This window comes from Paraburkholderia saeva (assembly GCF_907164555.1).
Lineage (GTDB): Bacteria > Pseudomonadota > Gammaproteobacteria > Burkholderiales > Burkholderiaceae > Paraburkholderia > Paraburkholderia saeva.
In genome coordinates, this window is record NZ_CAJQZC010000009.1 from 230,686 (window position 1) to 287,057 (window position 56,372).

Consider the following 56,372-nt stretch of genomic DNA (forward strand, 5'->3'; position numbering starts at 1 on the left):
GCGTCGCTGAATGTCGGCCGGTTCAGCGGATGCGCCATCTTGCCGATCAGCCGCAGCGCAGCGTCGCGCGGCAGACGCGTATCGGCGTCGAGTGTGATGACGTAGCGCACGTCGGGCGGCACCTGCGGTGCACGGCCGGCGATCGACACAAAGGTCGTATCCGTCGCACCGCGCAGCAGGCGGTTGAGTTCGTGCAGCTTGCCGCGTTTGCGTTCCCAGCCCATCCATTTGTTTTCGCTCGCGTTGAACACACGGCGGCGGTGTAGCAGCAGGAAACGGTTGCCGCCGGGGCCCGGCTCGTAACGGTGGTTCAGTGTTTCGATGGCGGCGGCGGCCACGGCGAGCAGATGCGCGTCGCCTGCCAGCACTTCCTGATCCGCATCGAGACCGTCCGCCAGCAACGCGAAGGACAGGTCGCCGCCGGCTCCCGCGAGGTGATGTACCTCAAGACGTTCGACCTGCTCGCGCAGATCGGCTTCGCTCGTCAGGAGCGTCGGCACGGCAACCAGCGTGCGCAATGACGACGGCACGCCCGCGACCAGTTCGAGAGCCGGCAACGTGATCGCGCCGAAACTCCATGTCACGGCGCGATTGATGAGCGCGGTCGCGATCTCGGTAACGGGCAAAAATCCGCATACGGCAAACAGCGCGAGTACTCCGGCGTCGAGGCCGCGTGGCGCGAGTGTCCATAATGCCCACAACGCAAACGCCAGTAATGTCGCAGCGAGCGCCATGATCGTGCCGACGTAGCCGCCAATGCCGAGGCTGACATTGAACCGCGTGATCCGCAAACGCACCGGCGCGCGGAATCCGATCACCTGCTCCAGTGCTCGCCGCCCTTCGGCGATCAGGTGGTAGCCGGGGTCGCCTGCGCGTTCAGCATGCGCGCCATCGCCGGCCTCAAGCACCGCCGCCTGCGCCGATTCCAGCGCGAGCCCGGCGACTTCAAGTTCGGTGAAGGACGAGCCGCGCGCCAGTTGCTCGATCGCGCTTCGATACAGATTGCGCGTCGAAAAATCCATCGTGGCAAAGCGGCTGTCTGCACGCAACCGGGCGTCGACAAGACTCACGCTCTCGAACAGTTCCGTCCAGTCGATATCGGAAATCAGTCGCATGCTGGTGATCACATTGCGCACGGTGACATTCGACGCGCCCTGTCGCTGCTGCGCGTGTTGCACGACTTCATCGACGGATGCGCCCTGAAGCTTGAGCCGCTCTTCCAGCCAGCCGAGAGCCGGCGTGGTGCGCGGATCCTGGTCACGCAGCCGCTTTACGAGCTGTGCGGCGAACAGCTCCGACAACAGGCCTGAGGAGCGTGTGGAAATGTCCGCTTCAAGCGCCGAACGGGCGCTGCCCGATTCCAGCAGACGGTCGGTGAGCGCATCGGCGTCGGCGCGTGCGCTGCGGCCTGCGGTAATCTGGTCAGTCAGACGTCGCAGGTTCTCGATCAGCACGATGCGCAACGTGATCGCCACGGCCCACAATTCGCCGATTGTCAGCGGCTGAACCCGTTGATACGCGCTGATGAAACGCCTCAGGATCTGCGGATCGAAGTGACTGTCGGTATGCGCAACGAACGCCCACGCGAGACCAAATACCCGCGGATAACCGGCGAACGGGCCCGCGGCAAGCTTGGGCAACTGACGGTAGTAGCCGGCTGGCAAGTCTTCGCGAATCTCGCGGATCTGCTCCTCGACGAGGTGATAGTTGTCGAGCAGCCATTCCGCGGCGGGCACCACGCCCCGGCCGTTCTCCAGTTCTCCGGCGCTCGCGCGGTAGGCCGCGAGCAGGACTGCGGCGTTATCGTTCAGCCTCGTGTGCAGCGATAAAACGGCAGGCGGTGTCTTCGTGACCGGTTGCGCGGCAGCGAGGCTCTCCGCGTGTTGCTCAAGCCGCTCGACGCCGAACAGTTCCTCGCGCACCGGCGCGATGTCAGTCCACGGCGGCGACGTCGAGCGATGTCTCGCGACATATCGAAGGATCGTTTTCACAGGCGTATTTCCTTCGAAGTCGGTAATGCCGGTGGGACGGACCGGTCGCTGTGGCGCGTCATGCCAGCGGTGCGCACACGGTTCGAAATCGTTGTTTCGCCGGACGGTTCATCGAGTTGGCACATGATCGGATCTCCCTTCGGGGCGGCCGGACAACGCGTGTCGCGTGCGTCCAGGCCTCCGGCTTGTGGCTTGATTCCGCGGTTGCGGGTCGACGCGCAAGGAACCGTCAGGACGGAAAGGCGGGCGTACCGACTTCTGCGAATAAGGTCCGCGATGACGCGACGCGGCCTCTGGCGCGGCCGCGGATTGCCGGCGCATCGAAAATTCCGTCGGAACGAGGCGGGTAACGGGAATGCGTCAGTACGCCCGCATGCGCAAACCGCTAACTGCCGTTTAGCGGCGTACCAGAGCGTGGAACGAGCATCGCTCAGACCGATGCAGCAGCGAATGAGAGACGGGGAACGCCCGCGCAGCCCTGCAGGCGCAGTTCCCGGCAGAACACCCAGAAAGGGTGGAGCAGAAAGGGCACGGATCCGTGCCCCGGGTGCTTGCTATTTCTTCCTGGCCGGCCCGGTGGCGGCGGCCGTCTTCGGCGCAACCGCCGAGGACACGCCTGCCGCAGGAGAGACTACCTTTTTGGGTTGTTTGGGCTTTTTAGCCTCGCGATTGCCGCGCATCGTGCTCTTCGCCAACATGTTTCTCCAGAATTGACGGTCGCGAAAGCGACAGCCATGTGGCGCAGTTTGGGCGCATCTGGTCACGCTGTCGCGATTTTTCTTTTAGATGCCGGTTGCGCACCGTCCGGGAAACCCACCCGAAGGGGTTGCAACGGGCGCGCAAACGCCCGATTCGAACCTGGCGGCAAGGCAAAAAGCGCGACCTTGCATGTGCGGGTCGCGGGATGTGCATGGTTTGCAGTGGTACCTTACTGGTGCATCACCCAATACCGGACACCGGGAAACGAACAGATATGATCTGCGCGTCTTCTTCGATTGTCGGTCGCAGAGCCGCCGTTCGCTACTCCGTTTGAAAACCGGGTGATCGTCCATTCCTGGCCGGCCCCCGTCCGATGCTAAGGGCGGATGTAGCACGTTGGCAACCCTGGCCATCCGTCAGAAATCGATTGCGAACCGGACGTTCGAGAGGCCCTGGTTTACGCTCTATCCTGGATGATCGAACAACGCCTCAAGCCGCTTCGCCAGGTTGGCCGGTCTTCAATGGGCCGGCCACTTTGTAGGCGCAGAGGTTGACGCCGGACGGCGTTGCTTTTGTGTTGACGAGTTCGAATGAGCACGGTGGGGTTCCCTCCGCAAAGAGGCGCTTCCCGGTACCCAACAGGACTGGATAGACGATCAGCAGGATTTCATCCGCCAGTCCCTGTTCGAGCAGCGTCGACGTCAACGTGGAGCTCCCCCACAGAATCAGGCCAGGGCCTGCCTGCGACTTGATTCGGCGAATGCCCTCGACAAGGTCCGGTCCAAGCCACTCGCACGGGCCCCATTCAAGACTTTCCGGACGGTGTGTCGCAACATATTTGGTCGCCGCATTCAAGCCGTCTGCCATCGCGCTGCCCGGTGCCTTGGGCCAGAAGGCCGACCACATGTCGTAGGTGCGACGGCCGAGCAGGAGATCGAAGTGCCCCCCGTGCCCGGCCATGAGCGCATCCCGGCCAGCGGAGGTGCGATAAGGCACGGTCCAGTCAGCGTACGGAAAATCGTCTTCTCCGGAGGCCTGGATCACACCGTCCAGTGAGATGTGCTCCATGATCTTGAGATTTCTCATTGCTTCTCCCGAATTGTAGTCACGCCCATCATGAAGCCGCCCCGGCCTTTTGTCCGCCCCACTCCAGCCGGTACATCTTCCTCAGCGCTCAACGATACCAGGGAACGGACGACGATCCAGGCGACGCCAGCAACGTCCGTTATTGGCCCGATCGCTGGCTCATACAAAGTGCATCGACTGCCGGGACCCTGACGGCCGCGACCGACACCACGCGCCCCCGATCGGTCCGTCGATCAAGGGGACTTCAACTGCAGCTTCCAAAGTACAACGGCCGTTCGTCGATTCGCGTACGCAGGCCGTGTTCTGCCACACCTGCCGGTCACGCCCGCACGATGACCGACGATCTGCAATGACCGCTTTCGAGCGAACCGAACAGGCGCGATCGGCCGCCGACAAGCCGTCAGATAACACCTGCCTCTTTTCCGGAGACGAGGCGCACGGCCAGAAAGTCAATCAGTGTGCGTACGCGACGCGGCACTGAACGGCCCCCGGGCCATACCAGATGAACAGGTACGGGTTCGGGCTCGAACGAGTCGAGCACCGTCACCACCTGACCCGCGTCGAGAAGTTTCTGCACCTGAAAGATCGGTGCTCGACCTATGCCTGCTCCGGCCGCGGCCGCGGCATTGCAGGCTGGCGCGCTCGTCGACCGGAAGCGCCCTGCGACCTCGACCGCGCCTCCTGTGTGGTTGAACGTCCACGTCTCGCGCAGGGCGTGCTGGCGCAGGATACAGTCGTGAAGGGCAAGCTCGGACGGATGAATTGGGTAGCCGTGCGAGGCGAAATACGCCGACGTGCCAAAGACAACGCGCCGTAAAGTGCCCACCTGCTTCGCGCGCAGGTTCGAGTCCGGCAGACGACCAAGGCGGACCGCGAGATCGATGTTGGCTGTGGTGAGTTCAAGATGCTGCTCGGCGAGCACGAGTTCTACCCTGACGTTTTCGTGAATCGCCAAAAACTGCGCAACAAGCGGCGAAACGAATTCAGCGCCGAATGCCGTCGGCGCGCCGACGCGAATACTGCCGCGCAGCTGGGTTGCGTGGTCGACGAGTTCATCACGTGCTGCGTCGATTTCGCCAAGTGCGGGTCGAATCCGTGTGGCGAATTTCAGGCACGCCGCAGTAGGCTGCACACGGCGCGTGGTTCGGTGGAACAAGGTCGCGTTCAAATCACGCTCGAGCGCTGCAATGGCGCGGCTCACCGACTGCAACGTTCGGCCCAGCGATCGCGCAGCGGCTGTCAAACTTCCTTCGTCAAGAATAGCCAACAGTACTTCATATTCGTCCGTGTTCATGACGGTCATTCTCTCGCTTCGTGGAAGAATGTCTGACGGCTCGCGCACCTATGCGTGGTTGGGTCGCCGCCGTACATTCTAGTCATGTTGACATCCGATTGGTTCCGAAGGAGGCGACTAATGACTCAACGAAACGAGAATGAAATGCCCATGAGCTACAGCAACCGGTTCAACCTTGCCGATGCACGCCGGGTCGTGGCTGCGGCAGAAGAGGAGGCAACACGTCACGGTTGGCCTATGGTGATCGCGGTTGTGGACAGCGGCGGACACCTGGTGCTTCAGCAACGACTTGATGGAGCGCAACTCGGCAGTATCCACGTTGCGAGACAGAAGGCCGAAACAGCCGTGTTGTTCCGACGTCCCACGCGCGTTTTCGAAGACGCAATCGCGCAAGGCGGACTCCACCTGCGCCTGCTCGGTATGAATAACCTCGTGCCACTGGATGGAGGGATTCCACTGATTCGCGACGGTGCAGTGGTCGGCGCGATAGGCGTGTCGGGCATGCGTTCCGACCAGGACGCGCTGGTCGCCCAGGCCGGCGCTGACAAGCTCATCGCAGCGGAGCCATAAGGAAGGCACCGGTCCAGGGTCCAGTCGCGACAAGACAGCGTAAAGCTGTGAATTTAGTCAAGGCGGAGCGGGTCGTAATTGCCTGTTCACGAACTCCGGAACCCAGCGACAGGCAACAGCGGGTCCGCAAACCGCGGGTTTGACTGGCGACTCTGGCAACAGGCGGTTTACGTCGGTGTCGCCGAAGCCGCGAAGCTGCTGCAGCCACGGGCCGGCCGACTCAGCAGATTGAAGCTGCCAGCAGCAACTCGCGACACGCCGCGATCTTACGTGCCCCGTCGTCAATCATTGCAGCGAAGCGCTCGCCTTCGAATTCTTCGAGCACCTGTTCGCCCGCTGCATTCAGCGCGGTGAGCTCGTAGCTCACCCATACTTCGGTGCTCGCCTCGTCGAGTGCGACACAACGCACCTCGACGAGACTGGTGCGTGAGGCCGGCGTGCAGCGCAAATAACGCGATCGGTGTGCCTCGCGGTCGAAGTCGGCCAGAGTCCAGATGGTCAGCTCATCACACTGACCGGTGGTGAAGACCATACCGGATTCCGTGCGGCCGTCGCGCGGATAGACATAGGTTGGCTTCCAGCCGTCAACCCACAGTTCCTCGCCGGCCGGCGTGAAGAACATGAAGTTGGTCGACCGGGGCGTCGACCGTGATCCGACGGCTGGCGCGCAGTCGGTGCGCCATCAGTGAAACCTCCGCTGGTCATATGATGAGGTGGCCTAGCTGCCATAGCCCAAGCCCAGCCAACAGCGCGGCTGAGCACAGGTTCACAGCGCGTTTCCAACGTTCGTCGAAACGGTCGCGCAACTGGCTCACACCCGTAGACAGGATCAACCACCACAGCGCCGAGCCCACCAGTACGCCGACCACCATCACCCAGGGCGACGCCGAAGGCGCGCGGCCTGCCAGCGCACCGAACACAGCCATGAACGACAGGATGGTCGTCGGGTTCGAGATCGTCAGCACGAAGGTGCCGACCACGTAGCGCAGCAGCGTGCTGGTCGGCGGGGAAGCATCCACGCGGCGCACCGCCGGCTTTGTGGCAATGCGCCAGGCCATGCATAGCAGGAAACCGCCACCGAACAGGCCCAGCCACAGCCTCAGGCCCAGCAACCAGCCGATCAGTCCGCTGACGCCAAACGCGCCGATGGCGCCGTACACTGCGTCGGCGAATGCCGCCCCCAGTCCAGTGGCTAGTCCCGCAGGGCGGCCATGGTCCAGCGTGCGCTGGATGGCCAGCAATCCAATCTGCCCGACAGGCGCGGCGATAGACAGCCCGATCAGCAGCGATTGGCCGAACAGGACGGGTACGGGTGATGGCAAGATGGATTCCATGTCGAGAATTATCTAACGGCATCGACCGCTTGCACATAATGAAACAGCAGGCGAAAATCGATTTGATCTTCGATTTTTCAGCTAAAAGCCCATCATGACCGAAGCACTGCAACTCGACGCCAGAGCCTGGGCGCTGCTGATGGCGCTGCAGGAGGATGGCCGCGCGCCGCTGAAGACCTTGGCCCTTGCCGCCGGGTTGTCGGTACCTGCCACGGTGGAACGGCTCAAGCGCCTGAAGGACTCCGGTGTGGTGCGCTCTGTGGGCGCCGAACTGGATCCGGCGCAGGCCGGCTACCCCCTGCGCGCCATTGTCGGCATCACCGTGCAGCAGCCCGGCAAGAAAGCCTTCCTCGACAAGCTGCGCCGCGCGTCCGAGGTGCTGGAATGCCATCACGTGGCCGGCGCGGATTCCTACATCGTGACCGTCGTGTCCCCCAGCCTTGAACAACTGGAGCGTTTTCTCGCGTCCATCAACAGCTATGGCGAGACGCGCACCTCGATCGTCTTCTCCACCCCCATTCCGCGTCGTGGCCTGGTGGCGCCGGGCTTGTCACGCTGAGCCTCCACCTGTTCCTCAACAGCGTTGCCTGGCGTCATCGATCAGCGTGACGCCAACCTTGAGAGGCCCTCATCGGAAGGCTGCATGACGCGAATGGTCAACCAGCACTGCGGACCGGGTCGCTGAGTTGCAGCGCTCCTGGTAGCAGATAAGGTACCCCGAGGTTGCACGTCACAAACCGCAGCGTCTGGCCGGCTTGAGCAGTCCGCCGCCTCGCGGTGGACGCCACGCGACCCCGAAGCGACCTTCGCTGATCCCAAGAGCGGTAGCGGTCATTCAACATGCCCGTTGATAAACGAGCGGATGCGACGAGCGCCTTCTTCGGGAGTGCAAGTCGATGTATCCAGGCGCATCGAGTAGGGCCTTGAGTAAGCCGCGTGCCCAAATTGGGCCCGGGCCATTCCTTCGCCACGATCCGGCCTGCCGCGTTCGCGCTCTTCCAGAACATCCAGGGGGCACGAAACGCCGACAACATAGGTGCAACGAGGAGCAAGCGCAGCAATACACGCGTCCAGGGTAGCTGTATCCCGAAGCACAAGATCCAGCACTATCTCGAAGTGACTCGCTGCCACCCGCGTCAGAGTGGACTGCAGGTTGAGGTGATGAAGCCTCAGTGCTTGATTCGACTCTTCATCCGAACGCATGTCGCGTCTACGCGACATTTCAACAAATGCATCCAGCGATATGTGGAAAACCGGAATCTTCGAACTGTTCTGAAGCGCCCGAGCCAAGCTGCTTTTTCCTGCGCTGGTAGGTCCATGCAATACGATCGCAGTCGGTCCCATTTTTCTCGCCGGCCTCCTTACTCTGTCGATACGCCTTGGAGCGGCATCGCCAGTCCTTTTCGTCCAGCGTCAGCGCCAATGCGGGCCGGGGCACCGGGCGCACTGGTAAACCACTATCGCGCGCGGATTGGTATGCTAGTAACAATCCATTCTGTCAGGTGGCGCGGTCTTCGCGCATGCCCTTCGTTTCGCTTTGAAGGACGCCTTTGAAGAGGCTGTCCGGCTGATTGGGCGGGTCCGGTCCAGTTCCGCCGCAGCATTCCGCAAGATTCCCTGTATCTCGCACACCGTGCCGCTAATCCACGGCGAGCCGTGTGCCGACAGTCGGTAAGTTCAATCCAATAAAACGGAGACAACATGCTTTCAGGAATCCAGGTGCTTCGAGCGGCGGCGACCGCGACATTGGCGCTGTGCACAAGCACAGCTTTTGCGCAGGCATCGATCGTCTCCGGCCCACCCAGCGATCCGACGTGCATGGTTCCCTGGAAGAGCGACACGAAGTTCGTCAAGTATCCGAAGAAGAACGGGCCCTACCGGATCGCGCTGGTGAACGGCTATATCGCCAACACCTGGCGCATCCAGATGATCAAGACGGCCAAGGCCTATACGGCGCAACCCGCCGTCGCTGCCAAACTCAAGGAATTCAAGGTCGTCTCGACCGGCGAGGACGTGCCGGCGCAAATCTCGGCCGTCAACAATTTTATCGATGCCGGTTACGACGCGATCGTCGTTGACGCGCAGAATCCCGCCTCGTTCGGACCCGCGATCCGCCGCGCGAAAAAGGCCGGCGTCGTGCTGATCGCGTTCGACAATACGCTCGACAGCGAAGACGCAATCAACGTCGACGTCGACCAGTACGGGCTTGGCGTGCTGTGGGCCAAGTGGCTCGCGAGCCATCTGTCGAACGGAGGCAAGGTGCTCGAGGTCCGCGGCGTGGCGGGCACGTCGGTCGACACTGACCGGCACAACGGTTTCCAGAATGCACTGAACGCGACCGGCAAGAAGTGGAACGTCGTCCAGGTCTATGGCAAATGGGACGACGGAGTCGCGCAGAAGGCCACCGCCGACGCGATCGCCGTGCAGGGCCATTTCGATGGAATCTCGGCGCAGGGCGGCGACACGGGCGTCGTGCGCGCAATGCTCGATGCGAAGCATCCTTTCGTGCCGTTCGGCGGCGAAACGGAGAACGGCTTCCGCAAGTTCTGTGCGCAGTATGGGAGCCAGGGCCTGAAGTGCACGTCGGCTGGCAGCGGTCCCGCGCAGGTGGCCGTGGCGATCAAAACGGCGCTCGCTGCGCTGGACGGCCAGACAATCCCGGTCGCGATCAAGCTGCCGCTCGACGTCACCGACGATTCGCAGCTGAAGGCCGGCGTCAACTATTTCCCTAACGAGTCCGACAACTTCTTCGTCGGCAACTCGTTTCCGACTTGCGGCATTAATTTCTCCGCGCAGGAAATCATGAAGCAGAGCCAGGGCAACCAGTAACCGGGCTGGCCTGTGACGTGATGGCAACCATCTTGCATGGGATCGGAGTCAGTGCTTTGCCCTAACTCCGGTCGACAGGAGACGAAGCATGCGGCAGGACGGGCAGCAGCCGTTCTTTCAGATGTCTGGCGTGTCGAAAAGTTACGGCGGCGCCGTCGCGCTGGATCGCGCGGACCTCGCGGTGCGCGGGGGATGTATCCATGCGATCCTCGGCGAGAACGGCGCGGGCAAGTCCACGCTGCTGAAGGTCATGTCCGGCGTCGTGCAGCCGGACGAGGGAACGATGCACCTCGATGGTCGTCAGGTCGCGTTCGCGTCGCCTGCCGAGGCGAACGCGGCCGGCATCGTCTGCGTGTATCAGGAGCTGTCGCTGATCCCTGACCTGAGTGTGGCGGACAACATCTTCGCGTCGAACCCGCCACGACGCTTCGGCATGATCGACCGCCGGACCCAACGCCGCCACGCCGAAGCCGCGCTCGCCCGCGCGGGTGCGGCCGACATCAATCCGCTTGCGAAAGTCCGCGACCTGCCGCTGTCGCGCCAGCAGATGGTCGAGCTCGCAAAGGGGCTTGCGCACGCGCCGCGCATCCTGATCCTCGACGAGGCCACGTCGGCGCTGACCGCAGCCGACGTGGCGCGTGTCATCGAGGTGCTCAAGCGTCTGCGCGAAGAAGGGCTCGCACTGCTCTTCATCTCACACCGGATGCACGAGGTGAAGGCGCTCGCGGACGAATGCACGGTCTACCGGAACGGTCGTCATGTGATGAGCTTCGAGGCAGGCACGCGCTCCGACAATGAGGTTGTCGAGATGATGATTGGCCGGACGTACCAGCACGCATTTCCCGACAAACCCGCGGACGAGCCCGGGCGCCGCCTCGCAGCCGAACCGGTTCTCGCCTGTCGCGATCTCGCGTGGAACGACACCCTGCAGGGCGTCAGCTTTTCGTTGCAGCCCGGTGAAATCCTCGGGCTGGGGGGCCTCGACGGGCAAGGCCAGCGCGAACTGCTGCTCGCCCTGTTCGGCGTGCTACGCGGTTGCGCGGGGAAGATCGAGATCGACGGCAAGGCCGTATCGATCACGAGCCCCGTGGTCGCGCGCGCCAACCGGATCGGTATGGCGCTGATTCCGGAAGACCGCAAGACCGAAGGCCTGATGCTGCCGATGTCGGTGCGCGAGAACCTGTCGTTTGCCGCCCTCGATCGCATGTCCACCGCGGGCGTGATCGATCGCGACCGCCAGCAGTCACTGGTCGACCGGATGATGGAGCTGCTCGCGATCAAGTCGTTCAGCGTCGACGCGGCCGTGGGCTCGCTGTCGGGCGGCAACCAGCAGAAGGTGGTCATCGCGAAGTGGCTGATCCGGCAACCGAGAATCCTGCTCCTCAGCGACCCGACGCGCGGCATCGACGTCGGCACCAAGCAGGAGATCTATCAGCTGCTAAGGCGGCTCGCCGACGAAGGCGCCGCGATCGTTTTCTATTCCACCGACTATGACGAGCTGATCGGCTGCTGCGACCGCGTGCTCGTGCTATACGAAGGCCGGATCAAGAAGGAACTTGTCGGGTCGGAGATCACCGAGCAAAACCTGATTGCAAGTGCACTGGATCTGCCCGTCGGACAGATTTCGCCTTCCACGGGAGTCGCGCCATGAGCGGGCTGCGTTACTGGTATGCGGAAAATCGCGGGGCGACGTTCGCGTTCGGCCTGTTCGTGCTGATGTTCGCGATCTACCTCGTCAACTATCCGTCGTCGTTGTCGGCGAACGTGTTTCAGACGGCAGCGAACAAGGCGGTACTGCTCGCGCTGGTGTCGATGGGCCAGGCGCTCGTCGTGCTGACGGCCGGCATCGACCTGTCGATCGGCATGACGCTCGTGCTGACGAACTGCGTTGGATCGTGGATCGTCACGGGCGACGCGCTGCACAGCGCGCTCGGCATCGCCGGCGTGCTCGCGGCCGGCGCGCTGTGCGGCGCGCTCAACGGCATCATCATCATTTACGGCCGTCTGCAGCCGATCGTGACGACGATCGCGACGGGCGCCGTCTATTACGGACTGGCGCTGCTTTTACGCCCGGTTCCCGGCGGGTCGATCAACGAGGATCTCGCCGACGCACTGACCGGCAAGGTCGCCGGCGGCGTGCCGGCGAGCCTGCTGATTCTGCTCGCGACTGTGGTGATCGTCTGGATCCCTTTCAAACGTTCCGCGGTCGGGCGCGCGGCGTACGCGACGGGCTCGTCCGAATCCGCGGCCTTCCTGTCCGGCATGCCGATCCTGCGCGCGAAGTTCGCGAGCTATACGCTGGCGGGTCTGCTCGCCGCGATTGGCGGCCTCTTTCTGACGTTCTTCACGGACACGGGAGAAGCGAGCCTTGGCAGTGCCAACTCATATACGCTGTTTTCGATCGCCGCCGTGGTCATCGGCGGCGTGTCGCTGCTCGGCGGCAGGGGCAGCGCGATCGGCGCCATCTTCGGCGCATTCGCCTTCCGCTCTATCGGCGATCTGCTGTTCGTGTTCAACGTCGATGCGCTGTGGCAGCCGCTGTTCCAGGGTGTGATTCTTCTGCTTGCTGTCGCGATCGGCGCGTGCGGGCTGTTCCGGGTACGCAACCGTCTGGAGTGGTTCCAGTGAGCGGCGTCGCCGCAACCAGCTGGACCGCGTTCGTGTCGAGGCTCGCACGCAAAATCGACCGGCCGATCCTTATCGCGTTCGCGTGTATCGTCGCGCTGCTGCTCGTCGGCGGCATGTTTTCGCGGAACTTCATGTCGCCCGAATACATCCTCCTGCAGCTGAAGGTCGGCGCCTTCCTTGGCATCATCGCGACCGGCCTGATGATGGTCATTCTGCTCGGCCACATCGACCTGTCGCTGCCGTGGACGATCACGGTCGGCGCAATGATGGCGTGCGCCGCCGCGGGGCACGGCGAACTCGGGAGCATCCTCGCGATTCCAGTCGGGATCGGCTGCGGTGTGCTGATCGGCATCGTCAACGGCATCCTCGTCGCGCTCCTGCGCATTCCATCGATGATCGCGACGCTCGCGACCAATGCGGTCGCGCAGGGCATCATGATCGTCTACACGGGCGGATCGTCGCCCCAGGATTCCGCGCCACACGTGATGCGATGGCTTGCGGCAGGGTGGCTCGTACCGGGCGTGCCGAATGCTGTCGCGCTGTGGGTGTTGACCGGCGGTGCCACGATGTTCCTGCTGTCGCGCACGACCTTCGGCCGCACGCTGTACGCGATCGGCAACACCGAGCGCGCGGCATATCTTTCCGGCATCGATACGCGCCGCGTCACCGTAATCGCGTTCGCCGTGTGCGGTGCGTTCGCGGCGTTCGGCGGCGTGCTGCTCGCGGGTTACGCGTCGAAGGCGGCACAGTCGATGGGCGATGCCTATCTGTTGCCGGCGATCGCAGCGGTCGTGCTCGGTGGCACGTCGATTCTGGGCGGGCGGGGTTCGTACCTCGGCACCGTGGCTGGCGCGATCCTCATCACGCTGCTGCAGTCGATCCTCTCGGTCGCGCAGATGCCCGAGGCGGGGCGCCAGATCATCTACGGCGTGGTGATCGCGGCGATGTTGCTGCTGTATGGGCGCAGCAAGCGGGAGGCGTAGCGTTGCGAACTTCGCAGGCGACCCGGAGCGGTCCCTCAGCGCGCTTCGAAGCGGTCACTTATGCCTCGACGACATGCATCACGCCACCCGGATCCGGATAGCTTCATGCCGCGCTCAGGCTGAGCAGCCAACGTTCGATCGCTGCTCCCGAACACTCGCGGCTTCTCCAGCCAATATGACCGTCCGGCCTGACGATCCAGACTTCACCGCCCTTCGCACGGTACGTCGCGGCAAAGTCGCCTGCTGCGTCCTTCAATACAGTCATGAGTTCGGACACAGGCACTTCGCACTGCGCAGGCGTGATCAGGACGGCCGATGCGGCGCCGGGTAACGAAGCTGCAAGTGTGCGGCAACCGTCGATGAAGGCGTCATATTGCTGCCCCGCCGCATCGACATAGCCGATGAGGATATGTCGTCCCGCGCCGACGTAGTCGTGCAGTCGCCTTGCATGCCCTACGAAACGTTGTGCCAGACCCCGCGCGTCAGGCAGCCGGTCACCGGGTGCGGGCGACTCAGGATCCGCGTCGGGACACAGGTCGGCAACTATCGGGCTCCCACGATAGGTGACCAGCAACTGGGTCTCGCGCATCGCCGGATTTGCTGCCTGGCGCGCGAGGACTGCATTGAGTGCCGCGCTCGTCGATTTGACGACATCGATGCCCACTGGACGCCGCTCTGCCAGATAGCTGTCGAGCAATGCGGGACCCGTCAGACCCTTCGCGACATGCGCCAGCTTCCACGCGAGGTTGTGCGCGTCCTGCAGTCCAGTGTTCATGCCCTGTCCCCCGACGGGCGGATGAATGTGCGCAGCGTCGCCGGCAATGAACACCCGGCCTCCCCCGTAGGCGGAGGCGATACGGTGGCTTACCCGGTAAACCGACGACCATCGCATCGACGTTAGCCGTGTGCCTTCGGGTAGATACGGCAGCATAAGGCTGCACGTCGTTTCAAAGTCGGGAGCGCCAGTGCTCGCGAGCGAAGCGACACGTTCATCGGGCACGATCATCGAGAGCCGATAGCGCTGCGCAGAGCCTCGAATGGGCACGGCCACGAGGCTGGCTTTCGCACGCGCTGCATCCGTCCACTCGAATCGATACATGGGCCCGCGCGGATACGGCCAGTCCACGTCAACATCAGCGAGCGCAAAGGTCTGCGGATATTGCTCGCCTTCGAAGGTCATTCCCAGGCCTGACCGGACCTTGCTATGTGCGCCGTCGCACCCGACCAGCCATTTGCAACAAACGGCAAGCGTCTCGCCCTGCGGTCCAGTCAGATGGGCCTCGACTGCGTTGCCGTTGTCGATGAATTTGTCCAGCGTACATCCATAATTCACCTGACCGCCATGTTCTGTGTACGCCGCTTCAAGCAGCCGTTCTGTCTCGAACTGCGCAATTGAAAGGGACCCGTAGGGCAAGCCCTCTTCTGGAACCCGCATGCTTCGCGCGGGCACCATCGCTCCATCGACCCACGTTTCGACGCCGGTGAGCCATACGCCCGCCTCGATTGCACGATCGAGGATGCCTAGATCGTCGAAAATCTCAAGCGTGCGGGGCGTCACACCGAGCGCCTTGCAGAAAAATCCTCTTCCTGCCATCTTGTCGATCACCTTTACCGCGACGCGGTCGCGTCGCAATTCGGCACCGAGCAGCAAGCCGACTGGGCCGGCGCCGACGACGAGTACGTCCACGTTTTCCATGTTTTGCTCCTCGCAGGCTGTTTGCCCGGCTGTTATGGAGGCATACGGTTCGAAGTGCTGCGAGTTCGTATAACAGTGTATGAATGTGGGGTGTGATTCAGAACAGGAATATTCGTCGCGCGCTTCAATTAAAGCGCAGGCAGGCATGCTTGAACAGATTGTATAGAACTGGACTCAGTTGGCCATTCCCGGATGCGAGCAAAGGCACTGCACGGGCAACGCTTCTGGCGTCGACAGAGAATTATTCGTGGATACGTCTCAATGAATTTTGAGTACCATCCTTAGTGGTCGCGAATGAGCCCGCATCCGATGTGTCACCGCGCGGAACTAAAGAGAGTCGAGCCATGCCCCGTGTTTCCGTAAAACGCGCATATGACGATCCCGAACCGGAAGATGGTTATCGGGTTCTGGTTGACCGTGTGTGGCCGCGCGGACGCAGTCGGGAAAGTCTTCAGCTTGATTCGCAGGCCCCGCAACTCGCCCCAAGTGTCACCTTGAGGAAGTGGTTTTCACACGACCCCAACCGTTGGACGGAATTCCATGAGCGCTATGAACGCGAGTTGCAGGCAGAATCGATGCAGGTCCAGATGAAGGAACTGCTGGCAGCGGCACATGGACGTCACATCACGCTTGTCTATGGCGCCAAAGACCTTGTTCACAATCACGCAGTTATCTTGCGGGACGCGTTACTGCGCGTATCAAGATTGTCCGAGACCAGATCATAGTGGTGTGCTTGCGCGTACGATCCTGAAGTCTTCCCTTTTGAATCGCTCGACACGCGACGAAGGATAGCACTGAGCACCCCTTGCGAGCGCAGGGTCGCGGGATGCGCATTGTTTGCAGTTGCACCTTGCGGTCGCGTCACCCAATGCGGGAAGCTGAGAAACGAACAGACAGGATCTGCGCGTCGTTTCACACGTCGTTGCCGTCAGTAGTTGCACTGTCACCTTCGATTCGCCCCAACGACAGCTGCACAGGAAACACGTGCGCTATTCACCCAGCGGCAACAGGGCCGAAAGCAGGCGACGTAACTCCATACGTTCCGCTCGCGTCAATCTTGCCGTGAGAATGCGCTCGACTTCCTCGACACGCGGACGCAACGTCGCAAGTTGTTTCTTGCCGGCGGGAGTCAGGAACAACACGTAGCTACGTTTGTCGACGGCATCGTCCGAGCGCTCGATCAATTCATTGCGAACCATGCGTGCGACGAGATCGGCGATGGTCGAACGGTCCACGTCGAGTTCATCGCCGAGTTGTCGTTGATTTATGCCGGGCGTTTTCTGCAGGATTTCGAGCGCCGCGTACTGGACGCTCGTTATCTCGGTGGAGACTTCGCTGAGCCATACCGCTACGTGGCGCTGCTGGGCGCGGCGTACCAGGCTGCCCGTGAATTTCGAAAGCGCTTCGGGATAGTCGTGTTTGGTTGGCAATTTCCAGGCGCTCAGCGTTGGGGTTTCGTTCGGAAAATGGGCCGCAAAAATGAGAGCACCCGCAACGCTTTCACCAATCCATCGGGACAGGGCTTTGGCCTTTTGACATCTTCACACCCGATGATCAGGTCGGTTTGGGCAAGCAGGCCAGCGCATTCGAGTATCGATTCAATTCTCCTGCGATACTTGTTAGACACGATCGCGATGGCGACACCGTATTCTCGCAGGCACGAGAAAAGCCCGGGAACCTGTTCGTACACCGTTGTCATTGCCACCCTCACCTCCTCTGCCCGTGCCACGAAGCGTTTTGCAAACTCATCCGCGACGGTTTGGCTATCGACCTTGACCAGTGCAGCAAACATTTCGCGTAGCGGAAGGCCGATGGTCCGCACAATCCCGCTTTCCTCCACGTCTTCGATCTGCATGCACCGTAGCGCATGCTGCGTACACTCGATGACACCTCGCGACGAATCCACCAGGGTCAGGTCGAAATCGAATATGGCGAGGTCCGTCTTCACGAAATGGAGGGGCAGTTAGAATGACAAAGCGCTAGCTGGCGTTCAGGTCCTGCTGGTCGGCAAGCGAACGGAGCACGGACTCCGCGGAAAGCAGGCCGCTCGCGAGCGCAGGTCCGGCGCCGTATCCCGGCCATGTCGTCTGGCCTGCCAGAAATAGTCCCTCGATGCCGGACCGATATCGGAAATGCTCGAATGTCGTCGCGGGTGATAGCCCATACAACGCGCCGTTGTAGAGGTGCTTTTGTTCGGCAAAGGTCCGCGGACTCAAGATTCTCTTAACCTGGATATCGAGTTCGCAATGCTGTCGCACGGCGGATATAGCGCGCTCTGCGAGGTCATTGGCCGCTCGATCGTCCCATGCATTGACGGGCCGTGCGGGATCAACGGACACGAACATCTCCAGTACGCTGCCGTTTTCCGGCGCGAGTTCGGGAAGGACGGTCGTCGGTACGGTATACATGAACCAGCGGATCGCACCCGGCTGCGGAACCAGCATTTCATGCTGCCGGGGCATCAGCGGTATATGGTTGACGGCGAAAGCATCCCGGGTCAGGCGGTTAGCCAGACCCAGCTGGACGCCAAGGGCGCTGTGAGAAATCGATGCGCTGCCGACACGCTTCATGATCGACGGCGGCACTTCGTCCGGCGCAATCAGATGCCTGAACGTCTGCATCGCACCCGGTGTTGCGACCACGATCGCACTCTCTATGGGTTCACCGTCTCGCACCAGGACGCCTGTCGTGCTACCGGACTTCACCTGTATTCGCTCAACCCGCGTATTTAACCGTAGCTCACCACCGAGGTTCAGGTACGCATCGCGCAGGATATGCGCAATTGCACCCATACCGCCCACCGGCAAATAAAATCCTTCATCGAGCATCGCAACCAGACCGATGATCTGGGCGGCCGGTGTTTTTTCCACAGGTATACCTGTGTAAAGAGTGACGGCAGCAGCAGCCGCACGGACTTCCTCATCGCTAAAAGACCGGATCAACTCGTGCGCCAATGTGCCTTTCAGACGGGGCAGGTAGCGCCAGCTCTTCGTCAGCACTTTCGATACCGAGAACGGATTGAGCATCAGATCGTCCGCAAAGAGCCGCAACACCGGCCGCCATCGCTCGATGCATCGCGTAAGCGCGTTCCTTGCCGTCGCTGTACGAAGCTCACCTCGCTCGCCTTCCACCCGGCACTCCGCGCCCAACGCGCCCGCGCCGGCAATGACCAACAGGCCGTCGTTCCAACTTCCTGTCATCCTGACCACTTCAGCCATGACGAGGGGCCCCGTCACCGACCAGGGCTTCACACGCGCCAAGATCAAGATCGCAAGCATCGACATCGATCAGGACCTGAGGCGGATTGATGCGGCTGCCTCCCAGTTGCAGGACAGCGGGCATCTGGCCGTCGATGCGATGACTGCCTATGATGCACAAACAGGTCCCGCTGCGGCTTCCAGACTGGCCAACTGTGGGCTGTGGTGGTTCGAAGACGTCTGCGATCCACTGGATTTCGAAACGCAGGCAAAAATCGCCGCAGCCTACTGTGGATCCATTGCCGCCGGTGAAGCCCTGTTTTCGCATGCAGAGGCAAAACTGCTTAACCTGTACGGTGGAATACAAAAGGACAAGGACATCCTTGTGTTCGATCCGGTCCACTGCTATGGACTGCCAGGCTATCTGCGTATCGTTGAGCATCTCACATCGGAAGGTTGGCCGCGCCAGGCTCTCTGGCCGCATGGCGGTCATCTCTTCTCTTTGCATGTGGTTGCGGCGCTTGGTCTGGGAGGCGCTGAAGTCACGCCTTTTGCGTTTCGCCCCTTTCGCGGGCTGCCCGACCACAAAGGCGTCACTGCGGGATATGCCGACCTGCCGCAAGCACCCGGCATAAGCTTTGAGATGCACACCGAGGCACGGCAGTTATTCCGGACCGCGTTCAGCCTTCATTGATATCCCGATCCAAACGGAGCTCGGTGTGTTGGCCGAGCCTGCCCACTGACGACCGTCTGAAAACGAAACGACGCTTCAAGTCTCCGGGTTCAACCGGTGCGTGCATCACACGGATGCACTCATGACGGTTCAGTCGAGGTCGGACTCATCGAGCCGACCCCGAACCCGACGCTTAACCAGGTCCTGCTGACCGCGCGGCGTCGAAGGCGCCCCTCTCCTGCGATGCGGGGTTCAGATAATCCGGGGCACCCGTCTGGCCCAGGACTTTTTACCAGCGCTGGTGAACCTGAGGCGCGATATGGCGCTCATAGACTTCACGGACGTGTTGCATTGCCTCGTCCGACAGTGGCGCGAGGCTCGCCGCCGAGACGTTTGACGCCGCCTGGGCCGCATTTTTACTGCCCGGGATGATGACGGAGACGGCGTCTTCCATGAGAATCCAGCGAAGGGCCAGCTGCGCCATGGAGGCGTTCACCGGTACAAGAGCGCGCAGTTCGTCGACCGCTTTCAGCGCGATGTCATAAGGCACCCCGGAGAACGTCTCGCCGACGTCGAACGCCTCGCCGTGACGATTGAAGGCCCGATGGTCGTCTGACGGGAAAACCGAATCCGCGGACATCTTGCCCGTGAGCATCCCGCTCGCCAGCGGCACTCGCGCAATGACCGCGATGTTTTTCTTTTGCGCCTGCCTGAAGAACAGATCGGCAGGACGTTGACGGAACATGTTGTAGATAATCTGCACCGAAACCACATTCGGATACTCGATCGCTTTCAGCGCTTCCTCGACCTTTTCGACCGACACACCGTAGAAGCGGATCTTGCCGGCAGCGACAAAATCGTCCATCGCCTCGAACACCTCAGGATGGTAATAAACGTCAGTCGGCGGGCAATGCAATTGCACCAGGTCGAGCGTATCGACGCCCAGGTTCGCAAGGCTCCGGTCGATGAATCCTGCGAGTTCGCGCCGGTTCGTATAGCCACTCGTCACATGCGGGTCGAGTCGGCGCCCGAGCTTGGTGGCCACGACGGGACGCTCGCCGCCTCGTTCCCGCAACACGTCCCGGATGATCCGTTCCGACCGGCCGTCGCCGTAGACGTCAGCCGTGTCAATGAAAGTAACGCCGTTATCGAGCGCGGCGTTTAGCGCGGCTCTGGCATCGTCCTCGGCGACACTGCCCCACGAGCCGCCGATTGCCCATGCCCCAAAACCGATTTCCGACACGTTCCAGCCGGTGCGACCCAATTTTCTCTTCGGAAGCGTCATTTAAGTACCCGTCCTGTGTTTTGCGAAGTCACGTCGTTAGCGCTTCAAGCAGCCGCTCTGCGGCAGTGCCGGCAGCCCTGTATTCATAGTGTAACAAGCGGGCGGCGGCTGTAGACGTCGAGATGTCCCGAAAGGAAAAGGCCAGCTAACAGCAGAGGTCCCTGCCAAGAAAGGCAGCGACCGGCCGTGTCAGCGCGATGCCACGCAATTCCTCCGGTGTTGCCAGATGCGCGGCGACAATCTCACGATTATCAAGCCGCAACTCGGGTACGCAATCGAGGTGCAGTTCAAAGAAATGCACCCGGTCTCTTCGCCCGTCCCAATTGCCGCAGACGCTGCCCGCGGGGCGTAATGCGTGCGACGACAGACCAATTTCTTCCTCCATTTCGCGCTGCGCCGCTGCATCAGGCGTCTCACCGGGCCGGACACTCCCGCCCGGGAAATTCCATTCAGCCCGGTACGACGACTTCACCAGCAACAGCGCCTGCCCGACATAGATTGCGACTAGCGCGCCCTCATGGTGAGGCCGTCGAAGGTGCCACCAGGCGCGAGCGAGAGGGAATCCGAGGCGAAGCACCATGCGCCAGACAAAGTCGACAAGCGTAGGCGGTCGCGCTCGCTCAAGGCTCGGCATGAGGTTTCTCCTTTGCTTTCGTGTCAGGGGATCGTTCGGGTCGTCGCTTTAGCTTTCAGAACCTCGCACCGTCGGCTGGTTTCGAAGGAAGCGTCCACCCGTCGACCCCATCGGGACGGCTGGCACCGGTGCCGACATTATCCTGAACTTCGAGGCCCAGATTTGCGAAAGCCAGAATCCTGCACACTGAGCAAAGCAGATGAACAGGTGGCGCGCATTCGTCGTCGACGCGTCGCCGCCTTTCGTCACATGCCTTCGACGAGAGCGGCGCGATACCGTGCGCCCTTGAACCGGTGCTGCGCGACCTCCTGATACGCCGGGCTGTCGTACCGCGCGCGCGCGGCCGCCGTTGACGGAAATTCCACGATCACCACGCCCTCTGGAGCGTCGCCCTCCGACGATCCCACGCGTGCGTCCAGGTGGCAAATCTCTCATCCGCAAGAAGCACAATCAAGCGGACAGTTTTGCCACCCCCGCCTGTTTTGACGATACCCGGATGAGCGGACATCGTCAGTCTGAAAAATCCTGGGGAAATCCATCCACGACGTGACGAGGAATCGTGGCGGAGCAAACTGGAGGTCGCATGCGCGATTCGATGCTCATCGAGAGCGCAAGTACGTGTAAATTTGGAACCTGGGGTCTGCAACCCGCCACGACCTCTTCGAATCGGTCGTCGTCGAAGTCGGTCCTACAGTCATCCAGGAGCCGGTATGAGCGCGAAGCACAGCAAAAAAGTACATCTTGAGGCCGCGGCGTCACATCACGAGCAGGCAGCGCGATATCACCGCGGGGCTGCGCGGCATTTCGAGGCCGGTCAGGACTATGCCCACGCCGCGCATCAGGCGATGATGGCCCACGGCCACGGCTTGCAGGCGATCGATGAGGCACACGACGCCGGCGCGCACAGTACAGGTACGCCACCGCCTGCGCCTGCATCGAGCGGCGCAGGCGCGAGCGGCGAACTCGCTGCAAAACTTCATGCAACGGCAGCAGAGCTTCACGACCAGGCGGCGCAACACATGCGCCACGCTGCAAAGCTCTTCGAGCAGGACCGTAGCGCAGCGGCTCACGACGCGCAGCTGGCACTCTCGCTTGCACTGCGCGCTTTATCGCATGGCAACGAAGCAGCCAGACTGTTTGTCAAGCTCGCTTCCGCCGAAGGCTCGTGAGGCATGTTGCAGGAATTCGAACCCGCCAGGTCGTGGCAGGCCGCGTGCTGACCGTAACGATCCGCACGCGGTTCAGATAGGTAAATCCAGCGCGCCGCCAGGCGCTATACCTTTCGATCCAGTAAATCTGTCGCAACGGATCTCGCATGCGCGACGGCCTCGTGCGCGTCGAGGAACACACCAAGTTGTTCCCAACGCTCTTCGACAGCGTAGGTCCCCTTCATACCGAGTGCCCTCTGGACGCGCAATTGCGCCGCATACCTGCCGTCCTCCAGTGGCCGCGCAGTTGCAATGACCTTGTGCGGGAGATCGGATCTCTCCGGCTGAACCAGCTGAACGGGGCCACCCGCTTCGCCGATATCGTTCAACTCGTTCCTCACCTTGCAATCCGGACAGTAGAAACACCACCCTTTGTCCTCGCGAATGGATCTGACCTGCCCGCGGGCCAGCACGGCGCGGCATTCAACGTTTTCGCAGATGAACGGCATAGCAGTCTCCGGAGTTGTTTGCGGGAAATCCTAGCATGACCGTCGACGCTCAACCATCCGCATTGTTGCCGTGTCAGCTCAACATGCCAGATGTCTTGGCGAGTGCGGCGCGTCATCAAGGCGGTCGGCGGCATGCGCGTGTTCTGTCGCGCTACCGCCTGCCGGGACAATCCTCAAACATGGGTCGGTGCGATCGCGGCACGCGGCCGCAGCGTCGCCATGATGAGGTACATGACGCCGCCGATCAGCACGCCAAAGAACCACCCATAGGTATTCCACCAGACCGGCAGCAGGTTCGTGAAGTTGGGCAGGAAGGTCGAAAACACGCTGCCGACAGCCGCCGAGACCAGCGCGTTGACGTTCCAGCCGCCTTCGTAGCGGTACTCCCCATACTCCTGGTAGAGCGCCGCGACGTTGATGTTGCCCTTCGCCACCAGGTAATAGTCCACCAGAATGATCCCCAGCAGCGGGCCCATCGTGGCGCCGATGGCGTTGACGAAGTGCGCGGCGTTGCCTTCCCAGGGCGCGAACGGATAGAGCACCAGCGCAATCGCCGCGGCGATATAGCCGCCTCGCCTGAAGCTGATTTGCTTCGGGAACGCATTGGAAATGTCGAACGCCGCCGAGACGAAATTGGCGACCACATTGATACCGAGCGTGGCGACTGCGAAGGTCAGCGCCGCGATGAGTGCCAGCAGCCAGCTGTCGAACCTGGCCGATATCTGCTCGGGGTGGAGCAGCACTTCACCGTACACCTTGAAGGCGGCTATCGTGGTGATGCCCGCGACCAGCGAGAACGCAATCAGGTTGACCGGCAGGCCCCAAAGATTTCCTTTCTTCACCGCGGCGCGGTTTTTTGCGTAGCGCGAGAAGTCGCAAAAATTCAGGTATAGCGCCGCGAAATAGGTGATCCAGGTCGCGCCCACCGCCATCAGCGCCCAGAACGAACCTGGCTCGCCGCTGACGCCCGCGTCGCGGGTCTTCTCGAGGAGCACGTTCATCGGAATGCCATGGCTGAACGAGAAGCCGCCGGCCTTGACGCACAGGCCGATCGCGAGGATCAGCATCGCGATCCACACCGCCGGCCCGGCCCAGTCCTGGAATCTGCGCACGGTCTCCATGCCTTTCTGGATGATGAGCAGTTGCAACGCCCAGATGACCACGTAGCAGATCACCTCCAGCCCTGAATGGCCGAGCACCTGCGTGCCCTTGTGGAACGCCATCAGGCTGTCGCTGCGGATCAGCAGCGCGACTAACGCACCCGATGCGGCTGCCGTCTGCGCGCCGTACCAGAAGCAGGCCACCACGGCGCGCACAAGCGCTGCGAGGTTTGCGCCCCACACGCCAAAGGAGGCACGCGCCAGCACCGGATAGGGAACCCCAGTTTTCTCGCCGGCGTAACCGATCAGGTTCATAAGCGCGAAGATCACCAGCGAGCCGAGCCCGATCGCCAGTACGAAGTTGACAAAGCTGCCACAGAGCAGAAACAGGCTGGCGGCAAGGTAATAGCCCCAGAGACTGTGCACGTCCGAGGTCCAGACGTTGAAGATGCTGAAGGCACCCCAGTTGCGTACCCTGGCGGGCGCGAGATCATCGTTGTAGAGGCCAGGGGAAGGGTTGCGGATTTCCATTCGTCATCTCCTTGGGTTCATGGAACTGAGGAAACACCGCCGGGCATTCCTCTGTGGAAATGCTCGCGTCTGAAACCAGCCGGCATGCAAGAACTGTATGTGCTTTGCCGCATCCCTTCGAATGGGTTAACCCCTGGTCGAGGTGGGTGATGCGCTGGTCAGGCGCTCATTCGCGGGCTGGATGGGTGATATCAGATTGCGACACGTCGGAATGCTGCTTTGCAGCGCAAAGCGTCTGCGTGCCGTCGATATCGAGTTTTCGTGGGGGCGGTACGGTTTTGGCAGGTGCGATTCAGGTCGTTGCGCCGACAACGATTGTTTATAAGGTCCAACGGTCATTGGATCATTTGAACGACGAACGCCGCTGCCGAATTCGACGTCTGTCACAAAGGCTGGCGCGACATGCATGGCTATTTTCTGGCGGCATCCGGACATCCGGAATTTTGCTGGCCGTCGCATCCCATGGGCGAAGCGTTCTTCTCACGATCCCCCAACCAGAACATAACTGTCGTTACCCTGACTGAATAGCGTACCCAGTCGCCCGACGATCTGACTGATCGTCGGGCTGATTCCCTTCTCCGCTCATTCACCGAAGCTCAATGATTGCCACCGCCACTCGCATCGTCCAGTTGCCGCAGCACCGCATCCAGGTTAAACGATGCAGGTTTCTGGCGCGGAGGAAACGCCTTGAAATTCTCGATCTGCGATGCCACAACCGCTTGCATCCCGTACAGCAGATAAGCATGGGATATCATCCAGTCGTAGTATGTGTTCGAGTTCTCATCGGCACGTTCGAAGGGGTCCCTTCGAAGGTTGAACATTTTCGGAATGCGAAGGTGCACGAATGGCTCTGCCCAGCACGCCAGTTGTTTGGCGCGCTGCTCCATCAATACCATCTTCCAGTCACGCACACGGATTGCCATCACGTCTCCGTCGTCGCTGATATAGAAAAACGACTCGCGCGGGCTTTCTTTCACTTCTCCAGTGAGATACGGAAGCATGTTGAAACCGTCCAGATGAACCTTGTACGTTTTCTCGCCAACCTTGTGTCCCTTAAGAAGTTTTTCCTTGATGTCCGGCTCGCCGGCCGCCGCGAGGAGAGTCGTCATCCAGTCCTGGTGTGTAACGATCCCGTTTAGAACCGTACCAGCAGGGATTTTCCCGGGCCATCTAACGAACGCCGGAACCCGCCAGCCACCTTCCCAGTTGGTATTCTTTTCAGCCCGGAACGGGGTGATGCCTGCGTCCGGCCAACTATTGAAGTGAGGTCCGTTATCTGTCGAATACATGACGATCGTATCGTCGGCGATCCCCAGATCTTCCAGCTTCGCCAGCATCCTGCCGATGTTCTCGTCGTGCGCGACCATCACGTCGTTATATTCACCCTGGCCGCTCTTGCCCTTATGCTTCTCCGCGCAGTGGGTCCGGAAATGCATGGCCGTCGTGTTGTACCAGACAAAGAACGGCTTGCCATCCTTATGAGCCTTGTCGATGAATTTGCAGGCAAGTTCGGTCGTTTCTTCATCGACCGTCTCCATGCGCTTTTTGGTCAGCGCACCGGTATCCTCGATCCTCTGGCCACCCTTGCCGTCTGAGTGGCAGTGGAGCACACCCCGTGGACCAAAACGTTTTCTGAAAGCAGGATCCTTTGGATAGTCGGGATCCTCAGGCTCCTCTTCCGCGTTCAGGTGATACAGGTTGCCAAAGAACTCGTCAAACCCATGCATGGTCGGCAGAAATTCATCCTTGTCGCCCAGATGGTTTTTGCCAAACTGCCCCGTGACATAACCAAGCGGCTTGAGCATCTCCGCGATTGTGGGGTCTTCTGCCGACAGGCCAACATCAGCCCCCGGCATTCCGACCTTGGTCAGTCCCGTGCGGACCGGATTTTGACCGGTAATGAATGCTGCGCGTCCGGCCGTACAACTCTGCTGGGCGTAGTAGTCTGTAAACGCCACGCCCTCATTGGCAATGCGATCGATATTAGGCGTGCGATAACCCATCTGCCCACGACTGTTGAAACTGATGTTCCACCATCCAATATCATCGCCCCAAAGAATCAGGATATTCGGTTGCTTTGTCGCCATGATTGCTTCCACTCCTTTCAGATAAGGCCCGGTCAGCTTTGCGCAAGCCGGGCGAAGAGGCTGCATGAGTCACCGAACTGAGCTGGCACGACGCGCCGGTCCCTGCTCTGCGAGAATGTCACCGACACGGACGTCTTCAGGCACATCTCCCCTGTCATGAGGCTCGCAGTTCCTCATTGCTTGCCGGATCGAACGAACGATGCGGTGCGTTTTTGCCGTGGCAGAATCTGAATTTTCTGCCGCTACCACACGGACAGGGCGCATACGGGCCACGCCGTTTATCTTCGATTGCGGTCATCGCCATCACATCGGACGGAGGCCGGCCTTCGTGAAGCAGTCTGGCCATTGTCTCCATCGCGTGTCGCGAGCGCGTAAAGAACAACTCAAGACCGGAGCAAAGATAATTCTGCCCGGCCTCGCCGTCCCGTGAGAGCGCGAAGCGGTCCTTCGGACATCCGCCATTGCACAGCGCCCTCACTTCGCAATTCCTGCACTGGGCCGTAAGCGAGTCACGCTTGTCCAGTCCGAACTTGCGCTGTTCGGCGGACGCCATGAGCTTCAGCATGTGCGTTTCGTGAATGTTGCCCAGCCGGTATCCTGGTTCTACAAAGTGGTCGCATGAATACAGATCGCCGTTGTACTCAAGAGCGGGGCCGAGCCCGCAGGTGGGCGCATGGATGCACAACAGGTGACGACCAAAGAAGGCTTCCAGTGTCACGTCGAACAGTTGCACGAAGACGCGTCCCACGTCATGGCGCACCCACTCTTCGAAGATGTCCATGAGGAAAAGACCATACTGCTCTGCGCCGACTGAACGTTCGGTGACCAGATTGCCGGTCTGTGTATACAGCACGCGCTTGTGGCCCGGCTGTTCGCTCCACCCCTGGTTCGCGATCTGAATCGTCTGTTCAGTTGCGCGCTCGATGATCGGGATGAACTGGATCCACTTCGCGCCGAGTTCATCGCGAAAGAAGCTGTAAACCGACCGACCATGGTGCTGGTTGGCGGAGTTGACCGTGCACAGGATATTGAAGTCGACGCCATGCTCGCGCAGCTGGTTCCACCCGCGCATGACCAGGTCAAAGGTGCCCTGCGCACGTCGATCGACGCGAAACGTGTCGTGAAGTTCACGCGGACCATCGACACTCAGGCCGACGAGAAAATCGTACTGCTTGAAGAACTCGCACCACTCGTCGTCGAGGAGAATGCCGTTGGTCTGAAAAGTGTGTTTCACAACCTGTCCAGGCTTGCGGTACTTTTCGACGAGTTCGACCGCCCGCCTGAAGAATTCGACCTTCATGAGCGTGGGCTCGCCGCCCTGCCACGCTACGGTGACCTCCGGGGTGCGATGCGACTCCAGCAGCTGGCGAATGTACGTCTCCAGCGTCGCCTGGGACATCCTGTGCTTTTCGTTCGGATACAGCGCCTCTTTCGACAGGAAGAAGCAATATTTGCAGTCGATATTGCAGGTCGATCCGCTTGGTTTGGCCAGCAAATGGAAGCAGGGCGGCGCATTCGGATCGTCAATGCCCAATGTTGAAGTTCGAGACAGCGACATGGCCTCCATTACCCGCCCCCTTTTATTGTGAGAGTGCCAAAAGCTGCCCGACGCCCGCCACCAGGCGCCTCAACATGCCAGCAGGTCCGCATCCGGAAGAAGCAAACCGCGGACGCGGACGTGATTGGTATTTAAGTAAGCCTGCGTCGGGAAAGCAAACGGAATTTGGAGATTGCCGGTTTGAGCGCTTTGCGCGAGCGCGCCCCTCTGGCTCGCGGTGCTACTCGTCGCTCGGGTCAAAGTGGGCAAAATCCTGAATTCGCGCGGCGGCGCCCCTTATGCTTAAGGAGGCAGGCACATAAATTTCCTGGGCCGCCATCGAGTACGGTTCTGTCCAACTGGACGCCCTGCCCAGAACGCGAAGACGATTTCGTCGGACACGCGCTCCCGCTAACTCATTGCGTGCGCACACCCCCTGCCCTCGGATATGCAGATTCTCGCAATCGCGCGACTCATGAACTAGATTAACGTTAGCGCTTATGGCGCCCCGATTTCCATTTGCGGCCGTGCCCGGAATCTCACTTGTGAAGTCCGGCCCTGACAAACCAATCCGGAGACTGTGTGATTAACGCGGAACCGCGTTCGGCGAACCAACTGGCGGAGGAGCGGACCGACCTCGCGACAAGGCGAACGCTAATGGCGGCCGACCGTACCCTGATGGCGTGGATACGTACCGCGCTTTCGATGATCAGCTTCGGCTTTACGATCTACAAGGTGCTCGAGGGTTTTGCAGAAGCGGGCGTTCACCTGGCTCATCCACATACGCCTCGAAGCGTCGGCCTTTTCCTTACGGGGATGGGCACGGTTTCGATGGTCATGGGAACGGTGGAGTTCTGGCGAACCCTCGTCGGGCTGCGTGGATCTCAACCGGTCAGCGTCTGGAGGCCTGCCTTTTTTATTGCATTGGTCATGGCCTTGTCGGGGTGTTTTGTGTTTCTAAGCATCGTCATCCGATTACTCTGAGCCTGCGCGAAACGTGGCGCAGAGCGATGGCTCTGCCGGCCGGGATCGTAGATTCATGCGCCGTGCATGACCAGATCGCACCGGGGTCGCATGGTCGCTATACCTGTTCGAAGGCCCGAGTGTCGTGACTGAAACCCTGCTGATCCTGCTGAAGGTTTCCATCGCCGTCGTTATCGCTTGCATCGGCGCGGGAACTTCGCCTTCCGAGCTGACCTGGCTGTGGCGGCGGCCCGGGCTGTTAATACGCTCCCTGACAGCGATGTATCTGCTGGTTCCGCTGGTCGCATTCGGCCTGGTGCTGGTCATGCCCATCGGACGAGGCGTCAAGGCGGCCATGCTGGTGCTGGCAGTGTCTGCGGGAGCGCCGCTCCTCCCGAGGCGCCTCAAGAAACTGAACAGCCAGCAATACATCTTCAGCCTGCTGATCACGTCCTCGCTCGTCGCAATCGTCGCAGTGCCTGTCTGGGTGACACTGCTCAGCATCTATTTTGACGTCACCGTCGAGCTATCTCTCGGCACTGTCGTGTCAGACATTGCTAAAACCATCCTGTTGCCTGTCGTGTTCGGCATGGGGCTTCGAGCGATTTTCCCGGCGCGGGTAGAACGGTTATCGGACCGGGTGCTGGCGATTGCCGGGGGCGTGCTGGCAGTATCCAGCATCGCCCTGCTGATTCTCCACTGGGAGCTCCTGGCGGGTCTTCTCGACTGGCGAGGCGTGCTCGCGCTTCTGGGGCTGATGATTTTCGCGCTGCTCATTGGTCAGCTGTTTGGCGGACCCAATCCGGATGACCGGACGGCGCTCGCCATCGTCTGCGCAACCCGGCACGTCGGCATTGCGCTCATTGTCGCCACGGAGTTTGCCGGTGTAAGAACGGCCGTACTTATCGTCGCGTATTTCGTCACCATGTTCGCGGTTTCGAGCCTCTATCTGGTCTGGCGACGACGTTAGCCCGCTGCAGCTTTGTTCGCCTCCCGGGCGAACAAACACCGGTGGATGTTATCGCTGGCCCGCGCTACACGAATCTCAAAGCCAGGCTTCCCTTCTCTCCCTGCGCCGTGTTTCCGGACGGCATCCCGTGAAGTCGCCGCCACGCTTCCGACGCACTCAGTCGTCCGTCAGAAAGTTCGGGTGCCGCGTGCGGATCTGATCGACCTGGTTCAGCGTACCCGAGAGATGCTTGCGCAGCGCCGCCTGCGCGGCGTCGGCATCGCCCCTCTCGATTGCATCGACGATCTCCGTGTGATCGCGCACCACGGCCATCGTCTTGCCCTCCACCGGCAGGTGCAGGCGACGCAGACGGTCGATATGGCCGCTCCGTCTGCGCACCAGATCCCAGAGTTGCGGCACGCCCGCCGCCTCGTACATCTGGCGATGAAAAGTCTGGTCGAGCAGCGCGAACTGCTCGTAGTTCTTCAGTTCGCGCACTGCCATCTGCCCGGCAATCGTGGCGCGCAACTGGCCGACAAGCGCGGCATCGTGCTGCTCCGCAAGCGTGCGCACGACTTCCAGTTCAACCGAGCGCCGCAGGAAGTGCGCCTGCAACGCCGAAGTCACGTTGATCTGGCTGACGACCGTGGCGTGCTGCGGAAAGATGTCGACGAGACCCTCCTCGCCGAGCTTCATCAGCGCGTCGCGCACCGGCGTCTGGCTCAGACCGTACTGAGTCGCCAGATCGGCGCGGGAGAGCACCGTGCCGGGCGCGAGTTCGAGGGAGAGGATCATGTCGCGCAGCCGTTCGAACACTTGTGGCGCGGCATGGCGGGACCGGTCGAGCCGGGTCAGTGTCGACGGGAAAGCGTTGGTTTTCATGTGAGAAACGAAGCGTGAGCGCAGGCGGAAACGGCTGTTCCGCCGCTGAGATATTAATACTATAGCCGACGCCCACCCCCTTCCGGCGCGTGTGCCGCCCGTGCGGGCCTGGGTATTTACCCGACTAACACACTAATACATTAGTGCTTTACCATACGTTCATCCACTCGAAACCTTCCATTTCTGGACTGTCACCATGACTCGCGACATCACCGTCACCCAGGTGCGGATTACGCCCATTGCCTTCCGCGACGGCCCCCTGCTCAACGCTGCCGGCATCCATGAACCGTGGGCGTTGCGCGCCATCGTCGAACTGGAGACGAGCGATGGCCGCGTGGGTATCTCCGAGACCTACGGCGACGAACCGATGCTGCGCGTGCTCGAGCAGGCCAGGGCGCTGGTGATCGGCCTGTCGCCGTTCGACCTGAACCGGATGGAAGAACGCGTGCGCGCGTCGATCAAGGCGAGCCCCGGCGCGGTCGAATTCGAACTCGCGCCCGGTTCGCACTCGGCCAAGAACGCGCCGAAAGTCATCAGTACGCTCGAAGTCGCGATGCTCGACCTGCAGGGGCAAATCGTCGGCGCGCCGATCGTCGATCTGCTCGGCGGCAAGGTGCGCGACGCGGTGCCCTACAGCGCCTATCTGTTCTTCAAGTACGCCGGGCACATCGACAGGCCCTATGCGCCCGACGCCTGGGGCGAAGGCCTGAGCGCGGAGCAGATCGTCGAACAGGCACGTCGCATGATCGACCTGTACGGCTTTCAGAGCATCAAGCTCAAGGGCGGCGTGTTCGAGCCGGCACACGAGATCGCGTGCATGCGCGCGCTGCACCAGGCCTTCCCCGGCATGCCGCTACGCCTCGATCCGAACGCCAACTGGTCGCTCGAAACGAGCATCGCGGCTGCACCCGAACTCGACGAGCTGCTTGAATACTACGAAGACCCCTGTCCGGGACTCGAAGGCATGGCGGAACTGGCGAAGCACACTCGCCTGCCCCTCGCGACCAACATGGTGATCACGACCATGGAAGATTTCCGTCGCGGCGCCGCGATGGGTTCGGTCAAGGTGTTGCTGTCGGATCATCACTACTGGGGCGGCCTGCGCGCGACCCAGACACTCGCGCGCATGTGCAGACTGTGGGATCTCGGCATGTCGATGCACTCCAACTCGCACCTCGGCATCAGCCTGATGGCGATGACGCATGTCGCGGCGAGCATCCCCAACCTGACCTACGCCTGCGACACACACTACCCGTGGCAGGAAGAAGAAGTCATCAAGGGTGGCCGCGTGAGCTTCGACAACGGCGCGGTACGCGTACCCACCACGCCTGGCCTCGGCGTCGAGCTCGACCGCGAGCAGCTGGCCGTGCTGCATGCCCAGTATCTGTCGTGCGGCGTGCGCAATCGCGACGACCTGAAGCAGATGCAGAAGTACGAGCCCGGTTTTACCGGCAAGAACCCACGCTTCTGATCCGGACAGACGTACGGCGCGCGATGCGCATTGCCACCTGGCAACCCGTTTCCCGGGACCCGGGTAACGCCCTACGGGGCCGGAGCAAGCGCTAAACCGCGAACTCCGGCCGACAGCCAAAGCGCACATTCAGGGCGACACAGGAGACACCCCCATGAGCAGATCGACCCCGGCCGCGTCCGGAGCGGACCGGACCGACGCGCTGGCAGGCGCCGTGCGCAAGATCAACTGGCATGTGCTGCCGCTCTTCGTTGCGATGTTCATCGTCAACTATATCGACCGTGTGAACATCGGCTTTGTCCGTCAGAATCTGAGCGCCGATCTGGGCATCGGCGCCGCGGCCTATGGGCTCGGCGCGGGTCTGTTTTTCATCAGCTATGCGGTCTTCGAAGTGCCGTCGAACATGCTGCTGCAGCGCTTCGGCGCAAAGGCATGGCTCACACGCATCATGTTGACGTGGGGCCTGGCTGCGGTCGGCATGGCGTTCGTTCGGGGCGAGATGTCGTTCTATGCGATGCGGCTGCTGCTCGGCGCGGCCGAGGCCGGTTTCTTTCCGGGCGTCATCTTCTATTTCACACAATGGCTGCCGCGCGACGAGCGGGGCAAGGCGATGGCGATCTTTCTCAGCGGCTCGGCGCTCGCCTCGATCCTCTCCGGCCCGATCTCCGGTGCGCTGATGCTGATCAGCGGCTGGGGCCTGCACGGCTGGCAGTGGATGTTCGTGATCGAAGGCATGGCCTCGGTGGTGCTGGCCGGCTTCATCTGGTTCTGGCTCGACTCGAAGCCGCGCGACGCCAGATGGCTCTCCCGTGCGGAGCAGGACGCGATCGTTGCCTCGATAGAAGAAGAGCAGCGCCAGCGCGACGCGGTGCATGCGATCAAGCCGTCGATCTGGACGCTGCTGCGCGACCCGCAGATCCTGATTTTCTGCGTGATCTACTTCTCGGTTTCGCTGACGATCTACGGCGCGACGTTCTGGCTGCCCAGCATCATCCGCAAGATGGGCCATTTCAACGATTTCCAGGTCGGGCTCTTCAATTCGATTCCATGGCTGATCTCGATCGTGGCCATGTACTGCTTCGCGATGCTCGCGGCGCGCTTCAGGTTTCAGCAGGCGTGGGTTGCGTGCGTGCTGCTGATCGCCGCACTCGGCATGTATGCCGCCGGCAAGGGCAGTCCGATGTTTTCGTTCGTCGCGATCTGCTTTGCGGCGATCGGTTTCAAGGCCGCGTCGGCGTTGTTCTGGCCGATTCCACAGGGTTACCTGGATGCGCGGATTTCCGCGGCGGTGCTGGCGCTGATCAATTCGATCGGCAATCTCGGCGGCTTCGTCGCGCCGGCGGCCTTCGGCCTGCTCGAGCAGAAGACCGGCTCGATCGAAGGCGGGCTCACCGGGCTCGCCCTGATGTCGGTGGTGGCAGCCGGCGTCGTTTTCTTTTCCCGGATGAAGCCGCGCGAGGGGCGATCCGCCCTCGCGCTGTAGGCGGTACGCGGACCAGCCTGCCTGGCATTTTCGCCCCGTTCGCGGAAGACCGGCCGCGCCTGATGGCCGGTAATCACGTCGCCTGCCCGGCTCCGGTATTCGCCCTTTTGAAACGCATCGCTACACCCATTACAAACTTTGCGGAGACACGATGAAAATGATCGAAGCCCGTTCCGTCGCCAGTGCAACGGCCGTCGGACGATACAGATGGACCATCTGCGCACTCATGTTCTTTGCGACGACGATCAACTACATGGATCGCCAGATGCTGGGGTTGCTCGCGCCGCTGCTGCAAAAAGACATTGGCTGGAACCAGGTCCAGTACGCGCAGACCGTGATGGTCTTCACCGTAGCCTATGCAGTCGGTCTCGCGACATTTGGTCGAATCGCAGACCGGATCAGCACCAAGGTGGTCTACGGCAGTGCCATGGCGATGTGGAGCCTCGCCGCGATGCTGCACGCGCTGGCGGCGAGCGTCCCCGGTTTCGCGGCCGTGCGCGGTTTGCTCGGGTTCGGCGAGGCGGCCAATTTCCCTGTCGCCATCCGCACCACGGCCATATGGTTTCCGAAGAAGGAGCGTGCGTTGGCCACGGGTCTGTGGAACATGGGCGCGACCATCGGCGGGATCGTTGCACCTGCATTCGTACCAGTCGCCGCTGTCATGTGGGGCTGGCGTGCGACGTTCGTGGTCGGAGGCGCGGCCGGCTTCGTGTGGCTGGCGGTATGGCTGCTCGTGTACCGTCCTCCCGCGGAGCATGCGTCGGTATCGAAGGACGAGCTGGATTACATCAATTCGGACCGCGACGAAAACGTCGAGCAATCCGTGAGCTGGCTTTCCGTGCTGAAGTACCGCGAAACGTGGGCGTTCATTTTTGGCAAACTGCTGACCGATCCGGTGTGGTGGTTCTATCTGTTCTGGCTGCCTAAATGGCTCAATGAGTCGAGGCACATCGACATCGGCAATCTGGGTCTGCCGTTGATCGTCATCTACACGATGGCATCTGTCGGCAGTGTGGCTGGAGGCTGGCTGTCGTCACGGCTGATGCAGCGTTCCAGCAAACCCAATGTCGCGCGCAAGATCGCGATGGGTGTCTGCGCGCTGTGCGTACTGCCGATTGCGACACTTTCGTATTTTCAGAGCCTCTGGTACGCAGTTTTCGCTGTCGGTCTTGCCGCGGCGGCTCACCAGGGCTGGTCGGCGAACCTCGTCACGACCGTCGGCGACGTGTTTCCGCGCCGGATGGTGGGCACAGTGGTCGGCATCGGCGGCGTGGCAGGGATGATCGGCTCGTTCCTCTACTCGGGCGTCATCGGCGAGACGTTGCAGCGCACAGGTCAGTACTGGGTGCTCTTTGCTGTGGGTGCATCGGCTTATCTGGTCGCGCTCGGCATCATTCATCTGCTGATGCCACGCATGACGCCCGTGAATCTGCGCGAGCAACCGGCAACTCACGGCTGACGTTCCTCCTGAAGGAACAGGCGCTGGCGAACGGGTCGCGCAGCCTCAAAATCAGCATGGGGCTTCGCGGCCCGGCGGCGCCACGCTGGCCGGCGGCAAGCTTCGAACGCGCCGCCCGCGAATCGTTAGAATGATGCCGATGAGCCATCCCCTCAACCGCATCAGACGCCAGCCATGCTGACCTCCTTTTTCTGGAGCGGCGAGGCCATTCGCAGTCGACACGTGAGCGATATCGTGCTGTCGGGCATCGTCGACGTGCCCGAGCCTCCTCTACGTCTGCTCGCGGACTGGCAAAGAGAGATCGCGTCACATCTTGTTCTGGAGCCTGGCGACGTCGAAGTCATGCCTTTGGCGCGAACGCTCATGCGCTGGCCGGACTACACGCGTTGCGTGCAGACGATGTCCGACTGGACGAGCGCACGTGGACTGCCCGAAGTGCTCGCCTCGAGCGACGTCGCCCTCATGGCCTGCCGCGGCGCGAGATACCACCATGACGGCCGGCAATATGGCAGTGCGGTTTTCTGCAATCTGTTCCTGAGCGAGGACCGGGGTCTCGATCTGCACTTTCCCGCGTCAGGCCATCGCATTCCCCTCACGCGGGGAACCGCTGTGATATTCGATACGGGCCAGCCGCATGGCGTAATCCAGCGCGACAGCAGCGGTTTTAATGCCGCCCACTTCCCGCCGGACGAGGATCGCGTCCAGATATTCCTGACGTGGGAGCTTCCGGTCGAAAATACCCATGTGGGTCACGCGCTCAGGATTTCATTCGACGTCGCTCCTTCGACCGCTTCGCAACTGAATGAAGAGCAGGTCTGGCTAAACGGCGAGCCGGTCACGGTGTGCCCCGATTCCGGTCGCTGGTGCCCGATTGACTGATCGGAGCGACCGCAACGCGGTGTTGCCCTCACACCGCGCACATGCCCGGCGCGCACCGCTACACACGTATCACCGGCTGGCGCCGACGACTGCTTGTATCATGGCGGACTGGCGCCGAACCGAAAGCCCGCGCGGACGGCCTGTGCAGATCCCGCGCCGCCCGCTGCCGCCACGCGGCGCCCACGTATCCATTCACGATGATCCAGAGGAAGACCGCCATGACGGCCGCAACGCAATTCGATCAGGTTTCCGTTATCAAACGCGCCAACGTCTATTTCGACGGCAAGTGTGTCTCGCATACCGTTCTCTTCGCTGACGGCACACGCAAGACGCTGGGTGTGATTCTGCCCGGCGCGCTCAACTTCGGCACCGACGCGCCCGAACTCATGGAAGTGCAGGCTGGCCAGTGCCGCATCCGCCTCGAAGGCAGCGACGAGTGGAAAACGTATGGCGCAGGCGAGTCATTTTCGGTGCCCGGCAAGAGCCGCTTCGATATCGACGTGATCGAAACGCTCGACTACGTCTGCAGCTATCTGTAAAGACGGTCGGGCGCGAGGCGCCCGATAACGGCTGCGAGTAGCTACGTCCTCGCTACGAGGAGTTCTTCCGCATTGTCTGGCGGCCGCAGGCCGTCTGTCCTGTCCGCGAAGTAACGGCGCGCAAGATCGGACGCCGGAACATGCCGTGCTTCCCTGAAGCCCGCTTCGCGGGCCATCGTCACAACCTCCGGCGGAGTGAAGTAGCTGATAAACGGCGTGCCGCTTGCCCGCGCGCCCTTCTCCGCCATCTCAAGTCCGGGACGTACCTCGGGATTCGCCTGATCCAGCGGAAGCAGGAACGTCATGGCGAACGTCGATCCGTGCGCGAAGCCCGCGACCTGGCGCAGCGTCGCCGCATTCGCGTCCTTCGTGAGATACATGCTGACGCCCGTGGAGACCACGACGGCCGGCTTGCTGTCGTCGAAGCCCGCTGCCACCAGTTGATCCCGCCAGCGCTCCCCTGCCTCGAAATCGACCGGGACAAAACGCAGCCACTCCGGAATGCCGAAGCCAAGTTCGACCAGCCGGCTGCGCTTCCACGCCTGAGGCCCAGGCGGGTCGACCTCGAATACCGTGAGGCGCGAAGCGATCTCCGGCTTGCGCTGCGCGAAGCTGTCGAGGCCCGCACCGAGAATCACATACTGGCTCACCCCCTGGCCGGCCTGCTCCACGACCAGGTCTTCGATGAACCGTGCACGCGCCACGATCGACGCGCGAAAGGGCCGCGTGAATTGCGGATCCATGTCGCCACGCAGACGCCAGTCCTCGTCAGGGGCAAGCAGCCGGAGGCCGATATCGTCTTCCAGAACATGCGGCGGCGGGTCGGCCTCCACATGCAGCGCGCGCCACAAGGCGACGCGCGCCGCCGTGCTGTCGGGCACTTCATTTCGCTTGTCGTTCATGCCTTTCAATCCTGTCCGTTTGTCTTCGAATGCTGTTGACGAGGCGAATACTGTGCCACGTCACGCACGATCGCGCGACGGCGATTCTGAGGTCCGCGGCTCATGCGGCCAGTCTGGAATGTCCAGAACCTGGCCGCCTTACATGACGTAGCGGGCTTCAGCAGGTTGGCATCGTCGCTGCAGCTTTTGCCCCGAGGTTCCCGATCCGGTTCGCGCTGTCAGCATCTCAGGCGTTCGGTAGCACCGTGGACGCTTCACGCCCTCTCCAGCGACAGCTTTTCCTGACCGAGCGATTCCAGAAAGTCACGTGCGTCGAACGCTTCGCCGGCGGTCAGTACGCCTGCCCTGTCAACGCGTCCACCGACAACACGCGCGAGCCCTTCGACCACCAGCGGCGCGCTGATCGCGTAGATGTCCTGCCCGCTTGCCGACAGGCGGCGTGTTTCGCCGCCCGAACGCACGACCACGTCCACCACGAAGCTTTGCGACGAGCGTCCGCTTTCATCGACGGCGACCGGTGGCGACGAGTCCGGGTTCACCAGGTCCTTGACGGCCACAGCGGTCATGTACGAGCGTATCTCGGGCGTCTTCAGATGACGCGCGATCGTCACCGTGTCGGCCATCGTGAACTCTCCAATGACCGGCTGCGTGCCGAGCGGCGCCGGGAACGTCCACTCGCCCGTCGGCGCTGCTTCCGTGCGAAACGCCAGTTCCCCTTTCGCAAAGACAATGCGACGCCCGTCCCTACGCTGCCTCGACACCTGACCGGCGGCCCTCGTGCCAGCCGTTGGCTTCCAGCTGCTGAGCCCGTATGCAATGCTGATCTCATCCGCATGCTCCCAGCCGCCCATCGCCGCCGTAGCGAGAAGATCGCCGAGGCCGCCGAAGAACGCCATCGCCGGGACGATCACGATGCCCGCCTCGCGCGCCCGGTCGGCGTAGTGCTCGAACGTATCCAGATTGGCCTCGATCTCCGCGGCGACGTCCAGATACGGAATCCGCGCACGCAACGCGGCTTCGATCACCGGGGCCGATGTGCTCGCGAAGGGCCCCGCGCAATTGATGACCGCAACCGCACCCGTCAGCGCACGATCGAGCGACGCCGGGTCGTCTACCGAAGCAGGCCGGATGTCCGCTTCCGGCTGATCGGCTCCGACGGCATTCAGCCTGCTGGCATCGCGTCCGGAAAGGATGGGCTTCCAGCCACGCGCGAGCAGTTCCGACACCACGAAGCGGCCGGTGTGACCATATGCGCCGAAGACGGCGACGGTTCGGTTTGACGTCATTGCAGAACTCCAGTTGTCAGGGTGGTTCTTCAAACGGCGGACAGAAAAACAGGCGAAACCATAACGATACAGATCTGTATCGTTTAAAAGAGAGTAGAGTACAGATCTGTAGCGTGTCAAGCGCAATCCTGGTACAGTGCCCAGAGCATGGAAAATCTGCGTTTCCCAAAAAGAGAACCTCTCATGAGCAAAGCCACAGTCGCCACAGCAAAAGAAGCCGTCAACGCCGGTTCGCCCAGCGTCCGGGACCGCGTACTCGATACGGCGGCCGAGCTGTTCTATCAGGAAGGCGTGAGGGCCGTCGGCGTCGATCTGGTCGTCGAACGTTCGGGGGTTGCGAAGACGAGCCTCTATCGACACTTCGCGACCAAGGATGAACTCGTGGCCGCCGTGCTCGAACGCGATGACGTGAACTACTGGGATGCGTGGGACAGGATCGCGAAGCGCCACAAGAATGCGCCGGGAGATGAACTCAAGGCTCACCTGCAATGGATCGCCCGCGACATCGCAACGCCGAAATATCGCGGCTGCCCGTTTCTCAACGTGGCGACCGAGTTTCCGGCACCGGACCATCCTGCACGGGTGGTGTCCGTGAGGCACAAGGTGGAATTGCGCCGCCGTCTCAGCGCACTCGTGAAGCAGATCGGCATTGCCAGGCCCGATAGTCTGGCGAGCCAGATCGCGCTGCTTGTCGACGGTGCCTACGTATACGGGCAACTCACCAGAGAGGCCGCGCAGCCGCTCGTGCCGGCGGCGCTCGCGCTGATCTCGGCTGCGGAAAACGCGGGCTGATCAGTCGCGATCGGGCGCACCCAGCGGAAAGTACGTGCGGTACGGCCGTGCTTCATCCACCGCCCGGGCAAACGACGGTCGTTTCAGAAGACGTTGACGGTAGGCCGTGACATTGGGATGGGCATCGCCGATGGGATGCGTCCAGTCCGCATAGAAGAGGAACGGCGCGGCACCGCAATCGGCAAGACTGAAGTGCTCGCCCGCCGCCCATTCACGTTGCGACATCACCCTGTCGAGCCAGGCATACGCCGTGTCGAGCATGGTCTGCGCTTCACGCACGCCATAGGGATCACGGGCATCCTCGGGGCGAAGCGCGTTGGCCACGATTCTCTGCTGGGGCGTCGAGATGTAATTGTCGAAGAAGCGGTCCATCGTTCGCACTTCGAGTGCGGCGCGCGGGTCCTCGGGAATCAGGCGCACCGGGCCGGGTGCGTACAGGCCCAGATATTCGACGATGCAACTGGCTTCGATGATCGTGCGTTCGCCGTCCACGAGCACCGGAAAGCGCTTCATGGGCCAAAGTTCGGACAGTTCACGAAACGCCGGACTATCCGGGCCCGCGAGTATTTGCGGTTCGAACGGCACGGCATTTTCGTACAGTGCGATGAGTGCCTTCTGGCAGTAGGACGAAAACGGGTGATAGTAGAGTTTCAGCGCCATGAAGCGTCTCCCGGAATTGAGAAATGCGGCCGCGTTGAGCGGCCCACTACTCCACGACGAATCAAACTACCAGAAATCGACACGTTGCCAAACATCAGGTTTGCGTCAACATGCCAAACCGGCGCCGTTGGGGCGCCGGTCAGGTCAAACCCGTCCGCTTACGCGATCTTGAAGCGTGCCGCCTCTTCCGAACCCGACGTCGCATTCCCGGCGCTATACGAGTGAGCGCCGACGCCCGCGAGCCGGCCGCCGTCCACGATCAGATATTCGTCGCGGATTGGCTGCTTCGCGAACCAGCATTCGAGAATCTCGCGCGTGCCGGCCGCGTAGCGTGCCTGCGCGGACAGCGTCGTGCCCGAGATATGCGGCGTCATGCCGTTGTGCGGCATCGTGCGCCACGGATGATCCTGCGGCGCGGGTTGCGGGAACCACACATCACCGGCATACCCGGCCAGCTGGCCGGATTCGAGCGCGCGCGCGATTGCATCGCGATCCACGATCTTGCCACGCGCCGTGTTCACGATATACGCACCGCGTTTCATCTTGCCGATCATCTTTTCGCCGAAGAGGCCTTCGGTTTCGGGATGCAGCGGACAGTTGATCGTGACGACATCGCAGACACGCGCCATTGATTCGGCGTCCGGATGCCACGTCGCGCCGAGTTCGCGCTCGACATCGAGCGGCAGACGATGACGGTCTGTGTAATGCAGCTTGACGTCGAACGGCTTCAGCCGCCGCAGCACCGCGGCACCGATCCGCCCTGCTGCAACCGTGCCTACGTGCATGCCTTCAAGGTCATACGCACGCTCGACGCAATCAGCGATGTTCCAGCCACCTTTACGCACCCATTCGTGCGACGGCAGATAGTTGCGCACGAGCCCAAGAATCATCATCACGACGTGTTCGGCCACGCTGATGCTGTTGCAGAACGTCACCTCGGCCACGGTAATGCCGCGTTCCATCGCGGCCTGCAAATCGACGTGATCCGATCCGATGCCGGCCGTCAATGCAAGCTTGAGTTTCGGCGCCTTTGCGATGCGTTCAGCCGTCAGATAGGCCGGCCAGAACGGCTGTGAAATAACGACCTCGGCATCGGCAAGCTCGCGCTCGAACGCCGAATCGGGGCCGTCCTTGTCCGAGGTCACAACCAGCGTGTGCCCCTGCGATTCCAGGAATCTGCGTAGACCCAGCTCGCCCGATACGCTGCCCAGCAGCTCACCCGGCTTGAAATCGATTGCTTTCGGTGTCGGCGCACTCTGGCCGTCGTGATAACGCGTGATCTGGGGCACGTCGTCGCGTGCGTACTGCTTCGGCATTCCGGTGACGGGATCGTCATACAGCACACATAGAACCTTGGCCATGTTGTCTCTCTCCATTCGGGACGGGCGCAATGTCATGTCGGCGCCCGGTCGACGCATCGTCACCGCGGTTGCGCGACGATGTGATGGAGTCTGTCCCGCCTCAACAGGCCGGTCCAATCGTTTGGACAGATTGGCTGATAAGGGTCCGTTATCAACCGGCGTCGCCAGTCGCGCGTGCACGTCGCCTGATGGACGTCACGTCAGCAACCGCAGGTTCGAAGGCGCCCGGTAACAGCGCATCGAATTCAGCCTGCAGATCGAGACGCTCCGCCGAACGCCACATCGCCGAAACCAGCGGCGGCAACGCCTCGCGATTGCGCGTGACAAGGCCTATCTCACGTGTCAGTTCAGGTTCGAGCAGCGAATGACCGACGTCGTTTCCGGCTGGGAGCACGCCCAGGAGGCTGTGCGGAAAAATACTGAACAGCCCTGCGTGCAGCACATGCGCGTACAACGCGAGAAGCGAGTCCGTCTCGACCACGACAGTGGGTTGAACGTTTTCGCGCCGGAACGCGGCGTTGACGGCCTGCCGGTTCTGCATGGTGGCCGGCAGCAGACCCAGCGGCACCGTGCCCAGCGTGTCCCACCGTCGCGTGCTGCCGGTAGATTCGGCGCGTGCGTGCGGCGGCGAAAGCAGGATGTAGCGCTCGCGATAGAGCGGCATCACGCTGAAGCCTGCCTGCACGCGTGAATCGAGGTATGTAAGGCCGATATCGAGCTCGAGGTCATCCAGTTGCCGATGGATCGCATCGGAACTCAGCGAATGCACTTCGTAGCGAATGTGCGGATGCTGCTGCATGCAGGCGGCGAAAATTCGCGATGTCACCGGCATTACCGTGGGAATCGCGCCGACGCGCAGCGTGCCAACCAGCCGCGCCTGCGCTGCCGATGCGTCCTGCCGCATGTTCTGCAATGTTGCGAGCGTCTGACGCGCCCAGCCAAGCACGCGCTCGCCGTCCTCGGTAAAGCCGACGAAGCGCCGTCCGCGATTGACGATCGTCACGCCCAGTTCCGATTCGAGCGTGCGGATAGCTGTCGAAAGCGCCGGCTGCGACACGTGACACGCATCCGCCGCGCGCGCGAAATGCTTCTCTTTCGCCAACGTCACGAGATATTCGAGTTGACGGATAAACATGAGCGTTACGCGAGCAGAGCTTGGTAGAACGCACCGTAAAGCGCCTTTCCGCCCGCGCGCGACGACCGCCAATGATGCTCGACCTCGACGAACACGGTCTTTGCGGCATCGGCACCTCGCTTGTTCGCTGCTTCCATCCGTGCGCTCCGGCTGTATCTCGTGGAATATAGCGGCGGGTCACGGGTTGTCCCTGCCGCGCCGAACTTTCGTTTGTGTCAGAAAGGCGACAATTCCTTTCAATACCGTTTACGGATATATAACGCATCGTTATATTCCAAAGGATACAACGAAAACAGGACGCGTCACCCTGCTCAAAGACGCGCGGCGCAATCACCCTGGAAAAAGGAAAAATGAAGAAGACTCTTATCGCCACAGCAGTCCTCGGGAGCGTCACGCTCACCGCCCATGCGCAAAGCAGCGTGACGCTGTATGGCCTGATCGATGCCGGTATCAGCTACGTGAACAACGCCCGTTCCGGCACGAGCCATGACAGCCTCGTCAAATACGACGACGGCGTGGCATCCGGCAGCCGTTGGGGCCTGCGTGGCAGCGAAGATCTCGGCGGTGGCCTCAAGGCGCTCTTCGTGCTCGAAAGCGGCTTTAACAGCGGTAACGGCACACTCGGCCAGGGCGGTGCGTTGTTTGGCCGCCAGGCGTTCGTCGGACTTTCGCGGGACGGCATGGGTTCATTGACGTTCGGTCGCCAGTACTCGTTTTCGACCGACTACCTCGGCGGCAACTATTCGACCGGTAGCCAGACCGTCGCCGGCAACTACGCTTATCACATCAACGACGTAGACCAGCTGACCTCCAGCCGGATCAACAACGCGGTCAAGTTCAGCAGCGCGAACTTTGCGGGACTGACGTTCGGTGCGTTGTATGGTTTCTCGAATTCGACGTCGTTTGCCGGCGCGCCGGCAACCGGTACGCCCGCCGCGCCGGTCGCGGGTTCGTCGCGTGCGTACAGCTTCGGCGTCAATTACGCGAACGGTCCGTTCGGCATCGGCGCCGCGTACACGGATATCCGCTATCCGAGCCAGGCCGTTCCGCCGTTCTCGACAACCCTTGCGAACGTCTCCACCGGCACCGTGCGCGACCTGCGTACGTACGGTGCCGGTGGCCGCTATGTGATCGGCGCAGCGACGTTGTGGGCGCTGTACACGAATACCCGTTTCGAAACGCTGACGGGCGCAGCCACAACATTCGCAGCCTACGAGGCGGGCGCCAGGTATGCGTTTACGCCGGCATTGACGGCCGGCGCGGGCTATACGTACATGCACCTGAGCAACGCGAATACGGGACACTGGAATCAGGGCGATCTGAGCATCGACTACGCGTTGAGCAAGCGCACGGACGTATACGCGCTGGGCATTTACCAGATCGCTTCGGGGCACAACGGTACGCAGGATCTGCAGGCCCAGATCGGTTCGAGCACGAGTTTCTTTGGCCCGTCGGGCGCGGGTGCTGACGATCAGCTGGCATTCCGCGTGGGGATTCGCCACCGCTTCTGATCGGCGCATCACCCACTGAGGCGGCACGCCCGGCTCGGCTCCGGGCGGCTGCTCACAATTGCATGTCTCAATCTGCCGGCGTGACCGGTCGGCCATCAAGGCCGACCGGTTGTCGCCCCGGCAAATCCTGAAGCATGTCCATGAACGCGCGGACCTTCGCGCTCAAGAGACGCCGCGAGTTGTAGAGCGCCCAGATTTCCACCGGCGCACCCACGCTTCCCCAGCACGCGAGCCGTCCGGTCGACACGTCCTGCTCGACCAGCAACTTCGGCAGCAACGCCGCGCCGACGCCCTCCAGTACCGCATCGCGGGCCATCAACAGCGACGAGAAGCGCAGCACCGGCAACGGCTTGAGCGTCCTGATGCGTCCATCGTCCGTGCGCATGTCCCATCGCGTTCCCGTCGGCATCGTGGTCCGCACGACGGCCGGGACGGCCAGCTCCGCTTCGTCGTGTTCCAATGCCGGGGGCACTGCCAGCGTGGGCGATGCCACCACAAGACGCTCGTCTTCGAGGATGCGCCTTCCCATCAATCGCTCGTCGTGCGCGGGATCGATACGGATCACGAGGTCATAGCCTTCATCGACCGGATCGATCAAGCGGTCGTCTGCAACAACCTCAAGTTCGACGTGCGGGTAGGCAAGCGCGAAGCGCGCCGCGATCGGGCCCAACAGCGCGTGCGAGAAAACCACTGGCGCACTGATTCGCAATCGCCCCCGCGGAACAGGCGCGCGCGAAGCAACGACCTCGCCCGCCTCCTGAATCTCCGCCATGAGCCCGCGGGTGCGCTCATGGAGGACGACACCCTCTTCTGTCAAACGCAGCCTGCGTGAGCCTCGCTCAATCAGTCTTACCCCAAGGCTTTCCTCGAGTTCTGCAACACGTCGCGACAACGTGGCCTTCGGGCGGTCGAGGGCCCGGCTGGCCGGCCCGAAACCGCCATGCAGCGCCACTGCGTTGAAATCGCCCAGCGAGACCAGATCCATGGTCGTTCCATTTATGAGACGAGGCGTATGAATCCTGCCACTTTCGGGCGAAGAACGGAACGAATATTGTTCGATTCACGGGCTAACGCAGCCCATCCCCCTCATGGAGATCGTCATGGCAATTCTCGTAACAGGCAGCACGGGCGTGATCGGCAAGCAGGTTCTTGCGCATCTGGACGGCAGCGATGCCGAAGTGCGGGCGCTGACGCGTTCACCGGAGAAAGCTCAATTCGCCACTGGCGTCACCGCCGTCAAGGGCGATCTTTCCGACGTCGACCTGATGCGGCAGGCAATGAAGGGCATCAGCACAGTGTTCCTGCTGGCGCCCAATACCGCTGACGAACTGACCCAGGCGCTGCAGGCGCTGAGCGTTGCGCGGGACGCCGGCGTGAAAGGCATCGTGTATCTGTCGGTGTTCAAGGGCGCTGATTACGTCGACGTGCCGCACTTCACCAGCAAATACACGGCCGAACGGATGATCGAACGCCTCGATCTGCCAGTGACCGTGCTGCGCCCCGCGTATTTCATCCAGAACGACGTGAGACAGAAGGATCCGCTGCTCACGCACGGCGTGTACGGCATGCCGATCGGCACCAAAGGCATCTCGATGGTCGACGTCCGTGATATCGGCGATGCGGCCGCTCGCGAACTTCTGCGCCGTGAGCATGCCGCCGGTCCGTTGCCGCGAGAAACGTATGAGCTTGTCGGACCTGACGTAATCGATGCGGATACGGTCATCTCTATCTGGTCCGAGGTGCTGGGGCAGCCGGTCCGCTACGGCGGCGACGATCTCGATGTCCTTGAACAGCGTCTCAAGTCAGTCGCCCCTGGCTGGCTTGCGTACGACATGCGCCTCATGTTGAGCCGATACCAGCAGGACGGTGCGGCCGCATCGAAAGCGGAAGTCGGGCGTCTGGCGACGCTGCTCGGCAGGCAACCCAGGTCCTACCAGGACTTTGCAGTCGCGATGGCCGCGGCGTGGACAAAGTCCTGAGCTGCCATGCCGCGCGGTGCCGTGCCAGGCGCGGCGTATTCGCTAGTTCGCCGTTCCCGAATACGCCGCTTTTAGTGTGGCGATATCGAGCTTGACCATTTTCATCATGGCGTCGGTCGCGCGTCTGGCCTTTGCCCGGTCGGGGTCGCCCATCATATCGATGAGAACGCTTGGGCAGATCTGCCACGAAACGCCGAAGCGGTCTTTCAGCCAGCCGCATGCCTCCGGCGAGCCGCCTTCGAGCAGGGCACTCCAGTAACGGTCGATTTCTGCCTGATCCTCGCAGTTGACCATGAAGGAAACCGCATGGTTGAACGGATCATGGTTCCCTGCGCTCATGGCGTAGAACGTCTGCCCAAAGAGCACAAACTCGACGAGCTTCACGGACTCCGGCGGCCCGCTCGGCGATTCGCTCGGCAGTGAATTGACCCGGACGACCCGCGAGTCGGGAAAGATGGCGGTATAAAACGCAGCGGCCTCCTCGGCTTCCCGTGCGTACCAGAGAAAAGGCGTGATCTTCTGTATCGCCATGGCAAATCTCCTGTCATATCGAACAAAGGCGCCGCAAGCGGCGTGCCGTCATTGAGACAACGAACCAGGGGCGCAAGATTCGACACGTCGGGAAAAAATGTTTCCGGCTTTCAGGAGGCCGGTTCGTATCGGCCGGCGCCACACTGACGCTTCATTCAGACGCTGTCCGACGCCACGGGGAGCGCCTCGGTCTTCCAGCGCAGCATGCCGCCGGCGAGGTTTGCGACCTTGCCAAAACCTGCCTTCGTCAGCAAGACGCTTGCCTGCGCCGAACGCACGCCCGAGCGGCACACCGCCACCACTGGCCGCTCGCGGTCCAGCTCATCCAGTCGGTTCATCAGTTGCGACAGGGGTATCAGGCGCGCACCCGGCAGATGACCCAGCCGGTCGATGAATTCCGGCGCTTCGCGCACATCCACGATTTGTAACGCGCCCGCATGCTCCAGCAGCGTCATGGGCTCGATCTCCCACACTCCGCTAAAGCGCAGCGTCAGCGGCGCCCATGCCGGCGTCTCTGCCGGCAATGCATCCTGATCCGGCTGTCCGCAGCGCAGGTTGGCGGGAACCGCCAAGGCCATCAGTTTGGGATGCGGCAGGTTCAGGTTGTTCATGTGCCCGGTGAAGTCGCCGAGGTCCACGTCTCCGCCAAGGCGCGGGTTGAAGCGCCGCTCTTCGAGCACACTGGTGACAGTGATGCCGCGATAGTCGTGGGCCGGATAAAGCAGGCAATCGTCGGGCAGCGTGAGGATCTGCTCGCGCACGGACGCAAACAACTGCTGCGGACTCCCCTGCTGGAAATCAGTGCGCCCACATCCGCGAATCAGCAGACTGTCGCCGGTGAAGGCCATGCGCTCATTGTCCAGAACATAGGTCAGGCAGCCGTTCGTATGGCCGGGTGTCGCGCGCACGGTCACGTAGCGGCTTCCGAAGTCGATGCGGTCGCCATGGCACAGCGGCTGATTCACGCCCGTGGCGCCGGCCGCCTCGGCGAGCGCGATACGACTGCCACAGCGCTGGTTCAAACGCCACGCGCCCGTGACATGGTCGGCATGGACGTGGGTGTCGAGCGTAGCCCGCAACCGCAGGCCCAGTTCCTCCAGCAGCGCCAGATCACGCGGCACCTGCTCGTAAACCGGATCGATGAGAAGCGCCTCGCCGCGCTCACCGTCACCCAGCAGGTAGGTATAGGTGGAGGAACTGGCGTCGAACAGCTGGCGAAAGATCATCATTACGCTGTCTGAAGAAAGAGGGGGCGCGGCGTTCCAGTGTGAACCCACCGCGCCGTGGATCAACCGGGTTGCTTTGTCGTGCGCAGGTACGGCTTGATGGTCTTGAAGCCGGGGAAGGACTGCGCCGCTTCTTCGTTGCTGACCGCTGGCGTGATGATCACATCCTCGCCCTGCTTCCAGTTCACCGGCGTGGCCACCTTGTGCTTCGCGGTCAGCTGCATCGAATCGAGTACGCGCAGGATTTCGTCGAAGTTGCGGCCGGTGGTCATCGGGTAGGTCAGCATTAGCTTGATACGCTTGTCCGGGCCGACGATAAAGACCGACCGCACGGTCGCGTTGTTGGCAGGCGTGCGTCCTTCGCTCGTATCGCCTTCGTCTGCCGGCAGCATGTTGTAAAGCTTCGCGACGGCCAGATCGGTATCGCCAATCATCGGATATTTGACGGTGGCGCCCTGCGTCTCTTCGATGTCGGCAACCCATTTGTCATGGTTCTCGACCGAATCGACGGAAAGGCCAATCAGTTTGGCGTTGCGACGGGTGAACTCGGGCTCGATTCTGGCCATATAACCGAGCTCAGTGGTACAGACGGGTGTGAAATCCTTGGGATGTGAGAACAGAATGGCCCACTGGTCGCCAATCCACGCATGAAAATCAATGGTTCCCTGCGTGGTGCGGGCCGTAAAGTTGGGGGCGACGTCATTGATGCGGAGTGACATGTCGATTTCCTGTGAAGTGGTTTGCGAAACGGGAGACCTTATACACCTGCCCGCATAGTATCCCTCACAGCAGCCCTGATAGCGACAGTGCGATTCCCGGAAGCTCGTGCGCAGCGGATGCGCGCGAGTGTCTGCGACCGGTTGCAGCAGGCCGCTGATCCACGCGCAACGCCGCCATGACGTCCTTGAGATTTTTGCCGGCGACGGATACGTCGCGACACAAAAACGCGCCGTCACATACGCACGACATCGATGATCGCGTCGGCGAATGCTTTCGGCGCTTCCTGCGGCAGGTTGTGTCCGATACCGCCGCCGATGTTCCGGTGCGCGTACTTGCCCGTGAACTTCTTTGCGTACGCAGCCGGATCGGGATGCGGAGCAGCGTTCGCATCGCCTTCCATCGTGATGGTCGGAACGGAAATGGCCGGTCCCGTTGCCAGACGCTTTTCGAGCTCGTCGTACTGAGGCTCGCCCTTCACGAGCCCCAGACGCCAGCGATAGTTGTGAATCACCACCGCAACGTGATCGGGGTTGTTGAACGACGCGGCCGACCGCTCGTACGTCGCATCGTCGAAGTTCCATTTCGGCGATGCCGTATGCCAGATCAGCTTGTTGAAGTCGTGGCGGTTCGCCTCATAACCCGCATAGCCGCGCTCCGTGGCGAAATAGAACTGGTACCACCACGCGAGTTCGGCCTTCGGCGGCAGCGGCGCCCTGTTGGCCTCCTGACTGCCGATCAGATAGCCGCTCACCGACACCATCGCCTTGCAGCGTTCCGGCCAGAGCGCGGCCATGATGTTCACGGTACGTGCGCCCCAGTCGAAGCCGCCGAGTATCGCCTTGTCGATCTTCAATGCGTCCATCAACGCGATGATGTCGACCGCAACCACAGCCTGCTGGCCGTTGCGAGGCGTATCGGCGGACAGGAAGCGCGTCGTGCCGTAGCCGCGCAGATACGGCACGATGACCCGGTAGCCGGCGGCCGCGAGCAATGGTGTGACTTCCGCGAAGCTGTAGATATCGTAGGGCCAGCCGTGCAGCAGGATGACGACCGGTCCGTTCTGCGGACCTGCTTCGGCATAGCCCATGCTGAGCGCGCCAATGTTGACCTGCCGGATGATGTCGAACGACGTGACACGCGGTGCCGCATTCGTGCTGTTCGTCTGCGCGTGGGCAATGCCGCTGAGTCCCAGCTCCAGCAAACTGATACCGGCTACGGTCGTCCCCAGCAGACGACGGCGTCGCATATTGATCGGGTCCGGCATGGTTGATTCTCCTTGATGATTCGGCAATCCGGGGTTCGGGTTAAGCGGATGCCGTGTTGAAGGAACTGAACGTTGGACCCATTGGCCGCACGCGCATGTCCGGGTCGAGGCGCTTCCACGGAAGATCAGCAGGATCGGCGGCCATTGGCCCCGGCGCTTTCGCTACGAGAATCGCCTCGGCAATGGCCTCGAAATCTGCACGAAAATGAACTGAGCTCTTGTTGACGAGGATCTTCATCCGTTCGGGCTCGATGCCCGCCACGCGGAACAGGTTCCGGTCGAAAACCTGCATCTTCACGGAGCTCACTGCAATCCTCACGCCTTCGATACGCAAACAGGCAACCGGTCCCAACTCGCCCTGCATTCCGTTGAGCATCGGTCCATCGAAACGGAACGACCCGTCAGACAGATGCTCGACTTCGAATTCAGCTTCCAGCGGCGAGTCGCCCTGCGCGCCAGAACGACCGCCCAACGCCACCGAAATTCGCGCGCCCACACCGGCGCGATGCGCCTCCGCTGCGGCCTCCGCATCCCAGATCACGCCCACGGCCGCGTCGGTCGCGCCATTGCGCAACAGCGCCCGCACCATGCCCATGGTGTTCGAGTCGCCGCCTACGCCTGGGTTGTCCTGCGTATCGGCGATGATGACGGGCCTGGTTGACGTTCTGCTCATCCGGATCGCTTCGATTGCGGCTTCGTCGGGCGTCAGGAACGGCACATCCCAGCGCGACTCTTCGCTCATCATTTTCGAAAACAGCGCATCCACCGCGTGTTCGGCGTCATCCTTGCTGAATGCGTACGCCCAGATCGTCGGACCGCACTCCGGGAAATCAGCCGCCGGAAAACCTGGGGCAAACGACAGGGACATGACAGGCGATTTTTCCAGATTCTCAAGCAACGTGTACATTCCGCGCGCAGGCTCCACCAGGGTGCACATGCCGTTCACCGGAACAAGAAACGGCACGCGACGCACCGCACACTGCAGCGCGCGACCTTCCAGCACCAGTTGATCGAGAATGCGCGCGGCGCGTTCGCCGGTTTCGGCCATATCGACGTGCGGATAGGTCCGGTACGCGACGAGCGCGCTGGCATGCGCGAACATCCGCGTGGTGACGTTCGCGTGCAGATCGAGGGACACGACAACCGGCATGCGATCGCCGACGATCCGGCGCACGCGTTCGAGCAGCTCGCCCTCTCCGTCGTCGTGCTGCCCGGTCACCATCGCGCCGTGCAGATCGAGATAGATCGCGTCGAACCCGCCCTCCTCGACGGCGGCGATGATCTCGCCGCCGATCCGCTCGAACGCATCCGTCGTCACGTGTGCCGACGCACTGGCGCCGGCCCAGATCACTGGCGTCAGTTCGTGGCCGCCTGCTTCGGCAACCTTGATGAACCCGCCGATCGGAACGTTCACGTCGCGAAGCGCAAGCACATCGGCGCCGCGCACCATCGGCGGAAAGCCCTCGCCCTGAACGAAACTCGTATAGGACGCTCTGGTCGGCGCGAAGGTATTGGTTTCATGCTGGAAACCGGCGATCAGGATTTTCATGCGCTTCACCTTTTGCTCAAATGACATGTGCCTGTGCGGACACAATCGTCCGGATGCCAGCGCTTTAACTGGCGACAGAATTTCTTACGCGTGATGAGCGGGCTGCGTCCGGCTCTTCCTCGGCGTCAGCTTGCCCGACAGGATCAGAACGGCCGCGACCGCTGCAATAGAGGCCATGACGAAGAGACCGGCATGCATGCTTCCCGTCCATGCCTTCGTCCAGCCGACCATGGCCGGGCCCCAGAATCCGCCGGACAGGCCGACGGTGTTGATGAGCGCAATACCGCCAGCCGCTGCCGTTCCTTCGACAAGCTCGGAAGGAATCGCCCAGAACACCGTATAGGCCATCCACAGAAAAGCGGTTCCAAACGTCAGCGCCACCAGCGTCAGCGTGAGATTTCCATCTGCGAAGATCGTGGCGATCAGGCTGATCGCGGCGCCCAGTGCCGGTATCGCGCAGTGATAGCGCCGTTCGCCCACGCGGTCGGAGCGCCGCGCGGCGAGGTACATGCAGATCGCGGCCGCGACGTAGGGAATCGCGGTGTACCAGCCGAGGCGGATCGTATCGGTGACGCCCTGTTCCTTGAGCAGCGTCGGCAACCAGAAGCTGATCGCGTAGATCGGAAAAATGATGCTGAAGTACGCGAGCGCAAGCACGTAGACCGTCGGGCTTTTCAGCACGGCCTTGAACGAATCCGCGCGGTGCTGGCCCGGCGTGGTCGCGTGCTGCAACAGGCGTTTTTCGTCATCGTTCAGCCAGCGTGCGTCCTCAGGTCGATCGGAGAGCACGCGCAGCGTCAGGAGGCCCAACGCGATGCAGGGCAGGCCTTCCACCAGAAACATCCATTGCCAGCCGGCAAGGCCGCCGACCCCAGAAAGGCTCGTCATGAGCCACGCAGACAGCGGGCCGCCGACAATCCCGCCGAGCGGTCCCGCCACGAACACGAGCGCGATGGCGCGCGCCATGCGGGCGGGGCCGTACCAGCACGACAGGTAATAGATCATCCCCGGCGCAAAACCCGCCTCGAACACGCCGAGCAGGAAGCGCATGGCGTAGAAGGCCGGCACGTTGCGCACGAACAGCATGCAGGCCGACGTAATGCCCCACAGCACGAGAATGCGGCTGAATGTCCGGCGCGCGCCGACCCTCGGCAACATGAGATTGCTGGGTATTTCGAACAGGACATAGCCGATGAAGAAGATACCGGCGCCCACGCCATACGCCGCATCGGAGAACCCCAGATCAGTCTGCATCTGGAGTTTGGCGAACCCGACGTTCACGCGGTCCAGATACGCAAACATGTAGCAGGTGACGAGAAACGGCAGGAGCCGCCAGTTGAGCTTGCTGTAAAGCGCTGCGGCCCCATCGCGCGTGGTCGATGGGTAGATTGCTGACATGTGTGTCTCCCGGTTTTCTTCCCAGACCCCGGTCGTGGGGGTTGAATTCATGGTGGCAGGGCAAAAGAACACTAGCAAGAGCAACTAAGTTCACATATCGTTGCTCCACGGGCAACACTGGTTCATTCGGGAGCGAGGAAATGCGGGAGATCAACCAGCAGCGTCTGCGATATTTTCACGAGGTGCTTACGCACGGCACGATTCGCGGCGCGGCTGAACACCTCAATACCTCGCCCTCCGTCATCACGCGGCAGGTCAGGCTGCTCGAAGACGAACTGGGTGCCGTGCTGTTCGAACGCCAGGCGCGCGGGGTCAAACCGACGGAGGCCGCTATTCATCTGCTCGAGTTCTGGCAGGGCTACCGCTCGCAGCAGGAAAAACTCGAAGACCAGTTGCACGCGTTACGCGGGCTTCAGACGGGGCATATCCAGCTGGCGATCAGCGAGGGGTTTGTCGATACACTCGTCGATGACGTGATCGCGCCGTTCTGCGCGCGCTACCCGCGCCTGGAAATCAGCATGACGATGCTCGCGGTCGACGCAATACTGGACGAGGTCGCGGAAAGCCGGGCTCACATCGGGCTTGCCTACAATCCGCCGCCCCATCCGCGCATCGAATATCGCGCGAGCTCTGCACAACCGGTCGTGCTGTTGCTGAGAAAGGATCATCCGCTCGTCAAAAGGAAAGGACCGGCCAGCGTCGACGATCTGCGTACGTACCCGCTGGCCGTGATGCCTTCGACATTCGGCATCGGACATGTCGTGAAGATGCTGGAGTTGAGTGAGAACATCACGATCCGCCCGACAATCACGACAAACTCGCTCAGCGCCTTGAAGCGCTTTGTGACAGCGGAAAATTTCGTGACGCTCATCGGCGAATTTGCTGCCAGTCGTGAGCTTGCGAGCGGCGAGCTCACGACTGTTCCGATTACACATCCGCTGTGCGAAAGTGCGCAGGCGAGAGCATTGGTAAAAACCGGCAGGCCGCTCGCCGCCGGTCCGCTCGAACTGCTCCGGTGGATTCAGGAACGCATGCCGATGTTTGCCGCGGGCAGGACGCAGGAGCCGCGCAAGCGGAAGACGGCATCACACCGCAGAGGATGACCGCAACAGCCGTAGCGGTCTGTCGAAGACGATCTGCGCAGGTTTGAGTCTGCGCCACTCAACTTGCGGAATGACTCACGGAGGACACGCTCAGATCCAGCGTTGCCGCCACACTCAGGAACGTCTGGACGATGCCGCGTTTGCGTTGACTGTGGAGGCACACCACGGAATCGATATTGCAGGCACACAGCTCCACAAGCGGAACGGCAACCGTGCGTGGGCTGTCAGGCACCTCGCGTTCGAGTACAAAACCGATGCCGAGACCTTGTCGGACCGCTTCCACAACAGCTTCACGGCTACCCAGTTCCATCGCGGTGGAAAGTGAGCGTTGCGCACGCTGCAACGCTTCATCGATGAGCCGCTGCGTGTTGGAACCGAACTCCCGGCGGATGACGGGATGTCCATCGAGATCGGCGAGCGAAAGGCTTTCATACGTCGCAAGGGGATGATCGCCGGGCACGAGCACGCGCATATCCTGCCGGGCAACGGGAATGGCCATGACGCGGGCATCGCTTGCGGCATTGCCGATCACCGCCGCGTCCACCCGGTAACCGAGAAGATCGTCCCACACCTCGCGCTGGCTGCCCAACGCGACGGAAATATCGATACCCGGATACTCCTTCCTGAACGCGGCAACCACCTGTAACGCCACATGAGGTCCGTCCGCGGCAAGTTTGAGACTGCCGCGACTGAACGCGGTGGCGAGACTCACCAGATCCTCGATCTGCTCTTCGGTCGAGAACATCTGTCGCGTCAGCTCGAAGAGGGGCCTGGCCGCGTCGGTCAGGTGCACACCGTCGCTCGTTCGCACGAACAAGGCCTGCCTGCACGATTCCTCGAGGTTGCGCACCTGCGTGGTGATGGCGGGCTGGGTCAGACCCAGAAGGCTTGCCGCCTTCGAAAAACTGCCCTCTCGTGCGACGGCGTCGAACGCGCGCAGCTGGAAGTAACGCATCCGGACTCCCCTGTGCATCTATAAATTTGAATGTCAAAAAATTATAGTCGTATTAATTTGACTGCGACACTTACCGACTCTACGCTTGTCGCTATTCTCAAGACCACGCGAGCCCAGGAGCATGCGATGACACAGGAACAGAGGGCGTCGGACAACGGAACGCAGATCGCTTCGGGCGACGTGCCAGCGCGGGCGTCGCGCGTGTTTCCAGGCGGCATTTCGAACGGCGAGTTCGGGCTGCCTCACGACGCGCTCATGAGCATTCGCGCCGGCCGCGGAAGTCGCCTGTGGGACACCGAAGGTCGCGAACTGATCGACTTCTCGATGGGTTGGGGTTCGTGCCTCGTCGGCCACGCCTGCCCCGAAGTGGTCGAAGCGGTTCGCGAGCAGGCCGGCAAAGGGTCGAACTTCGCCTATCTGAACGAGGCGGTGCTGGAACTGGCCGAGGAAATCTGCCGGATCAGTCCTGCCGCAGAGCAGCTTCGATTCTGCGCATCGGGCACCGAAGCCACGATGTATTGCCAGCAGGTGGCGCGGGCATTCACCGGCCGGCCGAAGATTCTGAAATTCGAAGGCGCGTATCACGGCGCCAACGCAGCCGGTGTCACCAGTCTGTTCTCGCAGAAGAACCTCGCGTTTCCCACACCGGAACGTACCAGCGCAGGCCTGCCTTCGGTTGAACGCGAACTGCTGGTGGCGCCCTACAACGATCTCGATACGACCCGGTCGATCATCCGCGAGAACCGCCATGAACTGGCGGCGGTGATCATGGAACCGCTGCAACGCTGCACGCCGCCCGAGCCCGGGTTTCTGGAGGGCGTGAGAAATGCCTGCAACGAAGCCGGGATCCTGCTGATTTTCGATGAAGTCGTGACCGGGTTCCGGCTCGCGTATGGCGGTGCGCAGGCTTACTACGGCGTCGTGCCCGACCTCGTCGCGTATGGCAAGGCGCTCGGCGGCGGCTATCCGATCGGCGCCTTTGGCGGACGTCGCGACATCATGGACCTCGTCAACGAGCGCCACATCGGCACGGACAGTTACGTATGGATGGCCTCGACGCTCGGCGGAAATCCGGTGTCCGCATCGGCCGCGAACGCGGCGCTCTCGGTGCTTCGCAAGCCACATACGTACGAGCGGTTGCATCAGCTCGGCGCGTGGTTTCGCGATGAGCTACGTCAGTTGCTGATCACGCACGATCTCACAGGACAGGTCATCGGTGATGGTCCGCTCGCACAGATCGTGTTCACGGATCGCAAGGTCAACGACTATCGTTCGACGGCCTCGGGCGACAAGGCGATGGCGAAACGCATGATGTTTGGCCTGTTCAAGCGTGGGGTCTTCCTGAACCCGATGGGCACCAAGCTCTATCTCTCGATTGCTCACGACGAAGCGATCTGCGGCGACTTTTGCGACCGGCTCGATCAGGTTCTCAAGGAAATTCGCTAAGCGTGGTTAGCCAGCCAGCTGGAGTATCGCAGCAAGAAACGGGGGGTTCCTGACGGCTTGAATCGATAGTGTTCAGACAGGGAGAGGCGATCGTGCTTCCCTTCTTTAAACACAGCCA

The 56,372-nt window shown here is 61.8% G+C and carries 52 protein-coding genes and 2 pseudogenes (1 of these 54 running past the window's edge); 22 read left to right on the forward strand and 32 right to left on the reverse strand.

What is annotated here, in order from left to right; all coding sequences use genetic code 11:
• The 3 genes from LPA36_RS22420 to LPA36_RS22430 form a co-directional block, all read right to left on the reverse strand.
• Positions 1-1,991, reverse strand: the 5' portion of a protein-coding gene (locus LPA36_RS22420; protein WP_228881677.1) for a GH36-type glycosyl hydrolase domain-containing protein. 6,616 nt of this gene lie to the left of the window's left edge; 1,991 of the gene's 8,607 nt are visible here — the first part of the coding sequence; it begins with the start codon at positions 1,989-1,991; its stop codon lies off the left edge, out of view.
• A 1,188-nt stretch (positions 1,992-3,179) separates the two neighbouring features.
• On the reverse strand, positions 3,180-3,776 hold the full coding sequence (locus tag LPA36_RS22425) for a dihydrofolate reductase family protein (RefSeq protein WP_228881680.1): 597 nt from the start codon (positions 3,774-3,776) through the stop codon (positions 3,180-3,182).
• 400 nt (positions 3,777-4,176) lie between these two features.
• Complete coding sequence (locus LPA36_RS22430) at positions 4,177-5,079, reverse strand: LysR family transcriptional regulator (RefSeq protein ID WP_407674324.1); 903 nt, start codon at positions 5,077-5,079, stop codon at positions 4,177-4,179.
• 111 nt (positions 5,080-5,190) lie between these two features.
• On the opposite strand from LPA36_RS22430, the gene LPA36_RS22440 reads away from it, so the two are divergent.
• Positions 5,191-5,640 (forward strand): GlcG/HbpS family heme-binding protein, encoded by a 450-nt coding sequence (locus LPA36_RS22440; RefSeq protein ID WP_228881683.1) that lies wholly within the window; start codon positions 5,191-5,193, stop codon positions 5,638-5,640.
• Positions 5,641-5,860: 220 nt separating this feature from the next.
• Here LPA36_RS22440 and LPA36_RS22445 read toward each other — a convergent pair whose 3' ends face one another.
• Together LPA36_RS22445 and LPA36_RS22450 are read right to left on the reverse strand one after the other, a co-directional pair.
• Positions 5,861-6,262: an SRPBCC family protein gene (locus LPA36_RS22445; RefSeq protein ID WP_228881685.1), complete on the reverse strand. Its 402-nt coding sequence runs from the start codon at positions 6,260-6,262 to the stop codon at positions 5,861-5,863.
• 79 nt (positions 6,263-6,341) lie between these two features.
• Positions 6,342-6,974 (reverse strand): LysE/ArgO family amino acid transporter, encoded by a 633-nt coding sequence (locus tag LPA36_RS22450; protein WP_228881689.1) that lies wholly within the window; start codon positions 6,972-6,974, stop codon positions 6,342-6,344.
• 94 nt (positions 6,975-7,068) lie between these two features.
• Here LPA36_RS22450 and LPA36_RS22455 point away from each other — a divergent pair, with 94 nt between their 5' ends.
• Positions 7,069-7,533: an Lrp/AsnC family transcriptional regulator gene (locus tag LPA36_RS22455; protein ID WP_228881691.1), complete on the forward strand. Its 465-nt coding sequence runs from the start codon at positions 7,069-7,071 to the stop codon at positions 7,531-7,533.
• 272 nt (positions 7,534-7,805) lie between these two features.
• Here LPA36_RS22455 and LPA36_RS22460 read toward each other — a convergent pair whose 3' ends face one another.
• Positions 7,806-8,318 carry a chloramphenicol phosphotransferase CPT family protein gene (locus tag LPA36_RS22460; protein WP_228938528.1) on the reverse strand — a complete coding sequence of 171 codons (513 nt, stop codon included), beginning with the start codon at positions 8,316-8,318 and terminating at the stop codon, positions 7,806-7,808.
• A gap of 357 nt (positions 8,319-8,675) precedes the next feature.
• Between LPA36_RS22460 and LPA36_RS22465 the strand changes: the two genes are divergently transcribed.
• The 4 genes from LPA36_RS22465 (at position 8,676) to LPA36_RS22480 (ending at position 13,414) form a co-directional block, all read left to right on the forward strand.
• Positions 8,676-9,803, forward strand: coding sequence for a sugar ABC transporter substrate-binding protein (locus LPA36_RS22465; protein WP_228881695.1), 1,128 nt, complete (start codon positions 8,676-8,678; stop codon positions 9,801-9,803).
• An 88-nt stretch (positions 9,804-9,891) separates the two neighbouring features.
• Complete coding sequence (locus LPA36_RS22470) at positions 9,892-11,454, forward strand: sugar ABC transporter ATP-binding protein (RefSeq protein ID WP_228881698.1); 1,563 nt, start codon at positions 9,892-9,894, stop codon at positions 11,452-11,454.
• Positions 11,451-12,431, forward strand: coding sequence for an ABC transporter permease (locus LPA36_RS22475; protein WP_228881701.1), 981 nt, complete (start codon positions 11,451-11,453; stop codon positions 12,429-12,431). Before LPA36_RS22470 ends, LPA36_RS22475 begins: the two co-directional genes overlap by 4 nt.
• Complete coding sequence (locus LPA36_RS22480; protein WP_228881703.1) at positions 12,428-13,414, forward strand: ABC transporter permease; 987 nt, start codon at positions 12,428-12,430, stop codon at positions 13,412-13,414. The genes LPA36_RS22475 and LPA36_RS22480 overlap by 4 nt, the downstream gene beginning before the upstream one ends.
• A gap of 103 nt (positions 13,415-13,517) precedes the next feature.
• Here the strand turns inward: LPA36_RS22480 and LPA36_RS22485 are convergent, their stop codons facing one another.
• Positions 13,518-15,110 (reverse strand): FAD-dependent monooxygenase, encoded by a 1,593-nt coding sequence (locus LPA36_RS22485; RefSeq protein ID WP_228881706.1) that lies wholly within the window; start codon positions 15,108-15,110, stop codon positions 13,518-13,520.
• Positions 15,111-15,454: 344 nt separating this feature from the next.
• On the opposite strand from LPA36_RS22485, the gene LPA36_RS22490 reads away from it, so the two are divergent.
• Positions 15,455-15,835, forward strand: coding sequence for a DUF488 domain-containing protein (locus tag LPA36_RS22490; RefSeq protein WP_228881709.1), 381 nt, complete (start codon positions 15,455-15,457; stop codon positions 15,833-15,835).
• Positions 15,836-16,099: 264 nt separating this feature from the next.
• Here LPA36_RS22490 and LPA36_RS22495 read toward each other — a convergent pair whose 3' ends face one another.
• From LPA36_RS22495 to LPA36_RS22505, 3 genes are read right to left on the reverse strand one after another with little or no spacing between them, the layout of a single operon-like run.
• The gene (locus tag LPA36_RS22495; RefSeq protein WP_228881711.1) at positions 16,100-16,540 is read right to left on the reverse strand and encodes a MarR family winged helix-turn-helix transcriptional regulator; all 441 of its coding nucleotides are present in this window, start codon (positions 16,538-16,540) and stop codon (positions 16,100-16,102) included.
• An 11-nt stretch (positions 16,541-16,551) separates the two neighbouring features.
• Entirely contained in the window at positions 16,552-17,058 is a 507-nt protein-coding gene (locus tag LPA36_RS22500; RefSeq protein ID WP_267478590.1) for an HAD family hydrolase, read from the reverse strand.
• Between the two features lie 31 nt (positions 17,059-17,089).
• The gene (locus LPA36_RS22505; RefSeq protein ID WP_228881714.1) at positions 17,090-18,328 is read right to left on the reverse strand and encodes a phytoene desaturase family protein; all 1,239 of its coding nucleotides are present in this window, start codon (positions 18,326-18,328) and stop codon (positions 17,090-17,092) included.
• A gap of 13 nt (positions 18,329-18,341) precedes the next feature.
• Between LPA36_RS22505 and LPA36_RS22510 the strand changes: the two are divergent.
• Positions 18,342-19,001, forward strand: a pseudogene (locus tag LPA36_RS22510) (enolase C-terminal domain-like protein); the annotation flags it as partial.
• A gap of 268 nt (positions 19,002-19,269) precedes the next feature.
• Here the strand turns inward: LPA36_RS22510 and LPA36_RS22515 are convergent.
• The 3 genes and pseudogenes from LPA36_RS22515 to LPA36_RS22525 form a co-directional block, all read right to left on the reverse strand.
• Complete coding sequence (locus LPA36_RS22515; protein WP_228881716.1) at positions 19,270-20,265, reverse strand: aldo/keto reductase; 996 nt, start codon at positions 20,263-20,265, stop codon at positions 19,270-19,272.
• A 145-nt stretch (positions 20,266-20,410) separates the two neighbouring features.
• Positions 20,411-20,899 (reverse strand): NUDIX domain-containing protein, encoded by a 489-nt coding sequence (locus LPA36_RS22520; RefSeq protein ID WP_228881718.1) that lies wholly within the window; start codon positions 20,897-20,899, stop codon positions 20,411-20,413.
• 245 nt (positions 20,900-21,144) lie between these two features.
• Positions 21,145-21,294 (reverse strand): annotated as a pseudogene (locus LPA36_RS22525) (DUF1330 domain-containing protein); the annotation flags it as partial.
• 315 nt (positions 21,295-21,609) lie between these two features.
• Here LPA36_RS22525 and LPA36_RS22530 point away from each other — a divergent pair.
• Positions 21,610-22,068 (forward strand): hypothetical protein, encoded by a 459-nt coding sequence (locus tag LPA36_RS22530; protein ID WP_228881721.1) that lies wholly within the window; start codon positions 21,610-21,612, stop codon positions 22,066-22,068.
• A gap of 104 nt (positions 22,069-22,172) precedes the next feature.
• Here LPA36_RS22530 and LPA36_RS22535 read toward each other — a convergent pair whose 3' ends face one another.
• The 4 genes from LPA36_RS22535 to LPA36_RS22550 form a co-directional block, all read right to left on the reverse strand.
• A complete protein-coding gene (locus tag LPA36_RS22535) occupies positions 22,173-22,556 on the reverse strand; it encodes a hypothetical protein (RefSeq protein WP_228881723.1) in 384 nt (127 codons plus the stop codon).
• A gap of 173 nt (positions 22,557-22,729) precedes the next feature.
• Positions 22,730-24,187, reverse strand: a complete 1,458-nt coding sequence (locus tag LPA36_RS22540; RefSeq protein WP_228881724.1) for an NCS1 family nucleobase:cation symporter-1 — start codon at positions 24,185-24,187, stop codon at positions 22,730-22,732.
• Between the two features lie 596 nt (positions 24,188-24,783).
• Positions 24,784-26,274 (reverse strand): arylsulfatase, encoded by a 1,491-nt coding sequence (locus LPA36_RS22545; protein ID WP_228881726.1) that lies wholly within the window; start codon positions 26,272-26,274, stop codon positions 24,784-24,786.
• A gap of 154 nt (positions 26,275-26,428) precedes the next feature.
• Positions 26,429-27,736: an anaerobic sulfatase maturase gene (locus LPA36_RS22550; protein WP_228881857.1), complete on the reverse strand. Its 1,308-nt coding sequence runs from the start codon at positions 27,734-27,736 to the stop codon at positions 26,429-26,431.
• Between LPA36_RS22550 and LPA36_RS22555 the strand changes: the two genes are divergently transcribed.
• From LPA36_RS22555 to LPA36_RS22565, 3 genes are all read left to right on the forward strand, one after another.
• Positions 27,645-27,863: a hypothetical protein gene (locus LPA36_RS22555; protein WP_228881864.1), complete on the forward strand. Its 219-nt coding sequence runs from the start codon at positions 27,645-27,647 to the stop codon at positions 27,861-27,863. The genes LPA36_RS22550 and LPA36_RS22555 overlap by 92 nt on opposite strands.
• A 530-nt stretch (positions 27,864-28,393) precedes the next feature.
• Positions 28,394-28,795, forward strand: a complete 402-nt coding sequence (locus LPA36_RS22560) for a YidH family protein (protein ID WP_228881727.1) — start codon at positions 28,394-28,396, stop codon at positions 28,793-28,795.
• A gap of 124 nt (positions 28,796-28,919) precedes the next feature.
• Positions 28,920-29,744: a bile acid:sodium symporter family protein gene (locus LPA36_RS22565; protein ID WP_228881728.1), complete on the forward strand. Its 825-nt coding sequence runs from the start codon at positions 28,920-28,922 to the stop codon at positions 29,742-29,744.
• Between the two features lie 156 nt (positions 29,745-29,900).
• Here LPA36_RS22565 and LPA36_RS22570 read toward each other — a convergent pair whose 3' ends face one another.
• The gene (locus LPA36_RS22570; RefSeq protein WP_228881735.1) at positions 29,901-30,605 is read right to left on the reverse strand and encodes a GntR family transcriptional regulator; all 705 of its coding nucleotides are present in this window, start codon (positions 30,603-30,605) and stop codon (positions 29,901-29,903) included.
• 196 nt (positions 30,606-30,801) lie between these two features.
• Here LPA36_RS22570 and LPA36_RS22575 point away from each other — a divergent pair, with 196 nt between their 5' ends.
• The 5 genes from LPA36_RS22575 (at position 30,802) to ppnP (ending at position 36,436) form a co-directional block, all read left to right on the forward strand.
• Positions 30,802-32,076, forward strand: coding sequence for a glucarate dehydratase family protein (locus LPA36_RS22575; protein ID WP_228881737.1), 1,275 nt, complete (start codon positions 30,802-30,804; stop codon positions 32,074-32,076).
• Between the two features lie 154 nt (positions 32,077-32,230).
• On the forward strand, positions 32,231-33,559 hold the full coding sequence (locus LPA36_RS22580; RefSeq protein ID WP_228881741.1) for an MFS transporter: 1,329 nt from the start codon (positions 32,231-32,233) through the stop codon (positions 33,557-33,559).
• Positions 33,560-33,710: 151 nt separating this feature from the next.
• Positions 33,711-35,018 carry an MFS transporter gene (locus LPA36_RS22585; protein ID WP_228881743.1) on the forward strand — a complete coding sequence of 436 codons (1,308 nt, stop codon included), beginning with the start codon at positions 33,711-33,713 and terminating at the stop codon, positions 35,016-35,018.
• Positions 35,019-35,192: 174 nt separating this feature from the next.
• Complete coding sequence (locus LPA36_RS22590; protein WP_228881746.1) at positions 35,193-35,897, forward strand: hypothetical protein; 705 nt, start codon at positions 35,193-35,195, stop codon at positions 35,895-35,897.
• A gap of 218 nt (positions 35,898-36,115) precedes the next feature.
• Positions 36,116-36,436, forward strand: a complete 321-nt coding sequence (gene ppnP / locus LPA36_RS22595) for a pyrimidine/purine nucleoside phosphorylase (protein WP_201073701.1) — start codon at positions 36,116-36,118, stop codon at positions 36,434-36,436.
• Between the two features lie 41 nt (positions 36,437-36,477).
• Here ppnP and LPA36_RS22600 read toward each other — a convergent pair whose 3' ends face one another.
• Positions 36,478-37,338: a class I SAM-dependent methyltransferase gene (locus LPA36_RS22600; protein ID WP_228881749.1), complete on the reverse strand. Its 861-nt coding sequence runs from the start codon at positions 37,336-37,338 to the stop codon at positions 36,478-36,480.
• 254 nt (positions 37,339-37,592) lie between these two features.
• Positions 37,593-38,624, reverse strand: coding sequence for a saccharopine dehydrogenase family protein (locus LPA36_RS22605; protein ID WP_228881752.1), 1,032 nt, complete (start codon positions 38,622-38,624; stop codon positions 37,593-37,595).
• Positions 38,625-38,807: 183 nt separating this feature from the next.
• Here LPA36_RS22605 and LPA36_RS22610 point away from each other — a divergent pair, with 183 nt between their 5' ends.
• Positions 38,808-39,416, forward strand: coding sequence for a TetR/AcrR family transcriptional regulator (locus LPA36_RS22610; RefSeq protein ID WP_228881754.1), 609 nt, complete (start codon positions 38,808-38,810; stop codon positions 39,414-39,416).
• Here LPA36_RS22610 and LPA36_RS22615 read toward each other — a convergent pair whose 3' ends face one another.
• The 4 genes from LPA36_RS22615 to LPA36_RS29455 all read right to left on the reverse strand — a co-directional run bounded on the left by LPA36_RS22615 (position 39,417) and on the right by LPA36_RS29455 (position 42,709).
• Positions 39,417-40,076: a glutathione S-transferase family protein gene (locus LPA36_RS22615; protein ID WP_228881776.1), complete on the reverse strand. Its 660-nt coding sequence runs from the start codon at positions 40,074-40,076 to the stop codon at positions 39,417-39,419.
• 158 nt (positions 40,077-40,234) lie between these two features.
• Positions 40,235-41,437, reverse strand: a complete 1,203-nt coding sequence (locus LPA36_RS22620; protein WP_228881777.1) for an NAD-dependent formate dehydrogenase — start codon at positions 41,435-41,437, stop codon at positions 40,235-40,237.
• A gap of 151 nt (positions 41,438-41,588) precedes the next feature.
• Positions 41,589-42,572 (reverse strand): LysR family transcriptional regulator, encoded by a 984-nt coding sequence (locus tag LPA36_RS22625; RefSeq protein ID WP_228881778.1) that lies wholly within the window; start codon positions 42,570-42,572, stop codon positions 41,589-41,591.
• Positions 42,573-42,577: 5 nt separating this feature from the next.
• Positions 42,578-42,709: a hypothetical protein gene (locus LPA36_RS29455; RefSeq protein WP_267478591.1), complete on the reverse strand. Its 132-nt coding sequence runs from the start codon at positions 42,707-42,709 to the stop codon at positions 42,578-42,580.
• Between the two features lie 213 nt (positions 42,710-42,922).
• On the opposite strand from LPA36_RS29455, the gene LPA36_RS22630 reads away from it, so the two are divergent.
• Positions 42,923-44,083, forward strand: coding sequence for a porin (locus tag LPA36_RS22630; RefSeq protein ID WP_228881779.1), 1,161 nt, complete (start codon positions 42,923-42,925; stop codon positions 44,081-44,083).
• A 67-nt stretch (positions 44,084-44,150) separates the two neighbouring features.
• On the opposite strand, the gene LPA36_RS22635 is transcribed toward LPA36_RS22630, so the two are convergent.
• The gene (locus LPA36_RS22635; protein WP_228881781.1) at positions 44,151-45,068 is read right to left on the reverse strand and encodes a LysR family transcriptional regulator; all 918 of its coding nucleotides are present in this window, start codon (positions 45,066-45,068) and stop codon (positions 44,151-44,153) included.
• Between the two features lie 115 nt (positions 45,069-45,183).
• Here LPA36_RS22635 and LPA36_RS22640 point away from each other — a divergent pair, with 115 nt between their 5' ends.
• Positions 45,184-46,062: an NmrA/HSCARG family protein gene (locus LPA36_RS22640; RefSeq protein ID WP_228881782.1), complete on the forward strand. Its 879-nt coding sequence runs from the start codon at positions 45,184-45,186 to the stop codon at positions 46,060-46,062.
• Between the two features lie 42 nt (positions 46,063-46,104).
• Here the strand turns inward: LPA36_RS22640 and LPA36_RS22645 are convergent, their stop codons facing one another.
• The 6 genes from LPA36_RS22645 to LPA36_RS22670 form a co-directional block, all read right to left on the reverse strand.
• Complete coding sequence (locus LPA36_RS22645) at positions 46,105-46,593, reverse strand: VOC family protein (protein WP_228881784.1); 489 nt, start codon at positions 46,591-46,593, stop codon at positions 46,105-46,107.
• Positions 46,594-46,748: 155 nt separating this feature from the next.
• Positions 46,749-47,819 (reverse strand): rhodanese-like domain-containing protein, encoded by a 1,071-nt coding sequence (locus tag LPA36_RS22650; protein WP_228881859.1) that lies wholly within the window; start codon positions 47,817-47,819, stop codon positions 46,749-46,751.
• A 62-nt stretch (positions 47,820-47,881) separates the two neighbouring features.
• A complete protein-coding gene (locus LPA36_RS22655) occupies positions 47,882-48,538 on the reverse strand; it encodes a peroxiredoxin (RefSeq protein ID WP_228881787.1) in 657 nt (218 codons plus the stop codon).
• A 233-nt stretch (positions 48,539-48,771) separates the two neighbouring features.
• On the reverse strand, positions 48,772-49,803 hold the full coding sequence (locus tag LPA36_RS22660; protein WP_228881789.1) for an alpha/beta fold hydrolase: 1,032 nt from the start codon (positions 49,801-49,803) through the stop codon (positions 48,772-48,774).
• A 40-nt stretch (positions 49,804-49,843) separates the two neighbouring features.
• Positions 49,844-51,352, reverse strand: a complete 1,509-nt coding sequence (locus LPA36_RS22665; RefSeq protein ID WP_228881792.1) for a M81 family metallopeptidase — start codon at positions 51,350-51,352, stop codon at positions 49,844-49,846.
• Between the two features lie 84 nt (positions 51,353-51,436).
• Positions 51,437-52,750 (reverse strand): MFS transporter, encoded by a 1,314-nt coding sequence (locus LPA36_RS22670; protein ID WP_228881794.1) that lies wholly within the window; start codon positions 52,748-52,750, stop codon positions 51,437-51,439.
• Between the two features lie 140 nt (positions 52,751-52,890).
• Here LPA36_RS22670 and LPA36_RS22675 point away from each other — a divergent pair, with 140 nt between their 5' ends.
• The gene (locus LPA36_RS22675; RefSeq protein WP_228881860.1) at positions 52,891-53,853 is read left to right on the forward strand and encodes a LysR family transcriptional regulator; all 963 of its coding nucleotides are present in this window, start codon (positions 52,891-52,893) and stop codon (positions 53,851-53,853) included.
• Positions 53,854-53,911: 58 nt separating this feature from the next.
• On the opposite strand, the gene LPA36_RS22680 is transcribed toward LPA36_RS22675, so the two are convergent.
• Complete coding sequence (locus LPA36_RS22680) at positions 53,912-54,808, reverse strand: LysR substrate-binding domain-containing protein (RefSeq protein WP_228881795.1); 897 nt, start codon at positions 54,806-54,808, stop codon at positions 53,912-53,914.
• A gap of 126 nt (positions 54,809-54,934) precedes the next feature.
• Here LPA36_RS22680 and LPA36_RS22685 point away from each other — a divergent pair, with 126 nt between their 5' ends.
• Complete coding sequence (locus LPA36_RS22685; protein ID WP_228881797.1) at positions 54,935-56,254, forward strand: aspartate aminotransferase family protein; 1,320 nt, start codon at positions 54,935-54,937, stop codon at positions 56,252-56,254.
• Positions 56,255-56,372: the final 118 nt, after the last annotated feature.

What these genes read in the sequence shown, in the direction of transcription:
- LPA36_RS22615 (WP_228881776.1), bottom strand. Translation starts at nt 40,076, where the DNA reads ATGGCGCTGAAACTCTACTATCACCCGTTTTCGTCCTACTGCCAGAAG.
- LPA36_RS22675 (WP_228881860.1), top strand. Translation starts at nt 52,891, where the DNA reads ATGCGGGAGATCAACCAGCAGCGTCTGCGATATTTTCACGAGGTGCTT.
- LPA36_RS22685 (WP_228881797.1), top strand. Translation starts at nt 54,935, where the DNA reads ATGACACAGGAACAGAGGGCGTCGGACAACGGAACGCAGATCGCTTCG.
- LPA36_RS22625 (WP_228881778.1), bottom strand. Translation starts at nt 42,572, where the DNA reads ATGTTTATCCGTCAACTCGAATATCTCGTGACGTTGGCGAAAGAGAAG.
- LPA36_RS22580 (WP_228881741.1), top strand. Translation starts at nt 32,231, where the DNA reads ATGAGCAGATCGACCCCGGCCGCGTCCGGAGCGGACCGGACCGACGCG.
- LPA36_RS22475 (WP_228881701.1), top strand. Translation starts at nt 11,451, where the DNA reads ATGAGCGGGCTGCGTTACTGGTATGCGGAAAATCGCGGGGCGACGTTC.
- LPA36_RS22585 (WP_228881743.1), top strand. Translation starts at nt 33,711, where the DNA reads ATGAAAATGATCGAAGCCCGTTCCGTCGCCAGTGCAACGGCCGTCGGA.
- LPA36_RS22520 (WP_228881718.1), bottom strand. Translation starts at nt 20,899, where the DNA reads ATGCCGAGCCTTGAGCGAGCGCGACCGCCTACGCTTGTCGACTTTGTC.
- LPA36_RS22530 (WP_228881721.1), top strand. Translation starts at nt 21,610, where the DNA reads ATGAGCGCGAAGCACAGCAAAAAAGTACATCTTGAGGCCGCGGCGTCA.
- LPA36_RS22445 (WP_228881685.1), bottom strand. Translation starts at nt 6,262, where the DNA reads ATGTTCTTCACGCCGGCCGGCGAGGAACTGTGGGTTGACGGCTGGAAG.
- LPA36_RS22665 (WP_228881792.1), bottom strand. Translation starts at nt 51,352, where the DNA reads ATGAAAATCCTGATCGCCGGTTTCCAGCATGAAACCAATACCTTCGCG.
- LPA36_RS22440 (WP_228881683.1), top strand. Translation starts at nt 5,191, where the DNA reads ATGACTCAACGAAACGAGAATGAAATGCCCATGAGCTACAGCAACCGG.
- LPA36_RS22590 (WP_228881746.1), top strand. Translation starts at nt 35,193, where the DNA reads ATGCTGACCTCCTTTTTCTGGAGCGGCGAGGCCATTCGCAGTCGACAC.
- LPA36_RS22505 (WP_228881714.1), bottom strand. Translation starts at nt 18,328, where the DNA reads ATGGCTGAAGTGGTCAGGATGACAGGAAGTTGGAACGACGGCCTGTTG.
- LPA36_RS22640 (WP_228881782.1), top strand. Translation starts at nt 45,184, where the DNA reads ATGGCAATTCTCGTAACAGGCAGCACGGGCGTGATCGGCAAGCAGGTT.
- LPA36_RS22600 (WP_228881749.1), bottom strand. Translation starts at nt 37,338, where the DNA reads ATGAACGACAAGCGAAATGAAGTGCCCGACAGCACGGCGGCGCGCGTC.
- LPA36_RS22635 (WP_228881781.1), bottom strand. Translation starts at nt 45,068, where the DNA reads ATGGATCTGGTCTCGCTGGGCGATTTCAACGCAGTGGCGCTGCATGGC.
- LPA36_RS22645 (WP_228881784.1), bottom strand. Translation starts at nt 46,593, where the DNA reads ATGGCGATACAGAAGATCACGCCTTTTCTCTGGTACGCACGGGAAGCC.
- LPA36_RS22430 (WP_407674324.1), bottom strand. Translation starts at nt 5,079, where the DNA reads ATGACCGTCATGAACACGGACGAATATGAAGTACTGTTGGCTATTCTT.
- LPA36_RS22545 (WP_228881726.1), bottom strand. Translation starts at nt 26,274, where the DNA reads ATGGCGACAAAGCAACCGAATATCCTGATTCTTTGGGGCGATGATATT.
- LPA36_RS22670 (WP_228881794.1), bottom strand. Translation starts at nt 52,750, where the DNA reads ATGTCAGCAATCTACCCATCGACCACGCGCGATGGGGCCGCAGCGCTT.
- LPA36_RS22465 (WP_228881695.1), top strand. Translation starts at nt 8,676, where the DNA reads ATGCTTTCAGGAATCCAGGTGCTTCGAGCGGCGGCGACCGCGACATTG.
- LPA36_RS29455 (WP_267478591.1), bottom strand. Translation starts at nt 42,709, where the DNA reads ATGGAAGCAGCGAACAAGCGAGGTGCCGATGCCGCAAAGACCGTGTTC.
- LPA36_RS22570 (WP_228881735.1), bottom strand. Translation starts at nt 30,605, where the DNA reads ATGAAAACCAACGCTTTCCCGTCGACACTGACCCGGCTCGACCGGTCC.
- LPA36_RS22655 (WP_228881787.1), bottom strand. Translation starts at nt 48,538, where the DNA reads ATGTCACTCCGCATCAATGACGTCGCCCCCAACTTTACGGCCCGCACC.
- ppnP (WP_201073701.1), top strand. Translation starts at nt 36,116, where the DNA reads ATGACGGCCGCAACGCAATTCGATCAGGTTTCCGTTATCAAACGCGCC.
- LPA36_RS22515 (WP_228881716.1), bottom strand. Translation starts at nt 20,265, where the DNA reads ATGACGCTTCCGAAGAGAAAATTGGGTCGCACCGGCTGGAACGTGTCG.
- LPA36_RS22620 (WP_228881777.1), bottom strand. Translation starts at nt 41,437, where the DNA reads ATGGCCAAGGTTCTATGTGTGCTGTATGACGATCCCGTCACCGGAATG.
- LPA36_RS22535 (WP_228881723.1), bottom strand. Translation starts at nt 22,556, where the DNA reads ATGCCGTTCATCTGCGAAAACGTTGAATGCCGCGCCGTGCTGGCCCGC.
- LPA36_RS22450 (WP_228881689.1), bottom strand. Translation starts at nt 6,974, where the DNA reads ATGGAATCCATCTTGCCATCACCCGTACCCGTCCTGTTCGGCCAATCG.
- LPA36_RS22460 (WP_228938528.1), bottom strand. Translation starts at nt 8,318, where the DNA reads ATGGGACCGACTGCGATCGTATTGCATGGACCTACCAGCGCAGGAAAA.
- LPA36_RS22455 (WP_228881691.1), top strand. Translation starts at nt 7,069, where the DNA reads ATGACCGAAGCACTGCAACTCGACGCCAGAGCCTGGGCGCTGCTGATG.
- LPA36_RS22610 (WP_228881754.1), top strand. Translation starts at nt 38,808, where the DNA reads ATGAGCAAAGCCACAGTCGCCACAGCAAAAGAAGCCGTCAACGCCGGT.
- LPA36_RS22490 (WP_228881709.1), top strand. Translation starts at nt 15,455, where the DNA reads ATGCCCCGTGTTTCCGTAAAACGCGCATATGACGATCCCGAACCGGAA.
- LPA36_RS22605 (WP_228881752.1), bottom strand. Translation starts at nt 38,624, where the DNA reads ATGACGTCAAACCGAACCGTCGCCGTCTTCGGCGCATATGGTCACACC.
- LPA36_RS22630 (WP_228881779.1), top strand. Translation starts at nt 42,923, where the DNA reads ATGAAGAAGACTCTTATCGCCACAGCAGTCCTCGGGAGCGTCACGCTC.
- LPA36_RS22485 (WP_228881706.1), bottom strand. Translation starts at nt 15,110, where the DNA reads ATGGAAAACGTGGACGTACTCGTCGTCGGCGCCGGCCCAGTCGGCTTG.
- LPA36_RS22425 (WP_228881680.1), bottom strand. Translation starts at nt 3,776, where the DNA reads ATGAGAAATCTCAAGATCATGGAGCACATCTCACTGGACGGTGTGATC.
- LPA36_RS22660 (WP_228881789.1), bottom strand. Translation starts at nt 49,803, where the DNA reads ATGCCGGACCCGATCAATATGCGACGCCGTCGTCTGCTGGGGACGACC.
- LPA36_RS22540 (WP_228881724.1), bottom strand. Translation starts at nt 24,187, where the DNA reads ATGGAAATCCGCAACCCTTCCCCTGGCCTCTACAACGATGATCTCGCG.
- LPA36_RS22555 (WP_228881864.1), top strand. Translation starts at nt 27,645, where the DNA reads ATGTACGTCTCCAGCGTCGCCTGGGACATCCTGTGCTTTTCGTTCGGA.
- LPA36_RS22680 (WP_228881795.1), bottom strand. Translation starts at nt 54,808, where the DNA reads ATGCGTTACTTCCAGCTGCGCGCGTTCGACGCCGTCGCACGAGAGGGC.
- LPA36_RS22575 (WP_228881737.1), top strand. Translation starts at nt 30,802, where the DNA reads ATGACTCGCGACATCACCGTCACCCAGGTGCGGATTACGCCCATTGCC.
- LPA36_RS22470 (WP_228881698.1), top strand. Translation starts at nt 9,892, where the DNA reads ATGCGGCAGGACGGGCAGCAGCCGTTCTTTCAGATGTCTGGCGTGTCG.
- LPA36_RS22650 (WP_228881859.1), bottom strand. Translation starts at nt 47,819, where the DNA reads ATGATCTTTCGCCAGCTGTTCGACGCCAGTTCCTCCACCTATACCTAC.